Here is a 57,671-nt window from a genome sequence, read left to right as displayed (position 1 = left end):
CTCTGCTATAGCTTGAGCCATCATTTCTGTATTTCCTGTTCCACTCCAGTAAATAATTGTTACCTTTTTCATAATGCTATATCCTCCTTTATTATTGAAAAATCACTTATTACAATTAATCCTATAACACTTTATATAATATAAAATCTTTTTAAAGATTAAGCAGACTGTATAATTTCCTGTAGCCCTCTTGTTTGTAACATATTTTTTATTTGCTTTTTAGCATCTTGTATCTTTCTGTGTTTCTCATCCGATAATCTTGGATCACCATAAACTCTCCACCCATTGGTTTTAGTTAGTCTAAGAGAAGGATGTCCTATAAATCCAATTACATCCTTTAGGGGATATCCTAAAAACACACCAATTTCATGTGGGGTTTCTCCCCTTTTCATTTTTTCAACTATATAATCTAAGTAGGTATGTATCTCATATTCTTGTGGATAATGGAGAGTTTTTAGAAATTTGAGATTTACGAACTCTCTTAATGTATAATCTAAGGATTCAAGATTATAAAAGAATATTTTACTGCATCCATTATTTATATCAAACTCTGCAAAATTTACTTTTGAACTCCTATTAATGATTGCCTTAACTTCTTCTTTTCTCCTTATGCTTACTCTATCTTTGCCAGGAAAACTCATAATTTCCGATGGTTTTACTCCTAATAGTACTGGACCTAGAAGTTCAACAACCCATCTAATAAATTCATCATTACTATTCCCATTTAGGCAATAGCAACTCTTAGAATTGGTCTCCATTCTATCTCCCCCTGTCTAAAATCTTTTATGAATTTTATAACCAATAAACAAAATCCCAATAAAATACACTTAAATTTAAAATTAGATATTGACTTTCATTCTCATTTTAATCATAAAAATTTTTATCCTCTTCTTTATCTTTAGAGTCCTTGATACTAACTTATTGCATTTTATTTAATTTACATCCACTACAGTTATTTAGCTGTTTTACCAAGTCACTACAGGCTCTTCTGGAGAAAACACATGGAATCTTATTTTGTTTAGCCTTTTCCTTTACAATTTGTGTTATATTGTGCTCAATAAAATCATAAAAAACTATAATCATATCAGTTTCTGTGGGAATTTCAAAATTACGCATCCCTTTTTTTCTTCCTGTCCAATGGGTATAGTCTTTTATGCCATATTCTGTTAATGTATGTGGTATATTTCCCAATCGATCCGCTCCGATTAATAATGCCTTCATATATATGACCTCCTTATGTATTTTTATAATGATAATGATAATTATTATCATTATCATATCCTATTATTATCTTCTTGTCAATAACTTGCCACAATTTTTAACATTTAAAAAATATCTTTTATTTATGATAATTTATATTAAGGTAGAATTTATTCAGAAGCAAATTATAGAAAATCTCCTAGAAAATTAAGAATATTTGATATCCAAGTACGTAGTCTAATTTAAATAATCAATCAGACCACTATTTTCTTCTCATTTTGCATTGAAAGTTTTTACAAGTTTCGCATTGATGAAGGATTTGATTTTTTTCCTCCCAATCAGTAGTCGTATAAATCAAACCAATAGATTTTAGAGGTTCAAAAGTATAGCTCTCATTAATTTGTATCTCTAGCCCTTCTAAATTTAACTTCTCCCATATATGTTTTTGGTAATGAAAAGGAATTTCTTCATCTCCTGGAGATATCCTATCTTTTAATGATAGTCCAAGTTCTTTTGCCTTGCTACATATTGTTTTATATGCTTTCTCTGTCATATAAAATAATAACTCATTAGTCATTGTATCTAAAATCAATGCCTCTAGATAATTACCTTCAGTAAATAGTTCTTCACTTTTTTTTGAGATATCTTCTCCCAAGGTTACAAAATTATATATTAGTACATTGCTATCTTTTAATTCCTCTAATCCTACTGCTTTTATGTTGTCATGAAATTCAAATAATATCATTGGTGTAATGATATTATCAATTATTTCTAACATTTCTTCATATATACGATTCACCTCTTGGTAAACAGGACTATCCTCTTTGCAATCTATTGCATGAAAAACTCTAGCTTTATCTATTATAAAAGAAAAATCTTTCATGATCGTCCTATGTCTATTCATGTGACCATCCCCCTATTTCCTGCAATTTCCTTCAAAATATTTATTCTAAGTATACCACTTTTCCCCAATACAAAAAAACAGATTTCCATTATTCAATGAAAATCTGCCGATCCTACTCTATCTTAATTTCTTAGCTTCCTCTACTAAAGCTGCTTCTCAAATAATGTACCGTGATGGTTTAAATCTTCTCCCTTTACTAAACGTGCTCCTTTATAGGACTTTATGTTATTTCCTCCTTTGATGGTCTATGAAATTGACATATGTGTTTTATTATATAATCTATATACTTAATATTTCAATAGTTGTTGTAAAATATTATGATATTTTTAGAAGCGATTCCTTCCTCAACTAAGATTTCAATCCTACTACCTAATTCATAGAAATCCTCTCCCAATCTTACTAGCTCTCTTAGGCAATCTCTTTTTATTTCATCCACCTCCGCTTGTGTTTCTCCCTTCTCGATCACCGAAGTTAAAATAAGCCCTTCAATATATGCTTGACATTCCCTAAGCCTATATAGTATTAGATTGGAGCAATTAGACAAGTCTATAGGGCAAAGTACCTTGCGTAGTTTTCCCGTGTGTTCTTTTTCTCTTTCTTGAAACTTTCTGTAACCCATTTCATGTTTTCTTAATAAAATAAATATAGAGTGTATATTTTAATGTAAACCAGTAGGAGGTGCATCGTGTGATTGACTATTTATCTCAATATAGCATTATTTATATTGGATTAATCGCCAGCTTAGCTGCAGGATTATGTACGGGACTTGGTGCTCTACCAATATTTTTCACAAAAGATGTTTCTCACAAAACATTAGATACTATGTTGGGATTTGCTGCTGGGGTTATGTTGTCAGCCACATCCTTTAGTTTAATTGTGCCTGCAATTGAGTATGCAGGAGAAGGCATAATAGGAGCAAGAGTCGCAGTGATTGGTATTCTTGCAGGAGGAATTTTTTTAGATTTAATGGATCAACATGCTCCTCATAGTCATATTCTTAAACTTTCAAAGAATGGAGAAAAGAATAATTTGACAAGAGTTTGGCTCTTTGTTATTGCTATTACCCTTCACAACTTTCCTGAAGGTCTTGCAGTAGGTGTCGGTTTTGGTAATGGAGATGTTGGCAACGGTTTAGCAATAGCTATCGCCATTGGTCTTCAAAATATACCAGAAGGTTTAGCGGTAGCTTTAGCCCTAATTAGAGAAAAGTATTCTGCAACAAAAGCTTTCCTCATCGCCCTTGCCAGTGGCTTGGTTGAGCCTATTGGAGGCGTCATTGGAGTTGGTTTAGTTCATGTTGCAACCCCTATTCTTCCCTACGCTCTTACCTTTGCAGCAGGTGCTATGCTTTATGTTATTTGTGACGAAATTATACCAGAAACCCAAAAACATGGATATGAAAGATATGCAACCTATGGTTTGTTAATCGGTTTTGTATTAATGATGTTCTTGGATATTAGTTTAGGATAAAATGAAAGTAGTAAAGACACCAATATCTCTAAATAATATTGGTGTCTTTACACAAACTTATCGTATCTATTCTTTTGATAAACCTTTAAATATCATATCTATAGCAGGAGTAGGGTCTATATCTTCCGCCCTCATTTTACCAAAATAAATCTGCCTCGTATAACTCTGATTAATTGCACCTATAATAGCTATGGCAGCAATTTCACTATTTAAATCCTCTCTTAACTCTCCATTTCCCATACCTTCTTTTATTATTTTTAAAACAAAATTATGCACTTTACTTTGTTCTTCCCTTACCCATTGTTTCATATTTCCAGATAGCATATCAAGTTTAGTCACAGTAGTTTCCGTCATATCTATATGGTATTGAAGGAACTTGCCATGGTAAGCTGCAAAAGCAATCAATTTTTCTCTAACAGTATTTTCCTTTACACTAATTTCTTCAGCTCCTTGTATATATCTTTCTATAATGTATATAATCATTTGCTGAAACAAATCCTTTTTACTATCAAAGTATTCATAAATAGTGCCCTTACCAATTCCAGCTTTTTTTGCTATTTCTTCTATTTTTGCTTCATGGAATCCATTTCTAGTGAAAACCTTAAATGCAGCTTGCATAATTTCAAGTTCTCTTTTTTCTCTTGCTGATGCTTTCATCTAAGCCACCTCAATCTATTAACTCTCAACAATCCTTCCCTTTTTTCCTCTAAACTTATTTTTAATACCTGTTGAAAGATCATCTACCAAGGTATACACCGTCGGTATTAATACTAAGGTTAAAACCGTTGATAATAGTAATCCTGCAATAACTACAATTCCCATTGGAGCTTGCATTTCTGAACCTTCACCTATTCCCAAAGCTAAAGGTAGTAACCCTAAAACAGTAGTTAATGTTGTCATTAAAATTGGCCTTAGCCTTACAGGTCCCGCTGTAGTAATGGCTTCAGCTCTATCTTTCCCAGCTTCTCTTAAGGTGTTGATATAATCCACCAGTACAATACCATTGTTAACAACTATACCTGACAGCATAATAACCCCTATTAAGGCTGTTATACCTAAGGCTGTTCCTGTAACCAAGAGTCCCAGTAATCCCCCTGCCAATGCCACAGGTACAGATAACATAATAGTAAATGGATGCAATAAAGATTCAAACTGGGCTGCCATTACCATGTAGATTAGCACTACCGCTAGGGTCAATGCTAAAAGCAGATCGGCAAAGGCATCGTTCATTTGTTGGTTTTGTCCTCCCATCTCATAACTATAACCCTGCGGTAAATTGTAATTTTTTAATACTCTATCGATATCCTGGGTAACACTTCCCAAGTCCCTATTACCAATTTGACCACTAATGGTTACCACTCTTTGTTGATCTTCTCTAGTGATTTGGACAGGTCCTTTTTCAACGGATACACTAGCTACTTGATTTAAAGGAACATTGCCACCTGTTGTAGTTGCTATCCCCATTTGTTGAAGATTAGCTAAGCTTTCTTTTACATTCTCTTCTCCTTTAATAAGAACATCAATCTCATCTCCATCTAATTTATACCTTGTAGCTGTTATTCCTGAGGTAGCATTTCTTATGTTATTGGCTATTTGTGCAGTTGTTAATCCATAGGTAGCAGCACTATATTTATCAATATAGACTTGAACCTCTGGTATTCCTTCACTAAAGCTGGTTGTTATTTCTTTTGTATCTTCTACCGACTCAATTACTCTTTTAAAATCCTCTGAAATCTCTTCTAAAATCTCTAAGTCATCACCCTTTAAACGAATACTGATGGGATCTCCTGTCATTGATCCCATGCTGCTACTTTCAGAAACATTAATTTCTGCTCCTGGAATATCTTTTAGCAGTCCTCTTATTTCATCGGCTACTTCTTTTGAACTTCTATCTCTTTCTTTTATTTTAGAAAGTCTCGCTGTAACAGTTCCTCCATTACTACTGCCTCCTCCCATTCCCATTTGACCTCCTCCGCCACCGGAGGAAAAGACAGTCTCAATTTCTTCTATAGAAGCAATACTTTCTTCCACTTCCAAAAGGATTTCATTGATTTCATGAAGTTCTGCTCCTGTAGGTAAAGTAACACTAATACTGATTTGTCCTTCATCAGAAGCAGGGAAGAACTCTACTCCTACGAAAAACACAGAGGACAAGCTCCCTAAAAATATCAATATGGCCATAAGAACTGTAGTTTTTCTGTGACCTAAGCTCCATGATAATATCTTTTTATAACGATTTTCTATAGCATTTAACATTTTGTCAAAAGCATCATATAGATATTTAAATCCTTTCCTTATTCCTTTCCTCTCCTTCACATCTGTATTATCTACCTTTAACAATTTAGAAGAAAGCATAGGAATCAAGGTCAAGGATACCAATAGAGAAGCTACAAGAGAAAAAGTAACTGCTAATGCCAGTTCTTTGAAAAGACTAGAAATCATCCCTTCTACAAAAACGATTGGTAAAAATACAGCGATTGTAGTAAGGGTAGAGGCAGTAACCGCCATCGCCACCTCAGATGCACCTTTACTGGCAGCTTCTTTTCTCGAATATCTTTCCACTCTAAATCTATAAATGTTCTCCAGTACAACAATGGCATTATCCACCAGCATTCCCACACCTAAGGCCAGACCACCTAGGGTCATTAGATTTAATGTAATGTTGCTAAAGTACAATAAAGCAAAAGTACCAATAACAGCAATCGGAATAGATGTTCCTATAATTAAGGTAGAGCGAACATTTCTCAAAAATAGGTACAGTACCATTATGGCAAAGATTCCACCTAAGATAACACTTTGAAGCACATTATTAATTGAATCAGTAATATAGGTGGATTCATCTGATACGATAGTAATCTCTACGTTTTCATGCTCCTGTTGTAATTTTTCTATTTCATCATGAACCAAGGACGCTACCTGAACTGTATTGCTATCGGATTGCTTTTGTACAGATATATTAATACTGCTCTTACCATTGGTTCTAGATATGGTTTTTATCTCTTTATGGGTTAATTCCACCTCTGCAATATCTTTTAATAAGATGACGCTTCCAGTAGGCAGTGTTATTGGCGTTTCTTTAATTTCATCAAGACTACGAAATTCCCCCATGGTTCTAATGGTAAGCTCTTTTTCTCCATTTTTTACAGTTCCCCCTGGTAGGTTCGTGTTGGAAGCGCCTATTGTTTGAGATAATTGGCTTAGACTGATGCCATAGCTATCTAATCTCTGCTGATTTGTCTTTATTTGAATTTCCTTTGTATAGCCCCCTGTTACATCTACAGAAGCTATTCCTTCGATTCTTTCAAGTCTTGGTTTGATCGTCTCTTCAGCTAATACTTGTAATGAACTTAAATCCTCACCATTTACCAAAGATATCTGAATAATAGGAAAACTATTAGGATCTATGGTTAAAACCATGGGATCATTGATCCCTTCTGGTAAAGTTCCCTTAATTAAATCTACTTTTTCCCGCATATCTAAAGCAGCAAAATTCATATCAGTACCATAATTGAATTGTGCAATAACCATTGAGCTTCCTTGAGAAGACATGGAACTAATGGTATCTATATTGCTTACAGTTGCTATCGCGCCTTCAATTGGTCTTGTAATAAGGTTTTCTATTTCATGGGGTCCTACCCCTGAATAAGAGGTGCTGACAATGGCTATTGGTATTTCCATAGCTGGATATAGGTCTATCGGTAATCTAGTTAATGAAATAGTTCCCAACAATATGATAACAAGCATAATCATTACAATCATTACAGGTCTTTTTACTGCTAATTTTGATAAATTCACGATTACTCACCCCTTACTGCTTTCACCCTTTGGCCATCAGTTACATACTGTTGACCTTTTACGATTATTACATCTCCTGCTTGTAGACCTTCTACCACTTCAATATGAGAACCTGTATCTAGACCAAGAGTTACTTTTTGTTCTACTGCCTGCTCATCCCTTACTAAGTAAATCACCTTTTCTTCTTCTTTATCGATAACAGCCCCACTTCTTACTGCCAATACATTTTGTCTGCTCTCAATATTCAACCCTATAGAACCACTCATCCCAGGTTTTATCCTTTGATCCTTGTTAGGTATATATGCCTTTACTGTATATAGTTGTGTTCTATCATCTGGAGTAGAGCTTATATAGTCAATTTTTCCAACGATTTCTTTCTCAGATGCTGCTGCTATGGTTACTCCCACCTCTTGCCCCAACTCCAATCTGTTTACCATATTTTCAGCTACATCAACCTGTAAATACACTTTATCCAAATCTACAATGGTGGCAGCTGCTTGTGCGCTGCTGGCCAATTGTCCCTCTACAACATTTAAACTAGAAATAACACCGGTAATTGGTGCTTTTACCAGAGTGTTGTCAAGATTGCTTTTTGCATGCTCATAGCTACTTTCTGCTTGTATCAATTGATTTAAGGCCCGCTGATAGCCTACCTCCTCTTGCTTAACTTGAGCTTCTACTATTTCTAATGATCTAGTAGAAGCCGCTAACTCTGCCTGTTCCAACTGACTTTTTGGGACAGCCCCTGCTTCGTATAAAGCCTTTATTCGTTCTAAAGTTACCAAGGCATCCTCTAGCTTTTCCTTTGTTGATTCATATTGAATTTTAGTGGAGTTAATAGAGTTCTCTGCTTGATCTATACCTTTTTGAGCTAAATCTATGCTTTCTTGTGCCTGTTCAATAGCTCTTTCTGCATCTTTTTGATCCATTACAAATAAAACCTGATCCTTTGTAACAGAATCTCCAAGCTTTACATTTACTCTCGACACGGTGGCAGCCATTTTAGGCATCACCATTACTTCCTCATTTGCCTGCACTTTACCATTTAAGGAAATCCTACTTGCTAAGGTATCTTCTTTGACTGTTTCAATTTCTACTGGTATGTAATCCTCCTCTTCAGTAGAGACTTCTTCCGGTACATTTCTTCTACACCCTGTTACTAAAACTGTGACAATTAATAGGACTAATAATAGTTTGGAAATTATTTTTTTTCTCATTTTGCTTCCTCCTGCATTTTAAATTTATTTGATTAAAAAAACAGACTGGCTGGTCAGTCTATCATGAATGAAACCTTTTTGGCATTCACTTATTTTCTTATTATAGCAACCAATTATAAACTACCTCTAAACAAATTCTTAAATATTTCTAAACTTCATAAGAAAAACAAAAAATCATGTAAATGGGACACGGAAACAGATACCTTTTCAATAAAATGAGACTTAATTCATAAGTAGACAACCGAAAGTTTGGTTTCTAACTTTCGTGTTGGTCACTTAGTTTGTTTATCTATAAGCAGATAACCAAAATCTTTGATTTTGTGTTAGTCGCTTAGTTTGTTTATCTAGAAGAAGCGGGAGTCTTAGCAATACACCGAAGGATAAATTACAATGCAAACTAATAGGCATGACTTCCATTTAATTTAGAAGTCATGCCTAATCATTTAATATTTTTTTATTTTTTACATTTCACCTCATCAATGTTATTATACACCTATACTCATAACTCTTGATTCTAATACACTAAGAGCCTACAGTTTTGTCCGTAAACCCTTGGATTTAATAAAGTATAGGGATGTGCATTTTTAGACTGATACGTATTCAAACTTTATAGGTACTATAGTCCTATTTGTTTTAAGATGGTGACTTCATCTCTAAAACTGTTCTTTTTTAGTGCATAGTACCAAAGTAGAACAGTAGTTTTCGCGGAATTTGTACCGAATATGAACAATTTTTAGCTGATCTCCTTCTCATCTACCTATTAAGCCTGTTCTGTTTTAGGCATGATTTTTGCATCTTTAAGTTAATTATAAACTATTATTCCTTCTAGAGGTACTACGTTTATAATGTTTAATTACATTTAATCTGCTTTCATAATTAATTGAGGCAAGATGTTTTCTACTCGTACCTTTCATAAGGCCATTATCCTAAAAGTTAGAAAGTAAACAAATAAGATTATATCTTAACTTTAATTTCAAGAAACTTCTGTACATTTCTCATGCTTCAATATATTCTAGCTTAAAAATTCATGATGATCTAAAGCATTATTTACTATTATATTTATGTAGCTTTACCTTATTAACTGGTCTGTTATAATTTTGTAATTATTATTGTAAGTTTCTCTTTTGCCCTTAAGGACACACCCATCTCATACTCTATATCAGTTATCCTTTGTGTCTTTTTATGGGTAAAGATGAAATTATTATTAAAGGAGGTGAAAACGTTTTCTCGCTAAACACGGGATGGGTTTAGGAATAAAAATTTATTGAAATTTTCAACTTAAATTAAAAAGGGGGTTCTTTTTATGTCAATGAGTGCTTATTTTATTCCAACCGTCAATTTATTTGGAGCAGGTAGTATTAATGGTATTGGTGAAAAAGTAAAAAGTTTAGGAGGAACTAAGGTACTAATTGTAACAGATGTTGGTTTAGCTAAAATGGGTATGGCTGACAAAGTTAAAGGCTTAATTGAAAATTCTAGTTTGAAGGCTGTTATATTTGATGGGGCAGAGCCTAATCCTACCGACAAAAATGTTGCTGCGGGATTTAAAGTATGGACCGATAAAAAATGTGATACAATCATATCTCTAGGGGGAGGTTCCTCCCATGACTGTGCAAAAGGGATTGGACTCTTAGCTGCAAATGGTGGTAAGATTCATGATTATGAAGGTATAGATAAATCTTCAAACCCAATGGTTCCATTTATAGCTGTAAATACAACTGCTGGAACCGCCTCTGAAATGACTCGTTTCTGTATTATCACTGATACCAGTCGAAAGGTTAAGATGGCAATTGTTGACTGGCGTGTAACTCCAAATATATCTATTAATGATTGTGAGCTTATGGTAGGCATGCCACCAGCATTAACAGCTGCTACTGGCATGGATGCTTTGACCCATGCCATAGAAGCATATGTATCAATAGCTGCAACTCCTCTCACAGATTCAGCAGCTTTGATGGCAATGAAATTAATATCTAAATACTTACCTATTGCTGTTGCCCATGGTGCCGACATGGTAGCAAGAGAACAGATGGCTTATGCTCAATTCCTAGCCGGAATGGCATTTAACAATGCTAGCTTAGGATATGTTCATTCAATGGCCCATCAGCTAGGTGGCTTCTACAACCTACCACATGGTGTATGTAACGCTATTCTTTTACCCCATGTTGAACAATTTAATTTAATTGGATGTGCTGATAGACTACGTGATGTTGCAATCGCTATGGGAGAAAATGTTGATGGTTTATCAGTTAGCGATGCAGCTCAAAAAGCAATTGACTCTATTAAAAAACTTTCAAGCTCCATTGGAATTCCTTCGGGTCTTAGCGAACTAGGCGTTAAAGAGGAAGACTTTGAAATCATGGCAACCAATGCTAAAGTTGATGCTTGCCAATTTACTAATCCTCGTACTGCTACATTAGAACAAGTTATAGAGATATTTAGAAACGCAATGTAATAAATATTTATCATTTTTAGATCTTGATATGGGGAGAGTATCTCCCCATATTATTTTTTTCAATATTCAAAAGTTTAATCTTCGTTATTTATTTAACATTGACTATATTAATAGGATACCATAATTGACGAATTTTGTAAATAAGACAGTTATAATTCCTTTCAATACTATCTCTTATCTATAAGTTTGATCTATCTTTCTCTTTTTTACAGCTATAAATCTAAAGAGGGGATAGTGCTGTTTCACCCTTTAAAGTAAATATGCTATTAGTCAAACTTTACTAACACCTTTAGTTTAGAGCCATCGTTATTTTTTAAGCTTTCGAAGGCATCAATCACATTATGCAATTCGAAAACATCGGTTACTATCTTTTCAATATCTACTTTATCATCAGTCACTAGATCAATTAATGATAGGAAGTCATTTAACAAACTGTTTCTTGAGCCATATACATTCAGTTCCTTTTTCAACAATACGGAGTGATTAAAAGCAGTTTCTCTTTTGCCGTTACCTATTAATACTACTTTTCCTCCAAAAGCTACACTATCTATACAATTTAAAAAAGTTTCAGGCAATCCAGCGGCCTCAATACATACATCCATACCATAAGCCTCCGTGATTTCTTTCACTCTTTCATTGATATCTTCTTTAGACGCATTGATTATTCCATCTGCCCCCATTTGCATTGCCTGTTTTAACCTATCTTCAAAAACATCAGTTATATATACTTGTGCTCCTCTTAGCTTAGCAGCTATCATTGCAAATATTCCGATTGCTCCTGCTCCAAATACTAATACTTTGTCTTCCTTTTGAATATCTCCTCTATTTATCGCATGATAACTAATTGAAAAGGGTTCTATTAAAGCTAGTGTCTTTGCTGAAAGCGTCTTTCCATTATAAATTCTTTCTATTGGCATCGTTAAGTACTCAGCAAAAGACCCATCTCTCTGCACTCCCATTGTCTCATTTGACTCACAGCAATTCACTTTTCCCTTTTGGCAAGAATAACAACTTCCACAATTAAAATAAGGATTTGCGGTAACAATCATTCCTTTTTGTAATCCTAGATTATTGTCTTCTACCTCTATAATTTCTGCCGAAAACTCATGCCCAGGAATTCGAGGATAGCTTGCAAAGGGTTGGTTACCTGTATAGGTAGCTATGTCTGAACCACAAATACCACAATACTTAATTTTAAGTAACGCCTCGCCTTTTTTAGGTTTGGGTATTTCCTTTTCGACTACTTGTATTCTTCCAGGTTCTTTTATTTCAACTACTTTCATCATTTTCATAATATATTGCCTCCTGTTCCTACGTTTAAAGTATATGAATACTAGAACAAAGCCTTCCTTCAAAAGATTCATCGATTGATTTTCGATGAATTTGAGGTCCCCTTATATTGTTTTTATTAAATAAACTATACTATATAAACTAATAAATCTTTAATAGAGCTGCTTCCCGAGCATTGACTATATGTTCTCGAATTGTTTCTTGTATTTTCTCTCCATCTTTAGCAATCAAAGCATCAATGATAGCAAAATGTTCAGGTCTTGATCTTTTTTCAACATCATCTATTTCTAAAGTAGACATTACGCGAATTCTATAATCTAAATCAAATATTCTGTTAGTAAACTTTATTAAATGATTGTTATTCCCACATTGGATAATATATTTATGAAATTCTATATCTAAATCAAAATATTCCATAGCACTAGGATTTGATAAGTTAAATTCAATATCTTCAAATTTTTTCTTTAACTGAAGCAAGTATTCTTTAGACATATTTTTACAAGCAATCTTGGCCATAGCGGGTTCAATAAGTTCTCTTATCTGAAATACTTCATGTATGTCTTTTACTGTTATTTCAGAAACAATAATACCCTTGCGAGGATAGATCGTTACAAACTTTTCTTGATTCAACCGCAATAATGCTTCTCTAACTGGAGTTCTACTTATACCTAATTCTTGTGCAATCTGGATTTCTGATATGTCACTTCCCGGCATTAATTCACATTTGATTATTTGTTCTTTTATTAAGTTGTAGGCTTTTTCCTTCAATGGTAATTGTATTTCAGCTGTTTGCTTCAACAAATGATCCTCCTCTTGCTAATTAAATTTGTTAAATATATGACATCCCTTATACTGAATTTAAAATTAGCACAACCAGTTAAATAAGATGTTTTTCATTTTAAATTACATATTTAATAGTAACAAGCTCAATCTACAGGTATGCAATAAGCACCCATCATTCAATAGAGCATTTTTACTCCTTAAGGGTATCCCTTAAGGAGTACTCCCTATAACTAATATACCATAGATTTAAGATGATCCAATTATTGGATATGATAATTCTTAATTTTTTACAACCTTTTAAAAGTATAGTGTGAAAAATAGTTGTAACCAATATTATCCATAGTATTAAATTGAACTTTTATTACAAATCATTGTGCCGATGATTAATATTATTCTTTTTTTAAAACGTTAAATAATTTTTCAACAATATTTATACCAGCTAGAGGTAAGGAATAAAGCAAGCAATCAAGATAATGTTCAAATGCCACGTTCTAAATTATCTAATACTTTTTGCAGTACTTAGTACAAAAGATTAACAATACCAACAGAGAATGCTGGAACAAATGTTAATAACATCAAGCATACAAAAAGAAGTATATAGAATGGTACTGCTTCTTTAATAAAATTCTTAATTTTACATTTTGTTATTCCACATGTTACAAACATAAGGGTACCCATAGGTGGAGTTAAACAACCAACCGCCATGTTGAATATAAATATCATAGCAAACTGTATTTCATTAATTCCGTACGCTGTAGCTACTGGCGCTAATAATGGTACCAACACAATCATAGCTGCATTTCCTTCAATAAACATACCAACAACAAGCAAAAATACATTTACTGCCATAAGAAATACATATTTATTAGAAATCATATTTACAATTAACTCAGTTACCTGCTGAGGAATACGCTCTCTAGTAAGAATCCAAGCAAAAGCAGAAGCGGCACCAACAATAAGCATGATAGAAGCAGTGCTTGTAATGGTCTCCTTTAAACCAGTAATAACATGAGAAAACTTCATCTCGCGATAGGCCACGCCAAGTATTAGCGAATATATGATTGCAACAGAACCTGCTTCGGTTGGTGTAAAGATACCTAAACGAATACCTCCAATGATGATAACAGGTAATAAAAGCGGTAATACTGCATTTCTTAATGCAAGGATAAATTCCTTAGGCTTTACACTTGTCTGTCGTGCAGGTTTGTAACCACGCTTTTTAGAAATAACAGATACCAATATCATCATAGAAACGCATAATAATACACCTGGTCCTATACCGGCTATAAATAGTCTACCGATAGAAACATTTGCTATTGATCCATAGATAATCATTGCAATTCCTGGTGGAATCAAAGGCGTAATCATAGCTGAAGAGGCAGTAACAACTGAGGAAAACTCTTTCGAGAAGCCTTTTCTCTCCATTTCTGGAACAAGCATTTTCGCCTGCATTGCAGCATCCGCAAGATTAGACCCTGACAATCCCCCCATAAGGGTAGATAATAGTACATTTACCTGTGCAAGACCTCCTGTCATTCGACCGGTAACTACCTCACAAAAATCCATAACTCGCTTTGTAACTCCAGAATAATTCATAAATACCCCTGCACAAATGAAGAATGGAACAGCAAGCAAAGGTATGCTCTCTATACCAGCGATTACACGCTGTGCAATGATTTGAGTTGGAATGCTTGGTGTAAGAGCAAAATAGACAACAGAACCTGCCAACAGAGATGCAAATACAGGAACTTGTAAGAATAGAAATGTTAGTAAGACAATGGCTCCTAATCCAACAGCACTTATATCCATTCTTCTGCACCACCTTCCATGTCAGCTTTTTTAGTAAGTAACGACGTTGCTGTGATTATAGTATAGTTAATCATCATTAACCCACATCCTATTGGTAGAGCAGAATAGATGATAGAATAAGGCACTTTTAATATATTGGTCATTCTACCTGTGTTAGCCATCTGTCTAACAAGATTAGACCCATGAGTCATCAAATAAAAGAGTACTGCCATCACTACTAGATAAACACAAATCTCTACTACTTTTTTTACCTTAGGTGGAAAAAGATCCACGATAACATCTATAGCTACATGACTGCCAGTACGAAATGCTGCACCAGCTCCAAAAAATACTAACCACACAAAGCACCAAATTTGAACTTCTTCTAACCAAATAAAAGGATTATTTAAAAAGTACCGCATGATAACGCCTAAAAAGGTAACCGTTATTAGTCCAACTAATGCAGCACCCGTGATTAAATAATCGATATTTAATAAGCATTTAAGTGCTTTATTATTCACCTTCATATGCACACTCCTCATATATAATATATTTAGATTTCAAAATAGCTAAAACCTACAAACCTACTTTTTTATGTTCTATAATAATCGTTTACTAGATAGAGTGTTGCAAAATTCTCCTCAATTAATTGTATAATCCGGAGGCAGAATTGCCTCCGGGTATTGATGATCTTCTATTAATTTCTTACTTCATTACTAGAAATATAATTTACTTCATAGAATCTTTAACTGTATTGTATAATCCTTCTGTCCAGATAGATGTGAACTCTGGGAAAGAGTAGAAAGCTTCTGCAGTTTCTTGGAACTCTTTTAAGTCAATTTCTATAATTTCAACACCTTCAGCTACAAACTTCTCTAATGTTTCTTGGTTAACCTGATCTTGAAGGTTATTGTTATAAATACCTGCTTCAGCACCAGTTTCTATTAAGATTTGTTGTTGCTCAGCAGTTAAAGAGTCAAAGAATTGTACACCACTAATCCATGTAGTAAAGTTTTTAACATGCTGGCTTAATGTTAGATATTTAGCAACTTCATGAAATTTACCGTTGTAAAGAACTGGTAGTGGATTCTCAAGGCCATCGATTGTACCTTGTTGTAGAGCTGTATAAACATCTCCTAATGCCATAGGCGTTGGTGTTGCTCCTAAAACTTCAAAACCCTTAACTTGAATTGTGTTATTTGGAACACGTACCTTCATACCTTTAAGATCTGCTACTGTTCTTACAGGTTTTGTTGTAAGAAGATGACGATCCCCATACATCCAGTTAGAAGCCACTAACTTTAGACCTTGTGCCTCAAGTTTGCCACTTTGCTCTTGCCACCAATCACTTTCTGTAAGTGTCCAAGCTTCGTCCCAGCTATCAAATAGGTATGGTCCAAATACTATACCAAAATCTGGAACACCACGATCTGCATAAAATGCTCCATCAGCCAATGTTATAACTGAATCACCAGCTAGCATTTGGTCGATGATATCATTTTTAGAACCAAGTTGACTTGAAGGGAATATTTGAACCTCCATCGTTCCGTTACTTCTTTCTTCAATAAGTCTTTTCCACTCATTTACTGCAACATCAAGTGGTTCACCAGGATGATTTTCATAGCCTATTTGAATTACCACTGGTTTAACATCTTGTCCAGGTGCTTCAGATGACCCCCCATCATTTTGTGAAGCCGGTGATGCACAAGCTGTAAGTAACAATAAAGTTACCAACAAAATAGCAATAATTTTTTTCATTTTTTCTCCTCCTTTATATATAATAGTGCAATTGCACATTTTAAACTAAAATATTAGTAGTCTCAAAAATCCATCCATCCTTCACCATCTACAATGAGAGAAATGTCACCAACAAAGTCGCTACTGCCTTTCTATTCATCTTAAATGATCTGTGATTTTTTATTGATAGAACATCGAGCTGGTGATGATATCCTGCCATTTTGAAACGTTTTCACTTAGGTTCAATAATCCTCTTCTATTCCTATAAATGCCTATTTCTCATATGTAGCGTGCCCTAGAAGATAACTGATATATTTGTGATATATCACAAATATATCACAAATATATCACAACATAACTTTATATTATTTCTAATTCTTTGTCAATATATTCAGCGAAGATTAATTTTTTAACAAGGTTAGCCTATTAAAATCCTTCATAATTTTTCTTTTTCATTTTCAATAATCTATAATAAAAAGACGCTCCAATCGGAACGTCTTCTCCACTGAGATTTTATTAAACTTTTAATAAATAAAGGATCTGCTAAATTTCAAATCTATAACCCACTCCCCAAATGGTTTCGATATACTGAGGATTCGATGGATCATTTTCTATTTTTTCTCTTATTTTTCTAATATGGACAGTAACTGTTGAAATGTCTCCCTGTGAGTCAAGATCCCACAATTTTTCAAACAGCTCCTCCTTTTTAAACACTCGATTTGGATTAGATGCAAGAAATACCAATAAATCAAACTCCTTTGTGGTTAACAAAACTTCCTTACCATTAATGTATACTCTTCTAGATCCCTTATCTATTGTGAGTCCTCTTATTTCGATTTGATCCTTAGTGCTGCTTGAATTTTCCGTTAGCCTCTCATATCGTGAAATGTGAGCTTTAACCCTTGCCACTAGTTCACTTGGACTAAAGGGTTTCGTCATATAATCATCTGCTCCAAGCCCTAGTCCTCTTATCTTATCTATATCTTCTTTTTTAGCAGAGACCATAAGGATAGGTGTGTTCTTCACACTTCTAATTTGTCTGCATATTTCAAAGCCATCCATTTTTGGCAACATCAAGTCAAGTATAATCAAGTCATAGTTCTCAGCTTTAGCCTTTGTCACTCCTTTGTCGCCACTGTTTTCAATTTCTACTTGAAAGCCATTGATTTCAAGATAGTCTCGCTCTAGTTCAGCAATACTTATATCATCCTCTATAATTAAGATTTTTTTCATAGCACATCACCACTTCTAATATTTTTTAATGTAAAGAATATGCTAGTACCTGTTCCTTCAATACTTTCAGCCCACATTCTCCCACCATGTTCCTCGATAATTTTTTTTGCAATAGCAAGGCCCAATCCACTACCACCAGTTGCAGTGTTTCTAGATGGATCTCCTCTATAGAATCGATCAAATATATAAGGAAGCGTATCTTCTGAAATACCTTGCCCATTATCTTTAATCTCTACTACAACCTGCTCTTCACTTTTTTCAAGTATGATGTCTACGGTACCCTGCGGTTTATCCATATACTTCACTGCATTTTCAACAATGTTTACAACAACCCTCTTCAACTGCATTAAGTCTACCATAGCAAATATTGATTCATCAATTTTACTATCATATTTTATAGCAACATTCTTTTTCTCCAAATCAAATTTTAGTTCCTCTAATAAATCCATCAGATACTTTGATATATCAATAGTGCTTAAATGTAAAGGGAGCTTGCTTAAATCTAATTTAGAGAATAAAAGCAAATCATCAATTAACTGATCTACATCTACTGTCTTTGTATATATAGTGTTCATATATTTTTCTATTTTATTCGGGGTGTCAGCAACCCCGTCTCTAATGCCTTCAACGTATCCTTTGATTGTAGTAATTGGTGTTTTTAAATCATGAGAGATATTTGCAAGAAGTTCCTTTCTATTCTCTTCATATTGAAGCTGTATGTCTAATGAATCCTTCAACCTTTTTCTCATTTCCTCAAAGGCATGAGATAGTTCTCCTATTTCATCCTTAGAATTGATATTAATCTCAAAATCTAAATCTCCTTCTTTAATCCTATTAGCAGAATCCTTTAGTTTGCTTAATGGCTTTACAATACTTCCTGCCACAAGATAGGTTAAGGTACCATTAGTAATCACCAGAATTACCACAATGGTTATCATTATGGTATTGACCAATTCTTGAAAGCTTCTCCATATAGGCTCCATATTGGTTACTAAGAAAATACTGCCTTGGCTTCCATCTGAAAAATAAAAATCGTGCTGATTTAATAATAGTCCGCTGTCTATATCTTTAGAATGAATAGGGGTTTCATGTTCATATTCCCCAAATTGTGGAAGGTTATATCCTTTTACTATCTCAAGCAGGGCTGGCATAGCGTAAATGATTTCATCGTTCTTTCTCACGATAAAACTTGAGTTGAAATCCGCCAGTCTCTGTTCTACTTTACTCAAGTAATCTTCATCTTGAAATTTCTCAGGAGAGATTAATGCTGCCTGTTTTATATTGGAAAAAAAAGCATATTGTCTAGCGACACCCTGCCTAACATCATGAATTTTATCAAAACCAGGATAAGCTTCATGCACAGCACCAATATAGTAAGAGCCTGCAAAATAGCCAACAATAGCTGTCAAAGTAATTGGTACCAAAAGTAACGCTATGTAAGATAGTAAAAGCCTAAGTTTTATGGACATAATTGCCTCCTAGTTTTTTCTTTCATTACTTTATTACTTAATTACATTATAATTGATTTAAGTAATAATTGCATTGAAATTGTTCTATCTCATCCTTAGTTTTATAATTTTATTATACATAATCAGTCTAAACTCCATATAAAATGTTTCTTAAATTTTTCTAAATTATGTATACTCAGAACCAATTATCTTTTAAAGGCTCATTTTATAAATATTTAAGAATTTGTTTACCCGCAGTTTATATTTAATTGTTATAATAGTAATAAATAGTAATACGTAGATTTGTCTAACAAAAAATGGTTATAAATATAAAGGGAGGTAATATGAAATGGAGATGCTTTCGAACTTTTTTAGATTTTTTCTAATATTTTTTGCTGTAAGAACCGTTTTTAATATCATTTTTAGAGCAAGGCTTATCAATCGACAAAAAGTCGAAGTGAATAAGAATGTTGAAGAAAAGTTCTCTGAACCTGTGGAAAAAGAAGCTGCTATTGATATGGTCTATGATGAGATCTGTGAAACCTATGTTATAAAATCAAAAGCCTACCAAGTTGTGGAAGAGGATAAAACCCATTATTTTTGCAGCTGGGAATGCAGACAGAAATATATTGATTATGCATAAAAAACAAAAGCTCCCTCTGATAAAAAGATAACTTATCCGAGAGGAGCTCTTTAAATTATATAGCTGTATTACTGGTAAACTGACTATTATAAAGATCTGCATAGAACCCCTTCTTTTCAAGAAGTTGTTGGTGGGTACCTTGTTCAATGATGTCACCATGATTCATAACAAGTATCATGTCAGCATCTCGTATCGTGGATAGCCTATGGGCAATAACAAAGTTTGTTCTTCCCTCCATTAATCTAGCCATTGCCTTCTGTATTAAAGCCTCAGTTCTCGTATCCACACTGCTGGTGGCTTCATCAAGAATTAGTATTGCTGGATTAGCAAGAATTGCTCTAGCGATGGTTAGAAGCTGTTTTTGCCCCTGGGATATATTTGAAGCCTCTTCATCAAGTATAGTATCATAACCCTCCGGCAGTGTTCTTATAAAGTAGTCGGCATGGGCTGCTTTAGAGGCCTCTATGATTTTCTCTTCCGTAGCATCTTGACGCCCATAGGCTATATTTTCTCTTATCGTTCCATTAAATAACCATGTATCCTGCAGCACCATGCCAAACATGCTCCGAAGATCGCCACGCTTTAAATCTCTGATGTCAACACCATCTATCGTAATACTTCCATCCATTATTTCATAAAAGCGCATCAGCAAATTCACCAGGGTAGTCTTGCCGGCTCCAGTTGGTCCTACGATAGCTATTGTCTGTCCCCTTTTTACTTCTATATTCATATCTTTAATAAGAATATCATCTTCTTTGTAGCCAAATTGAACATGCTTAAATCTTACATTCCCTCTAGGAAAGTCGATAGTTTTGGCATCTACCTCATCAGGAATTTCTTCAGCTTCATCTAAAAGATTAAAAACCCGTTCTGCTGATGCAATGGTAGATTGAATCACATTTGCTATATTGGCGGTTTGTACAATTGGATGGGTAAACTGCCTTGCATATTGAATAAATGCTAAAACATCACCAATTTGCATTCTCTGCATAATTACAAAAATACCACCAACTACACAGATTAATACATACCCTATATTATTTACAAAGTTCAACAGTGGCATAATAATCCCAGAAATAAACTCTGCTCGCCATCCTGCATCATAAAGTCTTTCATTAATCTCATCAAACCTATCAATAGATTTTTTTTCATGACCGAAAACCTTCACCACTTTATGACCGCTATACATTTCTTCCACATGACCATTGAGCTCCCCTAATGCCGTCTGTCGTGCTACAAATAGCTTTTGTGACTTTTTCGCCACGCTTATTGTTACAACCGCCGACAAGGGTAAGGTTATGATAGCTATTAGTGTCAATACAGGACTTATTGTTAACATCATGATGGTCACGCCCCCTAATGTAACAATAGCAGTAATAAGTTGGGTTAAACTCTGCTGTAGTGTATTTCCTACATTATCTAGATCGTTGGTAATACGGCTTAATATTTCACCATGGGTATGGGAATCAAAATACTTTAAGGGCAAGCGAGCCAGCTTATTATTTACATCATCTCTTATCTTATAAACAGTTTTTTGTGCCACTCCTGCCATAATATAGCCTGTAGCATAGCTAAACAGTGAGCTTAAAACATAAAGACCAATCAGTATTAAAACAATTCTCCAAATATAATTAAAATCTATACTAGGCACAGTCTGTGCCTTCAGTTGAGCTATAAATTCAGGATCTGCTCCTCCTTCAATGGCAGACTCTATATTTGTAAAATAGGCAATTCTAGCACTTAAGTCTTCAGCTATTTTATTGGTAGCAGCTCCCATCACTTTAGGGCTAAGGATATTGAAAATAGTACTTAAAATTGCTAGAAAAAACACAATGATTAACTTGATTTTCTGAGGCTTTAAATAACCAACCAGTCTTTTCAAGGAACCCTTGAAGTCCCTCGCCTTCTCAGCTGGTCTTCCCATAGCAAAGCCTCCTCCAGGACCTCGTGTTCCCCCAGAGTTGGAGCTATCAGCTCTCTGCTCTTTTTTCATGCTAATTCCTCCTCAGTAAGCTGTGAAGCAACAATTTCCCGGTAAATTTTACAGGTTTTTAATAGCTCTTTATGTTTACCTATATCTGCAATTTCTCCTTGATCCAAGACAATAATCCTATCTGCCTCCATAACAGTACTCACTCTTTGGGCAACAATAATTACTGTAGCATCTACTATTTCCTTTTTAAGTGACCCTCTTAACTTTGCATCTGTCTTAAAATCAAGGGCAGAAAAACTATCATCAAAAACATAGATCTCTGGTTTTTTAATCAAAGCTCTAGCTATGGAAAGTCGTTGTTTCTGTCCACCAGAAACGTTCGTACCTCCTTGTGCAATTTCCGAATGAAAGCCTTCTTCCATATTAACGATAAACTCTGATGCCTGAGCTACTTCTGCTGCATGCTTTATTTCTTCTTCGGTTGCATCTTCTTTACCAAACTTAATATTATCTAAAATACTGCCAGTAAAAAGTAGTGCCTGCTGTGGGACAAATCCGATTTTTACCCTTAAGCTTTCCTGTGTCATCTCCCTTACATCGACACCATCTATTAATACAGCTCCCTTATCAACATCATAAAAACGTGGTATCAGATTAATAAGTGTAGATTTACCAGAGCCAGTGCCTCCAATAATGGCTGTCACTTCCCCTGGTTTTGCACTAAAGGAAATATTTCTAAGAGCAGGTTTCTCTGCACCAGGATAGCTAAAAGTAACATCTTTAAATTCTAGATATCCTTTTTTAACCCCTTTACTTCTTATATCTTCTGGATCATTGATTTCTGGTTTCATATCAAGAACTTCATTAATCCTAAAAGCAGAAGCCTCAGCCCTTGGTATCAGCACAAACATCATAGAAAGCATAAGTAATGCCATCATAATTTGCATGGCATACTGAAGGAACGCCATCATATCTCCTATTTGCAAATCTCCCAAATCAATCCGTATACTTCCAAACCAAATAATTGCTACACTGGTTAAATTCATAATCAGCATAATTACCGGCAGCATCGCTGCCATAATTTTATTGGCTTTTATCGCAGTATTCGTTAAGTCAAGGTTGGTTTCATCAAAACGCTTCTTTTCATTGTCAATACGATTAAAAGCACGTATTACTCGAATACCTGTAAGATTTTCACGGGAAACTAAGTTCAGCTTATCCAGCTTTTTCTGTATAGCTTTAAACAAGGGGATAACTGTTCTTCCTACAATCCCAATAAAAACAATTAGAAGCGGTAAAGCAACCGCCAGTATAGTAGTAAGTCTTCTATTCATAGATATTGCCATAATCATGCCTCCAATACCCATCATAGGAGCACTAATCATCATCCTAAGCATCATGACCAGCACCGTTTGAACCTGAGTAATGTCGTTGGTAGTTCTGGTAATAAGGGAGGATGTCCCTATTTTGTCAAACTCATTAAGAGAATAGCTTTCTACTCTAGAAAATACTTTGCTTCGAAGGTTTCTACCGAAGCCCATAGCAACTTTTGAAGATAAAAAGCTGCTTATTATGGCAGAGACAGCCCCTCCTCCAGCCACAAGAAGCATTACTCCTCCAACACTCCAGATATAGCCTATGTCCCCGGAAACTATTCCATTGTTTACAATATCAGCCATTAATGTTGGTAGATACAGATCAGCAATAGATTGAATAAAAACAAGTATCAAAACAGCAATAATTGAAGTTATAAATGATTTTAAATATGTAAACAGCTTAATCATTATGCATCCCATCTCCTATAGGCTTAAATCATTTGTTAGTAATTTATATATAGATATGTAATCATGAATTTTAATATACTAAGGGCTACATTTGCAGTCCTTGGCTATGATCTTCAGCCAAGGGCGAAACCGTAGACCGTGTATATTAAAATTCAAGTATAGAGTCACATGTCCATAAACTTCTCTATACATTATAAACTTTTCTTCCCCTATTAAGCAATGAATAATCATTTTTCCGTTCTCTATATATTTTAATCTATTAGATATTAAAATACGCCCAGTTAAATAGATTTTTAGAAATTTTTTACCCCCTTAAATTTCATCCTATTGTTTAGCTATATTGACAGCTAGTTATAAAAAAATGTCAATTCGTGACATATTATTTATAATTATTAATAAGAAATTAGCATTTTTGTCTAATTATGGATAATCTTTAGTTTTAGTTAATAGTTTCAACATAAGCAACTAACACAAAATCTTTGATTTTGTGTTAGTTGCTTATGTTGAATACAATCTATAATTTTGTGCCAGTCACTTAGTTACTTCATCTAAAGACTACCTTTATACCTTTTCAAGGCAGACTTTCTTCTTTTTAAATTGCGAAAATTGTTATATAATGTAGACAATAAAGCTAATATTCTCATGGACGGTGACTAAAATGAATAGTGAACTTTACAGGATTAAAAAAATTGCAAACGATTTAGGAAAGAATTCTCAACTAACTTCTGAATTAAAGTTACTTCAAGAATTAATAGAATCAACAGAAACTTATAAAAGATATCTGATGGATATATGTAATACACAAAAACCACAAAATAGCGTAGCAAAAGCCAAAAGCTTAGATATTAAAATTGAAAAAATCTCGGAAGAAGTTTTTTTATGTAAGCCTGTTATGGTGAAAAACTATTATGAAGGTGATTACTTAGAAAGATTTTCTGAGATAAGAACTTCTGATTTGAAAACCTGTGGTGCACTTGAGATTCACAATAAATTTTGGACGGCTCACGAGGTTTTTGGTGGTAATATTTTTGCATCAATACCTTTGGAACTGATTAACGACACGCACGCCTCTAAATTACAGCGACTAAATTGGGATAAGGTTCAAGTTGACATTTATGAAATCGAAAGTGGGATTGAATCTAAGGCTTCCAGAGGAGAAATCATTAATACTGTTGAAGGAATGTTTAATCACTATATATTGGTTAGAGAAGTCTACGGTAATGTTTTTATGATATTGCATTATAAAATATAGGGATTAAGAATACAAAAAATCTTTTTCATCCTGCTATAAGGAAAGTATATCTATGCTTTTTATATTCATTCTATTTAAACAAAAGGTGTCCATCACCATCTTTTGTCTATACAATTAAAAATCCACCAGCTTAAGTTGGTGGATTTTTAACGTTGACCTTGATGAACTCCTAATGCTAGATTTTAAGATAATTGAAGCAGTATCTTTTCGGGTGTAGCTGGAAGCTGTCTTATAAAGGAGAAATATGTTGATTTGTACCATATTATGTATTTTCTATTTTCAAAAGTTATATTATAATGTAAAGAATAAAGTAATTGAAAATCAAGAATACCTCAAGAATTAATAAGCTGTATAGAGGTTTTATGATGCAATTTTTTTATGGAACAAATTCCCTTATTCTTTCGTATAACATTATATACAAAAAAATAAGGGTAAAAACAAGGGGGACGAACTATGAAAAAAAAGATGCTCTATGCAATAGGTATTGCAGCTATTTGTAGTACTATGTTTTTCTCAGGAAATATTCCAGCATTTGGGGTACCAGAAACCTTGGTAGAGGAACCAGCTTCGATTGTTGACTATACCGCTGAAAAGAATGTAGAAGAAGTTAAACAGGGGGAATTCAGAGCTACATGGATTTCTACTGTTTATAATTTGGATTGGCCTTCTAAAAAGGGGTTGACGAAGGAGCAACAGCAAGAGGAGTTCACTACCCTCTTAGATCAATTACAGGAAGCTGGCCTGAATGCAGTAATTGTTCAGGTAAAACCAACAGCCGATAGTTTTTATCCCTCTAAATATGGACCTTGGTCTGAATACTTGACTGGTGTACAGGGGGAAAATCCGGGATATGATCCTCTAGCTTTTATGATTGAAGAAGCACATCAACGTAATATGGAGTTTCATGCTTGGTTCAATCCCTACAGAGTTAGTGTGAAGGATGATATAAACTCACTGGCACCAAATCATCCCGCCAAGAACAATCCTTCTTGGGTTGTTTCCTACAGGGAGCAGTTATATTATAATCCTGGCATTCCGGAAGTAAGAGCTTTTGTTAAAGACAGCATCATGGAGGTTGTCAGAAATTATCCTATTGACGGGGTTCATTTAGATGATTATTTTTATCCTTATCCTGTAAAGGATCTGGATTTCCCTGATGATGCTTTATATAAAATTTCAAAGAGACATCCTATGGAAACAAAAGAAGAGTGGCGAAGAAGTAATATTAATGAGTTTATTGAGGACTTATATAACTCTATTAAAAATGAAAAGAGACAGGTTAAATTTGGAGTCAGCCCCTTTGCTGTATGGAGAAACCAGGATATAGACCCTTTAGGTTCAGCTACAAGGGCTGGTGTTACCAGTTATGATAGTCTTTATGCCGATACAAAGCTTTGGGTGGAGGAAGGCTGGTTAGACTATATTGCCCCTCAAATCTATTGGTATTTTGGATATGCTCCTGCTCCCTATGAGGTAGTTTTAAACTGGTGGGCAGAATTAACTCAAGACAAAGACATCCACCTTTATGTTGGACAAGCAGCTTATAAAGCACAGCCAGAAGAAAGTCCTTGGGGAAACCCTTATGAAATATTGAATCAGATAGATTATAATCGCAACATTGGAAGTGCTGAAGGAAGCATATTTTTTAGAGCAAAGTCTATCGTCAATAATCCGTTAAATTTGAAACAAAATTTAAAGTCTACTGTTTATAAAGAACCAGCTCTAACTCCTGAAATGCCATGGCTTAGGAATATAGAGGAAACAATAGAGTAGAGAGATATCAGAGGAAGGGCTATGTAGTTATACTCCATTTGGAGAGGTTTCAATATGAACATGAGATGAAGTTAAGTGCCTGACTGTTTTTTGCATTTTTTCTGCAACACGGCTACCGTGGCTTAAATTACCTAATCACTCTGCATGGCCCTGCAGAGTGATTACTCTTTTCCTTTGTTGGTGTCCTTAATAAGTTAAAAGCCCGGCACCAACACCATTTAGTTCATTAATTTCTTTATTTCAGCTTCTGTAAGGCCTGTTATTTCTATTATTATCTCAATATCTAATGCCTTAGCAACTCCAGATATTGGGAATTTCAAGAGTATTTAGCAACAATTATAACTGATATACCTGAGAAGATATCTCTAAGTTCATCCTGTTATACAATATATATGGATGTATCTTTTAAAGTGTCTATGTATCTATCTCCAACTCGAATTAACGGTTTTGATACATGTTTGGAATTGACAAATATAATTTCCCCTTCTTCTCCAGTATTCAAATAAACTTTGTCTCCTAAGTAATAGTTTGCAATATTCCTTAAAAACACTGATAAATAGTGGGGTGCAAACTTTCCAAAGCTTTCCTTCTCAAAAATCTCCAAAACTTTGAAAGCCGATTCTTTTTCCTTTCCTATTTTACTGGTAACCAGTAAATCATATGTATCTACAATAGCAATAATTTTAGCAAATTCATGAATTTTATCATGCTCTAAGGCAAAAGGATATCCTAAACCATCTTCTCTTTCATGATGCATTAAGATTCCTTGGAGGACCTCCTCATCTATTCCAGGTATTTTCTTTATCATTCTATATCCTACAGCAGGATGAATTTTCTCTTCGTCAGCTTCTTGCTTAGCTCCTTCAAACGTCGTTGTTTTTCCAATATCATGCAACAATCCAGCACAAATCAAATTTTGTATTTTACCCTTCTCCATATCTAGCCATTTACCCATCAAAAAACAAAGTAAGGCTACATTTATACAATGGGTATATAAATGATTATCTGCATTTCTAAAATGCTCAATGGCTTGTAAAATTTTAGTATTGCTATCAAACTGCTTCATTAATACATTTAATGCACAAGTCATTGTATCTAAAGAAACCAATTCCCCTTTTTCTACATCAGCAAGTATGTTCTCCACAACTTTTTTATTCTGTGTGAAAAGTACAGTCTTAGAAGAAGTATCTTCCTTTTTATTGAATTTTATATCTTCCATTTTTTTTATTGGAATTTCCTCTTGCACATTTTTTTCCTCTTCTTCACTATAAACCCACACTTCATTAATTCTCCTTTTTTCTAATTTTTTTTTGATTTGATTATTTAGCAACGTTCCGGCTGATAATATCAGTACCCCTTTATCATTTTTTATACCTGAGGCAAGAATCATGTCTTGGGAAAGCTCTTGAATCCCTTTTTTCGTTTTTTTGTATCTCTCATTCACGTTGGCTCCTCCATTTTTTCAATATAATTCATAAAAAGCACCCTTGTTTATACGCTTTTTTACCTGGACTAGAATAGCAGCTATTTAGATACAAAGAGTTCACCTACTCAACCTTATATTGATCTTTTTTCAAGTGACTCATAATGACCTTTTCCAACGTTTCTTTTCGAAAAGGCTTATGAATAAAATCCGATGCTCCTTTCTTTATTGCTTGTTTTATAGTGCCCTGATCATGCATTGCAGAAATCATAATAATTTTTGACTTTGGGCTGATTTCCAGTACTTTTGAAACAACTTCCAAACCGTTAATTATGGGTATACTTATATCCAGAGTAATTAGGTCTGGTTTAATCAGCGTTGCCTTTTCAATTGCTTGAACACCGTCTTCTGCAAAATATAGGTGCTCATATCCCATTCCCATAATAATATTGCCTAAAAATTCTCTCATGTATCTGCTATCTTCAACAACTAAAATGATAGGGTCTTCCATATAGATGCTCCTTTCTAAACTTTTGAATTTTTTACCTATATGCTATTGAACCCCGCTTTGTTAATCTTCCTAATTTGTTGCTTTCCTTTTAATAAACAATGTTGCTATCAATAAACCTTCAGGCTGCCAACAAAAAACAACCTGAAAGTTTATATCTATCTTAGAATTATTGTATATAAGTGAAAGCATCCGTCAATGTCACCGATTGTTCGTCAGGGTTGACAATTGTGATATCTACTGTACCTTCAACATCAGTTTTTGGCGTGCTCACACGTACTCTGGTACCACTAACATAATAGACCCAGTTGGCTTGTGTAGAACCAAAATATACCTTCGAACCTGATTTAAAACCTGTGCCATAAATATCTATAGTTGAATTGGTATTAATCTTCCCTGTATTAGGTGTAACGGAAGTAATAACAGGCGGTGGGTCCTTTGGCTTTTCATTGTAGACAAAACCATCTGTCAATGTTACAGATTGTCCGTCTGGATTTACAACTGTTACATCTACTGGTCCCGCAACACTGGATTTTGGGTATAACACTCGCAATCTTGAGCTATTATAATAGTAAAAACCAACACATTGTGTTGAACCAATATATACCTTGGAACCGGATGCGAAATTAGTTCCCTTAATATCTACACTAAGACTGGTTTCTACTTCACCATTATTCGGTGTAATAGAGGTGATGGTAGGCTCTGGTGGTTTCGGAGGCTCTGTGTAAGTAAATCCATCTTCTAATGTTCCTGATTCTCCATCTGGATTTATAACTTTCACATCTACTGCCCCCGCACTGCCTTCAGGTGCTGTTACCCGTATTCTGGAACTGTTGAAATAAGATGCTATAGGAGCAACGTTTTCTCCAAATAACACTGTTGCGTTGTTTTTGAAGTTTGTTCCATTAATGAATACTTGGTATCCTCCACTTTCTAAACCGTTATCCGGAGAAACAGAGGTCACTGTAGGAGCAACGGAAGTATAGGTAAATCCATTGACAGCAACAGCTTCTTCATTATCGGTGCTGACAATCTTAACATCCACAGCACCAGCATTTTCCATAGCTGGGGAAATGACTCGTATTTTACTTGAACCAAAATAATAGCTTATAGGTACTTGCTTATCAGCAAAATATACTTTTGCATTAGACTGAATGTTAGATCCCTCGATGATAACATGTGTTCCACCAGTTACTGGCCCATTGTCTGGTGTAATGCTTGTAATAGTTGGAACTACTTTTGGTGGTTCTGTATAAGTGAACCCTTCAGATAAGACAGCTTCTTGTCCGTCAGGATTAACAATCTTAATATCTGTAACACCAGCTGCTCCTGCTGGAACTGTAACTTTTATCTTATTTTTGTTATAATAGAAGGTAATAGGTGCTTTAGTATTTCCAAAGTAAACGGATGCATTGGATTTGATATGATCTCCATTGATTTCAGCCGTATATCCCCCAGATACTAAGCCTGTGTCTGGCGTCACTGATGAAATCACCGGTGCCGGTTCTCCAGGCGGTGATAAATAGGTAAATCCATTCTGCAGAACCCCCGATTGTCCGTCTCCATTGATTACCTTCACATCTATTGGCCCTGCTTCTTCAACAGAAGGAGCTAGGACACGAAGTTTTGTACTGTTAAAGTAAAAAAACCCGTTAGCCTGCTTATCACCAAAGAATACCTTTGCAGAAGGCTGGAAGTTGCTACCATAAATTTCTACAAAGATTCCTCCAGTAACCAATCCTGTGTCTGGAGAAACAGAAGTCACTGTAACTTCTGGAAGACCTTCATAAGTAAAACCTCCAATTGCTGTTACCTTTGTACCATCTGTATTTATCAATTCTATATCTACCGGACCCGTCACTAATGACGCAGGGGTAGTTGCATTTACAGAAGAATTACTATTAAATACATTTACATTTGATGCTAATTGGTCTCCAAATTTCACCTGCATACCTGGCATAAAATATTGTCCATCTATTCTTACCTGTGTTCCACCAGTTATAGGGCCTTTCTCAGGATTAATTTTTGTAATAATAGGATCTGCCCAATAACTGTACTCTGCCGTAGCAAACTGTCCATCTGTATTGCTTAGTTTAACAGTAACAGCACCCTGTTTACCCGATGGAGCCGTAACGCTGACCTTTGTCTCATCGATAAATACAACATTGGTAGCTCGCTTACTACCAAAATCCACCACTAAATCAGGTCTGAAATAATTTCCGTTAATTATAACGGTTTCTCCTCCATCTACATGTCCTTTGTCATTTTCTAGTGAAGTGATAATAGGAGAGTGTTGATTTACAGTAATTTTGGGTATCGTAATGTTTGAGGTGGTTTCAGTGCCTGTATAGTCCAAGTAACTAATGGTAGAATTTGCAGCTACATTGAGGCTTCCTGTCTTAGCATCCTGTTTGTGCCGAATTTTATAGGTGAAAATAAGCTCTTCGTCTTTTAGTTCATGAAAATTCCAGGTTAATGTATTACCTTCAACAGAAGGCTTTGGAATATTGTGATTATAAGAATCCGGTACAATCTCAAATTCTGGTGCGACAGTATCTGTCACTATTACATTATAAGCACTGGCTCTACCAATTTCCTGAACAATTCTGGCATAGATTTCCGCCAATCCTACAGATCCCAGCACAAAATGATGATGCTGTGCAGTAGTTGCCATTTCTTTTAATAGATTATTAGGTCCACTGGTTTCTGGATTTGTTCCCTCAGTAAGCAAGGCAATGGTATAGAAAACAATTCCATCCTCTTTTGCTACTGCTGCTGCTTCTTTTGCATAGGCATATGGAGTTTCCTTATCCTGAGAATTTTTTCGTGGTATTGTGGCATCTCCATCGGTTAAGATAACAATAACCGGTTGAGCCTCTCCCCTTTTATCCTTTAGCAGATCAATCGCTGCATAAATAGCATCTCCTGTTGCAGTACCACCGTCGGCTTTAATGGCATCAATATATTCCTTCCCACTGCTCCCATCGGTAGTCAATGGAAAAGTGCCTATTTTATTTACATCACTGTAGTCCACAACGCCAACACGATGTTTTGTAAAATCCATTAGATCAATAAAGCCTTGGGCTGCTTCTTTTGCAAAAGCCATTTTATCTTCTCCGTTGTTTTCTTCATAAGTTGGTTTCATGCTTCCAGACTTATCTAGTATAAGAATTACGTCATTAGGCAAAATTACATTTGTTGGTTCTATTCCTTTAATGGATAAGGCTATTTCCGCTTCTTCACCAACATAGATTGATGTAGGATTTACATATTTTGCTGTTGAAACATAATTAGTTGAAGCATATGATACCGTTCCGGAAGCCAATGCTGTAAATAAAAAAACAAATGACAATAAAATGCTTAATCCTTTTTTAAACATCTTCATTCTCAAACCACCTTTCTTTTTGATTTCAAATTGTACCTGTGGCGAACAAATATTTGCTATAAAGGTAGGCCTTTATAATCAAATTCTAAATTTAAATAATAACCTTCCTAAGGTTTTGCCCATGAAGGACTCCTACAACGGATTCCAATGTCAATTAAGGAGGATGCACACTGCATCCTCCTTTGACCCCACAATTATCTTAATAATTGAAGCACTGATTGAGGTGCTTGATTTCCCTGTGCCAGCATCGCAGTTGCAGCTTGGATTAATACATTGTTTTTAGTAAATTCCATCATTTCTTTTGCCATATCTGCATCTCTAATTCTTGATTCTGCTGCTTGAAGGTTTTCTGCAGCATTGTCCAAATTGTTGATGGTATGCTCTAGTCTGTTTTGAACTGCACCTAAGTTTGATCTTACCATGGAAACTTGTTCAACAGCTGTGTCAATAGCTGTTATTGCAGCTGTAGCATTGGCATAAGTATCTACATTCAAAGCGCCTATCCCTAAACTCCCGCTGTCCATAGCTGTGAAATTAATAATTAATCCATTTGCTGCCGGATCAGCATTAGCACCTATTTGTAAATTTATATCTGTTATAGAACCATCTAATAACTTTTTCTTATTGAATTCTGTAGCATTTGCAATTCTATCTATTTCTACTGTCAGAGATGAAAGTTCTTGTGTTATTGCTGTTCTGTCTTCTGTTTCATTGGTATCATTTGCTGCCTGTACGGATAATTCTCTCATTCTTTGTAGTATTGAATGTACTTCATTTAAATTTCCTTCAACAGTTTGGATTAATGATATACCATCTTGTGCATTTCTGGAGGCTTGATTTAAGCCTCTAATCTGTCCCCTCATTTTTTCTGAGATAGATAGACCTGCAGCATCATCTCCAGCTCTATTGATTCTAAAACCAGATGATAATTTTTCTAAACTCTTGCTTTGTAATCCCGTGTTCATGCCTAATTGTCTGTGTGCATTCATTGACATTAAATTGTTGTTAATTCTCATGATTTTTTCCCTCCTGGTTTTTTTAAAATGAACTTCCTTTTTCATTTACATGTATTTTTTGTTTATATACTAAGCCTAATGGTCACTTGGCTTATCCATAACAAACTAACTTAATAATTGAAGCACTGATTCAGGTGCTTGATTTCCCTGTGCCAGCATCGCAGTTGCAGCTTGGATTAATACATTGTTTTTAGTAAATTCCATCATTTCTTTTGCCATATCTGCATCTCTAATTCTTGATTCTGCTGCTTGAAGGTTTTCTGCAGCATTGTCCAAATTGTTGATGGTATGCTCTAGTCTGTTTTGAACTGCACCTAAGTTTGATCTTACCATGGAAACTTGTTCAACAGCTGTGTCAATAGCTGTTATTGCAGCTGTAGCATTGGCATAAGTATCTACATTCAAAGCGCCTATCCCTAAACTCCCGCTGTCCATAGCTGTGAAATTAATAATTAATCCATTTGCTGCTGGATCAGCATTAGCACCTATTTGTAAATTTATATCTGTTATAGAACCATCTAATAACTTTTTCTTATTGAATTCTGTAGCATTTGCAATTCTATCTATTTCTACTGTCAGAGATGAAAGTTCTTGTGTTATTGCTGTTCTGTCTTCTGTTTCATTGGTATCATTTGCTGCCTGTACGGATAATTCTCTCATTCTTTGTAGTATTGAATGTACTTCATTTAAATTTCCTTCAACAGTTTGGATTAATGATATACCATCTTGTGCATTTCTAGAGGCTTGATTTAAGCCTCTAATCTGTCCCCTCATTTTTTCTGAGATAGATAGACCTGCAGCATCATCTCCAGCTCTATTGATTCTAAAACCAGATGATAATTTTTCTAAACTCTTGCTTTGTAATCCCGTGTTCATGCCTAATTGTCTGTGTGCATTCATTGACATTAAATTGTTGTTAATTCTCATGACTTTTTCCCTCCTGGATTTTTTAAAATGAACTTCCTTTTTCATTTACATGTATTTTTTGTTTATATACTAAGCCTAATGACCACTCGGCTTATCCACAATAAAGCTAGCAATAAAATGAGACTTAATTCAGAGGGAGTTTTTACTCCCACTGAATTGTAGCCGAATTTACTTCGAGGATGTAGTGCTTGATCTCCCGCTTGAAAAAGCGGGAGTCTTAGCAATACACCGAAGGATAAAAATAAGTAATTAAAACAAAAATGAGCTAACAAGTCTTTATTTCTCCGCTTCCTGCAGAGAAACTATAAAGACGTTAGCTCATCCCTGAATATTTAGTTTATAAGACTATTTAGATAAGTTGCATGAAGAAGATGTTTTGATGTCCAATAATTCTCCTCTTATTACCGGTATTTCTTTAGGAGCTTCTATAGACAATCTCAAGTCTCCTTCCTTACTTTTTACTACTTGAACCTTTATATTATCTCCAATCAAAACATATTCTCCAGGTCTTCTTCCTAGGACTAACATTTTAATTCCCCCCTTAAGTTCAATAGATAGTTTTGAAAAAAAAAAAAATGAGCTATAAATCTTCACTTGGTTTGCTTCCTGCTAACCTAGTGAAGATAAATTTAGCTCATCCATGACCCAAGTTTACCTCTACCAGTATTTACTTTTTATATTTATATTACTTCTATATAAAACTCAATTTTGACATAGTTTCTCATACTACTTTTATAGGAACTCCAATGCTGTAGTTCCTATAAAATAGGATATTCTTAAACTAAAAAAATGAGCTACAAATCTTCACCGAGTTTGCTTCCTGCTAACCAGTGAAGATAAATTCAGCTCATCCATGACCTAAGTTTATCCCTTATTATTATTATTTTATTTTTAATTTTATACTCATAATATATATCGCAATTCTGCTATGGAGTATATATAGGTCTTAGGCATTATATATTCAACTGCAATTCTAGAAAAGAAGTATTTATCATTCTCATTTCTACTCTGTCCTATTGATTATTTGCTGTTTTGAAAATTCCATACCTGAACCGATAATTATTGGTTTTCATATAAAATATTTTAAAAATATTTGTCCTCTTTCTATTTCTTCGTTTCTAATTCAAAATGATTCTTGCACGTTGGAATTTTTTTTTAACTGTTTTGGGGCTCTTTTCAATACATTCTCCTCTTTTTATAGATAAATGCTTTGGTGCATCAATAGCCAACCGCAAATCATGTTTTTTACTCTTGACTATATGAATCCTAATATTTTCTCCTATCATAGCATACTCACCATTTTTTATTCCTATCACTAACATTTTATCTCCTCCTTGAGAATATTTATCTAACTTTCGCCTCATTGTCAGAGGTCGGGATTGAATTACTCCTTTATCTTCAATCCTGTTCATAATGTTTTTCTCTATAGCTTTATTCTACTCTCTCTTTTCCATTTTAGTAATTATCAATACAGGTATATTTGTTTTCTTTATTTTAAGTTTTAAATTTATAGCTCTAATATTTTTTGTTTGCCTATACCTTACTTTTTATGCTTAATCAGCAGCTTCAGTATTTATATTTTTTCTTCTTTTGAATATAGCTATTAAGTATCTTTACAATATTCTTTAATAATAATTTCAAACATTCTAATTATCTATCAAACCTATGGGTGGACTTTACATTTTTATCCTATGTATTCGATATCTACTTTCATATCATAACGTAGTACATTACATGCTATAGCCTATCCATGGTTCTCTTTTTATTAGCTTCAACCCCCTCATTTTTTTGAGTTTACTATACATTGTATAGATCAAAATAATTATCTTCTTTGTAAATTCCCTATAAAAAAACCTTTTTGCTCACTGCTAATCAAATTGCTCTGAGAATTATTGTATAGAACAAACATATCTATTTCAATATTATAATTAGAAAATAAGGTCATTTTACTATACCTTTATCACTTACAAGCTAGCAATTAAATGCTTGTAAAATGATAAATTATACATTTTTATACAGGATATGGTAATATTCTACCTTTAATTTTAGTATTCTGTACCCATTTCCTGAATTAATTTCCTGTTGAATTGAGTAACTTATAAACTCAGTTTGATAGGCTACAAAGCTCTTTGACTCAAATAAAATCAAATCGTTGATTATTCTACTAAGTAAACCTTAAACTATAGACATTTAAAAATAAAAACAAAACCTCTAATTATATTGCTCTAGAGGGCACCCGGCGTCGCTTGCACGAAAATGGCAGTATATATTTTTTGTCGCAGTCTTCACATTTGACTCTGGCAAAACCAAAGTGTGGATCACCACAGTCCAGATACCTGTTAATTACATCCTGAAGTTTTCGTGATTTTCAAAAGCATACTTCAATCATATATCAAAGGAGAAGATAGAAATTAAATTATTATGTTCCCAGAATGTATAGATGATTATATCCTAGAAGATAACCCAGTAAGAGTAATAGATGTATTTGTGGAAACATTTAGAAAAAAGGAAACCAGTACTGGTATAAAGCACTGGTTCGTTGCAGAAATGTTATTATTTTTTAATTGTTTTATGAAGATGTTTTTATTTTTGAGGTTTTACTGTATTTATTCATCTTCTAGGGTTTTTGAGAATTAGTAGTAATATCTGTTAATGTCCCCACTATTCTTATAGGCTTATCTTCATGATTTCTTTCCGTAATCTGCCCCTTTGAGACAATCCATTTATAATTACCATCTCTATCTTTTATACGGTATTCATTATGGTAAAATATAATATTTCCGTTTAAATATTTTGTCATTTCCTCCATTACTCCCTTACGGTCGTCTGGATGGATTCTATTTAAATATTCTTTAGTATCACCAATAAACTCATTTGCTTCAAACCCAAGTAAGCTTTTATAAGCTTTTGAAAAGTAAACTTGATTATTCTCTATGTTCCAATCCCAAACGATCTGATCGGTTCCTTCAATAGCATATTTCCAACGTTTCTCGTTTTCTCTTGTTAAATTTTCTTTTTGCTGCAATTTATCATATTGGTCTCTCAACTCCTCCAAAGTAGCTATTAACATTTTCTGAGAAGCCTCTAAATCTTCATTTGCTGCATAGACTTCTGCTTGTGATTCCAAAAGCTTCAGTTCTTTCAGTCCCATTTCCCCTAATATTTCTGCAAAGCTGCAAAGGTAACACATAATATGCTTCAATCTCTCTTCCTCAATTACTGGAACTTCTAGCAAAACCTTTACATATTCAGATTCATTAAATCCAAATTCTTTAGCTTGTTTAATAAAGAACCCTAAATCAGGCTTATCTAATAACAATTGACCAGTAAATATGTTAGCAATATGTTTTCCCTGAACAACAACAGGAGCTACAGCATCAATTAATCCATTTTGACATTTATAAATTCGATAATTTTTATTATCAACCAACATCTTGCTAATATGAGTATCGCTCTCAATACATCTACTTCTTGATTTTAAATTGGCTCGATGGAATTTAGTACATATCTCTCTCCAACCTGAAGCAGTTAAAATATTTCCTTCCAGGTCAAGTGTTGCAGTGAGAATTCCCGTTGCTTTATAGAAAAGATTCGTTAGTTCCTGAATTTTAGAAATATCAACAAGATCTGTAAACTTATATTCCATACTGACCCTCCCTGAAATAATTATTTATCACAATAATATTTCTATCTATTTCTCTATGACAGCAACATTAACCAATATATCTTCAATAAACCTCAAAGCCTCAGTTGTATTTCTTACTTCAGCTGGTTTGCTTTCTTTTCTACTTCTCATTATTCTCCATATCTACCGAATATCCTTCCTATGATTTTATAAGAAAAATACAAATATAGTCCTACGGAAAAAAATAGATTCTATTTTTTTCCGTAGGACTATAGAGTTCCATTCATTTATTTTACTATTTTCTATTTTTGTTGGCCTAGATAGATGGTATGTCCAATGAAATTGTCTTCTAAATCTTTCCAGAATTGATTTTTAATGATTTCTGGGTAAACGGGTACACTTGTTTCTTCAATTTCTTGTTTAGAATAAAATCTAGATTCAACAATATGCTGTTCTTCCATTTCAGGATCGATTCCTGTTTTTATACTGAAATTGTCTATATGAGCAGTGAAAAACAAAGCAATATGATGTATATCATTCTCTTGATCCAAGTATTCTCTTACATAAATTAATCGTTCCGGAGTACAGTCTACTATACATTCTTCATAGACTTCTCTTTTCAATGCATCTGTAGCACTTTCACCAGGCTCCAGGCCTCCACCGGGGGGCATTAACCATGCTTCCTTTGTATTTGGATTCCTGTGGAATACTAAAAGTAGCTCTTTTTTTGGATTCATAATTATTGCAGCAGCTCTTACTCTACATATCATTTCACTCACCCTTATCCTTTATTTGTAAAATTAGTAATCATTTATATTATAATAGTTCACGGGAAATTCTATCAAGATGCAATATACGCTTTATTCCCGTGGAAATAGCTTAAGCCCATAGCATAATACTATGGGCTACATGAGTTTAAATAGAACATTATTTAGGCAAATGAATAGCGGTATTATGAACAGCGTGGGCCGCTTCATGGAGGGATTCTCCTACTGTAGGATGTGCATGGATTGTTGTTATTATTTCTTCAATGGTAGCTTCCAATCTTAAAGCAAGTGCCCCTTCTACAATTAATTCCGTTGCCCTCGGTCCTGCCATATGAAGTCCTAGAATCTCTTCTGTTTTTGCATCCACTACGTATTTTACCGTGCCGTCAGTTTCTCCCATAATGAGGGATTTGCCGTTTGCATATAGTGGAAATCTTCCTGTTTTTACTTCATATCCCTGTTCTTTTGCCTGTTTTTCTGTCATTCCCACCGCCGCTAATTCCGGTTTGGTATATACTGCATAGGGAATTGTTCTAAAATCAATTTTTGAAGCTTTTCCCATGATTCCTTCGACAGCAACTACGCCTTCTGCTGAAGCCACATGTGCCAGCATTATTTCTCCTCTGCAATCTCCAATTGCATAGATATTACTGGTATTTGTTTGGAATCTTTTATTTGTGATAATTTTGCCTCTATTTAACTTGACGCCGATTTTTTCTAATCCCATATTTTCAGTGACAGGCTTCCTTCCTACGGATAACAATACTTTTTCCACTTCAAATGATTTGTTTCCTTCTTTAGACACTGTATTTACCTTTAAGCCTGTTTTGATTTTTTCAATGCTTTCTACTTTTGTGTCTGTATATATGTCTACCCCTGAATTTTTTAATACTTCCACTAGATAAGCAGTAACGTCTTGGTCCATTGTAGCCACAATATTAGGGAGAGCTTCAATCATTGTCACCTTTGTTCCTATGCTGCTATAGACACTGGCAAATTCGCTTCCGATGACACCTCCACCTATCACCAGCAGGCTTTTAGGAATCTTATCTAATGAAAGGGCTTCATCACTTGTAATAACCCCTTCTAAATCAGCTCCTGGTATTGGAACAATAAAAGGTTTTGATCCTGTAGCGATAATTGCATAATCAAAATCTACCGTTACTTTTTTTCCTTCCACCTGACGGACCTCTATCTTATTGGTGTTAAGAAAATACCCTTCCCCCATAATAACTTCTATTTTATTTGATTTTAAAAGCATATTGACTCCGCCCACTAGCTGGTTTATCACTTCTTTTTTTCTTAGCTGTAGTTTTTTCCAGTCAATGTCTATCTTTTCAATCTTTATGCCTAAATCCTCTGCTTCTCTCTGTAAAGTAGTATACAGTTCAGCTGTATGGAGTAATACTTTTGTAGGAATACATCCAACATTTAGACAAGTGCCCCCAATATATTTCTTTTCTACAAGGGTAACTTCCGCCCCCAGCTGCGCTGCCCTGATAGCTGCTACATAACCTCCAGGACCTCCCCCAACCACAACGATTCTCATCTTTTTTCCCCCTATAATAATAATATCTCTGGTTTTTCAATAGTTTCTTTCATTTTTGCCAAGAATTGAGCAGCTACAGCTCCATCGACTACCCTATGATCAGCTGTTAAACTTAGATTCATTAATGGCTTAATTACTGTTTGGCCATTTACTGCAACAGGTGTTTCCGTAATCGTATTAACGCCTAGTATAGCTACTTCCGGTTGGTTTATAATTGGTGAAAAGGATTCTATTCCATACATTCCAAGGTTCGTAATGGTAAAGGTGCCCCCTGTCATATCATCTTGACTCAATTCATTATTTCTTGCCTTTTCCGCCAATTCTTTGACTTCACTTGAAATCTGTTTTAATCCCTTTGTATTAGCGTATTTAACAACTGGTACAACGAGTCCCTCTTCTAGAGCTACCGCAACACCTATGTTTGCGTAATTGCGGGTAATAATCCCATCATTTTCAATGCTGCTGTTTAGATATGGAAATTCCAACAGAGTTGTTGCAATAATTTTAATTAATAGATCTGTAAAAGTAATTTTACAGATATCCTTTAATTGACTCCTAATTTCTTTTAATCTTGTAACATCCGCCCTTATATCAAAAGTAACTGTTGGTGACATCCTCCAACTATCGGACATCCTACTGGAAATTATTTTTCTCATCTGGCTCATGGGAATTTTTGTTTCCACTGGATTTGTTTGAACTGCTGTATTTTTATCCTTTAGATAATTATATACATCTTCCTTCATAATTCTAGCATCTTTTCTAATTTCCGATAAATCTACCTTCAAAGCATCTGCAGTTTTTTCAGCCATTGGAGATGCTTTCACTTTTTTTGCAGAATCATTTATATAAGCTTCTACATCTTCAAGTGTTATTCTTCCATTAGGACCTGTGGCGGTAACAAGATAAAGATCTATGTTATTTTCTTCGGCTAATTTTTTTGCCACAGGAGAAGCTTTGATCCGCCCGTTACTTTTCTGTGTTTCTATTGGCTTTCTCTCAGCATTTTCTTTACTTGCTGCTATACTAATTTTTTCAACATCTTTTTTATCTGATTCTCCTATTAAAGAAGATATATCTTCATTTGCATCGACAATGATGGCCACTGGTTTTAAACAAGCTACAACATCACCCTCCTCCACCAATAATTTCCTTACGATGCCACTTTCTGTTGCTTCTACTTCATTTGTCAATTTATCTGTGGCAACATCAAACAGTACTTCCCCAGCATCAATTACATCTCCTTCTCCCTTATACCATTTAGTCAATGTACCTTCTGTCATTGTTAATCCTAATTTGGGCATTGTTACTACTTTAGCCATTTTAATCCTCCTCTATGCTATAGATAAACAATTTTAAACTTTAATTGCACTCTGTGAAAGTGACTGACAGCAAATCAAAGATTTGGGTCATCTACTTTTGATATACATAGTCTACGGTTTCGTCCAAAACTATGGGCTGTAAATGTAGCCTTTAGTATATCAAAATTTCACCTTGTATAAGCGACTGACATGAAATCATAGATTTCAGTCATCTGCTTAAGTTCTGTAGTTGGTTACCCATATACACTTGTATTTATAGAATTTGATTTCTATCACTTATCTGTTAAAAAATCCATTTTTTTGAGCATCTTCCAATGCCTTTTTTATATTTACACGAAAGGGCCCACCCCTCGTTATTTTAAAGATTATCTTTTCATTTTTTTGAAAGGGTATTTCTCTTTCGCCATCCACAGCAATCATACCATTTGATTTTGCCTCATAAACATATGCTTCATTGAGGTTTAAAATTGTAGGTTCGTCCATATAAACTTCTTTTATTAGCCCTGCCGCTATTGGTGCAATAATAGCATACCGATCTTCTGTTAAATCAACAGAGGCCCCAAAATCATCATCTTCTTTTATTATTGTTTTACATCCTACTATAGAGGAAAACCCTATAGATGCAGGATGGGCTTTTGATACAATTATTTTTATGATATCCTCCATATTCCAAATTGCTTTAGAACCAACAAATAAATTTTTTGATATTACCGCATCAATTAATGCAATATCCGTCAATTCTTTATTTTTATAGATCTCTATTTTTTTATCTTTTCTGCCTATCCTATCTTTAGAATGCTTTCCAGAAGCAACTACAGCTGCAGCCATTCCAGCCACAGTTCCTTCAACCATTTCAGGATAAACATTATTGGTGCCTGTTGATATGCTGATTAATGGCGTATTTTTTATTGCCTTAGCTGCAGCTCTGTTCGTACCATCTCCACCTAGTACAATCATACAGCCTATCTTCATTTCCTCCATCATCTTTGCTGCATTGATGGTATCCTGTAAATTTGCACTAAGTTGCATAGCTAAAACCTCTATTTCACTTGTCAGTTCCTTTGAGTAACATAAACTGTCGATGGCTTTATAGCCTATATTAAAGGTATCTGGCATAATGTAGATGTTTTTCACACCACATTGCTGAGCTCCCAATATAATCCGCTTAACAATATTTACCTTTTCATGATTATCAATCACTGTTGCATGGGAAACAAGTCTCCTTATGTCCTTACCTGATGCAGGGTTAGCAATGATTCCTATGCTTGACATATCTCATCACCCTTTTAAAGGGGTAACGTAAGTTACCCCTATTGATTTATATATTCATTGCACTACTGGTGATACTTTTAATTCCATTAACAATATCAACAAAGTTTGGAAGTACATAACTTTCAAGACAAGCTGTAAAAGGTATAGGAGTATCTAACGCACCTACTCTTATTATGGGAGCATCAAGGTAATCAAAGCACTTTTCAGCAAGCAAAGCTGCTATTTCACCAGCATAGCCACCTCTTTTTGTTTCTTCTGTAGCAATCACCACTTTATTCGTCTTTTCAACAGATTTAAAGATAGTTTCTTTATCTAGCGGATATAACGTTCTTGGATCTACAATCTCCACTTCGATTCCTTCTTTGGCAAGTTCTTCTGCTGCTTTCAAAGCTTCATGAAGCATTTTTCCATAGGCGATTACAGTAACGTCGCTTCCTTCTCTTTTTACATCAGCTACACCAAAAGCAATGGGAGCAACAGCATCTGCTACTTCACCCTTCATAGCATACATTGCTTTGTGTTCAATATACATAACTGGGTTATCATCTTCGATGGCAGTTAGCATAAGTCCTAGCGCATCTTGCGGCGTAGATGGGTAAACTACCTTTAGCCCTGGTACATGTGTCAACCATGCCTCCAATGATTGGGAATGCTGTGCTGCTGCTTGAACGCCACCACCAGAGGGTAACCTTACAACCATAGGTACAGTAATCTTTCCACCAAACATATATCTCATTTTTGCTGCTTGGTTTACAATTTGATCCATTCCTACTGTTAGGAAATCAATAAACATCAATTCCGCTATAGGTCTAAGACCAGTTGCAGCTGCTCCAACGGCACCACCAATAATAACGCCTTCAGATATGGGTGTATCTTTTACCCTTTTTTCTCCAAATTCTTCATAAAGTCCCGCAGTTACACCAAAACAACCTCCAAATGCTCCTACGTCTTCCCCCATGATAAATACATTTGGATCTTCTTTCATTTTAATTCTCATACCTTCTCTAATAGCTTCTCCATATGTCATTGTTCTCATCTAACTCGAACCTCCTCTACGATATCAGTATAAATATCCTCAACTGCTGATTCTAGTGAAGGATATGGACTATTACTAGCAAATTCCACTGCCTCTGCAATTTGTTTATCAACCGCTTTCTTTATAGCCTTCAATTCCTCCGCCTTTATGACCTTGTTATCTACCATATATTTCTCCAATCTATTGATTGGATCCTTTTTCAACCATTCAGCTAGCTCTTCATCTGGTCTATAAACCGTAGGATCACCTTCAAAGTGTCCCCTATGTCTATAGGTTTTGCATTCTACTAAAGTGGGCCCTTGTCCGTTTCTTGCTCTTTTGATAGCCTCATTCGCCGCTTCATAAACAGCAAATATATCATTACCATCGACGGTTACTCCAGGAATGTTGTATGCAACTGCTCTGTCAGATACATCTTGTATTGCCTGATGTCTAGACTGATTCATAGATATTCCGTATAAGTTGTTTTCACAAACAAAAACTACTGGAAGTTTCCATATACTTGCAAGGTTTAGCGCCTCATGGAAGGTGCTCTGATTGGTTGAGGCGTCTCCAAAAAAACAGATACAAACTTGATCAGTACCTTTGTATTGTGCAGTTATCCCTGCACCTACTGCTAAATTATGCCCTGCACCTACAATCCCGTTGGCACCTAAGATTCCTTTTGTGGCATCGGCGATGTGCATAGATCCACCTTTTCCTTTACAATAACCTGTTTCCTTTCCATAAAGCTCTGCCATCATTTCTTTTAGATTTCCACCTTTAGCCAAAATATGACCGTGACCTCTATGGGTACTGGTAATATAATCATCATCTGATAGATTTGTACAAACACCTGTTGCAACTGCTTCTTCTCCAATATATAGGTGAACAAATCCAGGTATTTGACCTTCGGCAAAAAGCCCCATGGCCTTTTCTTCAAACTTTCTTATTTTCAGCATTTGGTTATACATTTCTATGATCTTGTCGTTAGATAGATTCATATTATTCCCTCCTTGTTTTTTTAGCTGAGATAAAACGAGACTTAATTCAGGAGGAGTTTTTACTCCTACTAAATTGCAGCCAACTTTACTTCGAGGATGTAGTACTTAATCTTCTGCTTGTCGAAGCGGAAGTCTTAGCAATACACCGACAAATCAAGCTTTAACAAAATACTTTTACTTCCACACATGCATTTACAATAACAATGCTGTCTTTAAGGTCCCCAAAGTCCTTCACATAAAGCCCTGGTACCTCCATCCCCCCTTCCACTATTTCTATTGATTTTTTGCCTATAGGCAGTACCTTCATCACCTTTTCCTTGTCTAGTTGGTTTGGATAAGGCGTAGCAATGATAACATGTACTCCTACCTCATTAATATCCTTCATTTCCAGTATTTCCTTCAATCCACAAAGACAGCTTCTTGAAATTGCATCCTTTACAGCCCTCTTAGCTGCTTTTGTTACGTCCTGTCCATGAAGATCTGCACCCCATCCCAATTCAATGATATATCTCTTCCACATAGCGCCCCCCTCTTGCCATTTTCTTAGTTTTCCATTATTAAATAAGCAATAAGTGTGCCATATTCTAAAATCCTAGTAATCATTTTTATTTACAACTGATAACAAAGTTTTTTTTATCGTCAAATCAATCTTTTTTTAAAAACAAACTAAAACTTTTTATTTAAATAATAATTATTCAATGTAAAATGACTTTGTTAAGGCAAATTGTTATCATGGGAATCTTAAATATTTGTTAGCTTTTCTAACAGTTTTTATTGCATTCTTTGTCAGAAGCAATTGAATTTCTTTGTTTTCCTATATGTACTGTTAGAATATCTACCACTCATCAATTTCAGGACACTAAAAAACGTCTAAAAAAATAAAGCATCTGAAGATACTTTATTTTTTTATCTTATATTTTTTCATTTTTTCGTACAGAGTATTTCTAGCTATTCCTAAGGATTGAGCTACTTTAGTAATGTTTCCATCAAATTTCTTTAGGGCTTTTTTAATTGCATTGCCTTCTAATTCTGCTAGAGTAAAAAGCTCATCTTCCTCCTCTATTTTCATCTCTTCTTTGTTAAGATAAAAAGGCAAGGATTCTTTTGTAATTGTATTGCCTTCCATCATATTGATAGCATACTCTAATACATTTTCTAGCTCTCTAACATTACCGGGCCAATGATAATTGTTTAAGATTTCCATAACCTGAGGATGAACCTCTGCAATCTCCTTACCTAATTTGAGTGACATTCTTTGAAGAAAATATTCAACAAATAATTTAACATCTCCATATCTTTCCTTTAAGGATGGCATTGTAAGGGTAACAACATTTAGCCGATAAAATAAATCTTTCCGAAAAGCTCCCTTTTCTATTTCCAAGCTTAAATTTTTATTTGTGGCAGCAATTACTCGAACATCAATAGGAATTGGCTTATCTCCACCTACTCTTATCACATTTTTTTCTTGTAAAACCCTTAGTAAATTTACCTGCATATCTAGGGGCATATCTCCTATTTCGTCTAATAACAATGTACCTCCATCAGCTAATTCGAATTTTCCTGGTCTGCCGCCCCGCTTAGCACCGGTAAAAGCACCATCACAATAACCAAAGAGTTCACTTTGTATCAATTCCCTAGGCATAGCAGCGCAGTTAACCGCTATAAAAGGTGCGTCCTTACGCTCACTGGAATTATGGATGGCCTGTGCAAAAACTTCTTTACCAGTACCGCTTTCTCCTAACAGTAGGACTGTAGATAGACTTTTAGCTGCTACTTTGGCTTTTCTAATAATCTCTTGAATTTTATGACTCTTTCCAACGATATCTCTAAAACCAAATCTTGCCTGGGTACCTGCCATCTTATTTACAATTTGATGAACCTGCTTAATCTCTCGAAAGGTTATAACCGCTCCCACAACTTGCATGGATTGATCTTTTATAGGGATAGCTTCTAATGTACAATGAATCTGCTGTTTTAACACATCGATAGTAACTTCTTCTTCTAAACAGCTTCTACCTGTTTCTAAAACCTTTTTAATATGATAGCAATCTCCTAAAATACTACTGACTTTTTTTCCTATTATATCACTTGGAAGCATACCTACAATTTTAGCAAGGGCTGGATTTGCATGTGTTATAAAGGAATCCTTATCGATGGACATGATTCCCTCTGAAATTGTGCTCAAAACAGTTGTTAAATGTTTATGAGCAGCAAATAATCGTCCTTGTGTTTCTTCTTTATGAAGCTGATTTTCTATAGCTCTTACTGCTGCAACAACCATTCCTAAATCCTTAGAATGCTCTCGCCCTATTAAACACGACATATCTAAACAGCCTATAACATTTCCATATGAATCATGTATTGGAGCAGCAGAACAAGTCCAAATATGATGCTTACTACAATAATGTTCTGCTCCCGAAACCTGTATAGGATTATTAATAACCAGTGTAGTTCCTATAGCATTGGTACCCACACACTCTTCTGACCAATTGGCTCCGGGTAGAAAGTTTAACGTTTTTGTCATCATTAAAACATCTGAATCTCCAATAGTTTCTAGTATAAGACCCTTTTCATTGACCAATACAACAACAAAACTAGAACCCTCCACACATTTAAATAAGGTTTTCATAATAGGTTTTGCAATATCTATCAGTTGCTTTTTTTCTTGAATAAATATCTGTATTTCTTCTCTGGAAAGCAAATCTTGACAATAGCCGTCTAAGTAATTGACTCCTGCATTATGACAACGAAGCCATGACTCTGCTATAACATTCCGTACATAGCTTTCCTCCACCTTTCCTGATAATACAAAATTATTCCATGCTTGTTCGGTATTTATTTTACTAGAATTACTTATTTTATATAACATTTTCTTCTTCCCCCCTAAAAGAATAATGGAAGTTTACTATCTTTAACAAAAATTCTATTATACATAGAAGGTATTAGAAAAAATAAAGTTTATTATTAAAAATAAGTTCTTTATTATAGCATAGCATAAAATTTTGGGATTATAACAATTATTTTCTAAACATTGTCATTAATCTTAATTTTCGAGCTACCGTGTAACTGGCACCAGGTCTAATCCTTAACATAGCAACAAAGAACTGCCTAAATCATGGCAGTTCTTTATTGTTATACTTAATCAATGACTTACATTACCATGGTGTAACTAGGATTTTAATATTTTCTTCCTTTCGATTAATGAGTTCATCAAATCCCCTTTTTATTAAGTCATCTATTTTTATTTTCCCAGTAATTAATGGTTCCACGTTAATGCGCCCGTCATTAATTAAATCAATGGCAATTGCAAAATCTTTAGCATAGCCCAATGAGCCAATAATGTGCTTATCTTTAAATACAATATTGTTGAAATTGAGACTAGTTTCTTTTTCATAAACACCTACTGTTACAATCTTACCACCAGTCCTAGCTACTTCTATAGCTATAGGCGTTACCTTTTCACTACCAATACATTCAAAAACAACATCTGCTCCTACCCCTTTTGTAACTTCTTTAATTTTTTCCTTAATATCCACTTTATTTGGGTCAAACACTTCAGTGGCCCCCATTTGCTTCGCATACGCTCTTCTTACTTTAGCTACCTCAACAACATACACTTTGCTTGCACCAGCAGCACGAACTGCCTGAAGTGTTACTAAGCCAATTGTTCCTGCACCAAATATAACAACGCTTTCCCCTTGGACAATTGGCGCCTGCCGTACCGCATGAATTCCTACAGAAAGTGGTTCAAGTAAGGCTGCTGTTTCATAGGTCATATTATCTGGAATTTTATAGAGGGTATAGTCAGGAACAACAACATATTCTGCAAAAGCACCGTTTGTCATTAGGCCAGTAAATGCTAGCTTTTCACAGACATTATACTTTCCAATCTTACAGGGATTACATTCATGACAAACATGACATGCATCAGGTGCAACTCTATCTCCCACTTTAAAACCTTTAACCTCTGGCCCTACTTCAACAATTTCTCCAGAAAACTCATGACCAAGAATGATCGGCGCTACGTCACCTGTTAAAGGATGAGGCTCTGCTGTTGGAATAAAAATAGGACCTGCTAAATACTCATGTAGATCTGAACCGCATATACCGCACCATTGAACTTTAATTTTAACTTTTCCTTTATCTGGTGTTGGGGGTTCAGGGACATCCATAATTCTAACATCTTTTTTCCCATACCATACTGCTGCCTTCATAAAAAACCTCCTCTTTCTTATAGATGCTTAAAAAATTTCATCTCCACTTTTAAATTGCAGCCCTGGATGATTATCAAATCGAACTACACCAATAGCTGCTTTCCCTTCCGCAGCTTTTTTCACGGCAGCCGCACCCTCTAGTCCAAATCCTCCACATAGTTCGATGGCAGCTATACCTTGCTCCACAAGTTCTTTCGTTACTTCGATTGCTTCTTTATAATCTTTAACTCCTATAGCGATAAGACTTACCATTGGAGTTTTTATTGCTGCTCGATGCTTATTAGAATCAGCTTCAGGCGCAACAAATATAAATGCAGCTTTAAGTGACATTGGAGCTTTCTCCCTCCTTTTTTCTCTCACTAATCATTTCTCCTTCTAGTTAAATTTTTCAATCCTCTTACATGACAGTCATCGTATCATCTCACCTCCTGTTTAAATACCGAAAATAAAACATCTATTTTGAATTAGATTCACGTTCTTTTTTATTAAACTATTATAATCCGCATTTGTTTCAATTCATAACAATGCAATTAACATGCCATATTTGAACTAATGACTTCAAGATCTCAATTACACATGCCCATACTAATGTAATTAGGTTGATATTCATCAAAAGCAGCAAGAGAAGTAATGATGGAATCCAACAAGGGATTCACATGAGTGAAACTGTTATTAATAAGATAGGGGATATGTCAGAAGGTTTTAAAGAGGTTGAAAAAGAAGCTAAGTAGGTTAAGGGCTTTTCGACAAATTCTAAAAAATTTAACGCTATTTTATTAGTATAGGGGGTCAAGCTTCAATTATTCTTATCATATTTTCACATACTTTTAAAGTGAACATTTCAAACCTGACCCCTTTTTATTTTTCCTAGTGATTCCCGCCCACAGCAGACTTTCACTGCTAAGTTATTGTCCATGCTAGTCGCACGTAAAAAAAATGACAATTCCGTTCTAAAAATGTCATTTAGAGGAACGAAATTGCACTTTATTTTCAAATCTTTATTATTCCAATCATATCTAAGCACATAGCAAACAAAACATCCTTTGGCTTTCAAGTAAAGTCCCATCCACAAGGATAGTGTGATTTCAATCAGCAAATCACACAACTACCTTATTTAATTTAATTTATTAAGTTTAAATTCTGCTCTATTAGGTATAATTTATATAACAGTTGTTTTATCTTATTATTTTAAATGGAGGAGATATCGTGGGAAAGAAAATAATTTCAATAGACAAGTTTAAGTTTCGGGAGGATGTGGGAGATCCTTTTCTGGTCAGGATGCACCATCTTGACTACTATCCTAGTGGTAATGGCAATATAGGGGTGCCTGCATCCCTCTTAGAAGGAAAAAAATTGGGAGAAGATTTTGATTTGACCAGCGATTGGAAGATGTATTACGGAAGAGATATTCCAGGATTTCCTGCGCATCCACATAGAGGTTTTGAGACCGTTACGGTAGTCCTGCAAGGCTATGTAGATCACTCGGACTCCAATGGTGCTACGGGTAGATATGGTACTGGGGACGTACAGTGGATGACTGCTGGAAGTGGTATGCAGCATGCTGAAATGTTTCCATTAGTACATGATGATAAAGTCAATACGATGGAATTGTTTCAGATATGGTTAAATCTTCCAGGTGAAGGTAAATTTGTAGCTCCAAGTTATAAAATGCTATGGGCTGAGGATATTCCAGTGGTAGAAGAAAAAGATGAAGCTGGAAATGTTGCTAGAATAAATATCATTGCAGGTACTTATAAAGGTATAGATAGTTTAGATCCTAACCCTGATTCATGGGCCAACGACAGAGAAAATCATGTGGGGATATGGACGATTCAGTTAGAACCAAGTGCAAGCTTTACCTTGCCAAGCATATCTCCTACATTAAATAGAAATTTATACTATTATCAAGGAGATACTATTATCATAGATAATACCAACATCAAACTAAATACTAGTATAAAGCTGGCCGGAGATGAAGAAATTAAGATAATAAATGGGAATAAAGATAGCTATCTACTCTTATTAGAAGGGGAACCTATCAATGAACCTGTAATCAACCATGGTCCCTTCGTGATGAATACACAGGATGAAATTCTTCAGGCCTATAATGATTATCGTACTACTAAGTTTGGTGGATGGCCTTGGGATAGAGAAGATCCTGTCAATCCGAAAAGCGTTGGCAGATTTGCAAAATATGATGACGACAATATAGAGATTCGAGAAGAACATATTAAAAAATAAAATTTCGATAAAAATTAGTATCCAACTATATTAAAGGTATGTAACTATTATGATAGCTGCATACCTTTTGCTATAATATATATAGGTAAGTACTTTTTTATTTAATATCTTAAACAATATATTCACGCATTTATACTATAAAAGATTTGATTCCTTCATAACAGCTTTGATTTCTTCAACTTGTTTCTCACTTGCTGGAAGAAATGTCTTTGTGCAATAGTCTTGCATGTCAACACCTCTTATGATCATTGCTTTTTTAATAAGCAGGAATTGTCCCTAGTTTTTTTTATCAGTGAATGGACACCCATATCCTTAAGCTTAGATGTATCAAAGGCTATATTTTTCATCAAAGTAATCAGGTTTAGAGCTGTTGAAGTAGGGATTTCTGCAACGTGCACTTGTATATTGATTTTTTGCCACTGATGTTTTTGTACTGATTTTGCAAGGTTTTTGGATTGCTGAGTTGAAAAACCTTTTACAACAAATTTGACTCCCGTAGCTTTAAGCAATTGTATATTTTCAAAAGAACCATAACCTGAATCAGCTCGAATAATCAAGTTATCTTTAGCTAGATGTTCCTTGAATTTAAAGGTAGTTGCTTTTAATAAATCTTCAAATCAACTGATGCAAGAGGTATTACCTGGGTCAAAAAACACAGATACTGTTTCACCTGTATCCCCTACAAAAGCAGCAGATAATTGATAGCCCTTTTCACCTCTTTTTCTAGGAAAACAGCCTTTTTCAGCTAACTCATAGGTTCTGCCGCCAGCTACAAGACCACTCATATCAAAATCTACAATCTCATATTCCGCCGAATGCATAAACTTACATAAAATTTATGTTTTTATACATTTTTTTCCTTCAAATGGATGTATTTTACGAACAAACTATGTATATTTTAAAGTTATTTTCAATATATTTCGAACATTTTATTGAAAAATTTGAATATCATAAATTCAAAAAGAGTTCAGCGGAATATGGAATACAATATATTAAATCACTTATTAAAATATCAAAACAGACTCCCAAAGCTGTACCAGAAACTGATGAAAAACTATTTTTAATTACAATAGTAAAAAATAAACTAATAAAAATCCCTACTATTAATCCTATTAAACCTCTGAAAATTTATTTTTTATATTGACATATATAGATCGTCGATATATATTTATATATAGATAATCTATATATGGAGGTATGAATATGGCAATTGATAAAAGCCTTTATACGGGAAGCACTACCATGCTAATACTAAAACTGCTTGAAGAAGCGGATATGTATGGCTATCAGATGATTGAAGAGCTTAACAGAAAATCAAAAAATGTTTTTGAGTTAAAAGCAGGAACATTGTATCCGCTGCTCCACGCGTTAGAGCAAAAAGAGCTGGTCACTTCTTACGATGAGACTGCCGATAACACAAGGGTACGAAAGTACTATAGCATCACTAAAAACGGTCACAAGTATTTACATGAGAAGAAAAAAGAATGGAAAGCTTATACATCTGCTGTAAATGATGTTTTAGGGGGGACAAATTATGCAACAGCTTGACAAAATTACAGAGTATTTAGATACTGTACGTCAACAGGTACGTTGGAAAAAGGCACAGCCTATTGTTTTAGATGAAATTCAAAACCACATAACCGACCAAAAGAACGCCTTTTTAAACGATGGATTTGATGAAGAAACGGCAACTGATAAGGCAATAGCCGAGATGGGGGATCCTGTCGTTGTAGGGGAGAAGCTCAACCGCGTCCACAAACCCAAACCAGATTGGTCTCTGTTAGCACTGACAGTTGCTATGCTTCTTTTGGGACTTGCAATTCAATTTTTTATACATTCCACACTTGGCGGAGCATGGAGATTTGAAAGACAGCTTGTATCGTCAGGTATTGCAATTCCCGTGATGTTGGCAGCCTATTTTTTTGATTTTACAATTGTTGGAAAATATCCCAAGCTTGCATTTTTTGCGCTTTGTGTAATAACGATAGCTTGTCTTTTTTTTACAGGGACAGTAAATGGTAGATCACCATCTATGATTTATCCGCTACTGCTGTTTCCAACAGCTTTTGCAGGATTTGTTTACAGCATGAGAAATAAAGGATATGGCGGGCTTATTCTTTGCGGGGCAGTTTTTATTATTCCGGCCGTCCTATCCTACTATGTACCCAGTGCAACAGTTCTTTTTTTGCTTTGTGTTTCCTGCCTTGCTATTCTGACCGGGGCAGTTTTAAAAGGTTGGTTTAACATAAGAAAACGATTGGGAATACTTATCCTATATATCCCCACTGCCGCAGTTTTAACTACACCGTTTTTCATAATTATGGGCGAAGGGTATAAAGCTAAGAGAATTCAAGCCATATTTAATCCATCCCTTGACCCCACAGGGGCTGGATATATGGGAACTATCATACGACGACTCTTGTCCAATTCACAGTTTATCGGCGAGGGATTCCCAATAAATGGTTATATGCCTTATGAGGCTTTTCATATTTTACCTGAAATCAATACCGATTTTCTTCTGACCTATTTGATTTACAGGCTCGGATGGATTGTGCTTATTGTCACCATTGCATTATTTGCAGCCTTTATTATTCGTGCGATTATTCTTTGCATGAAGCAAAAAAGTGTACTTGGTTTTTTAACTTCTCTTGCAATTGTTTCAACATTTGCAGTGCAATGCATCGTATATATTGCTTCAAATTTAGGTTTTTTACTTTTTTCTCCGCTATCGTTACCCCTTATCTCTTACGGGGGAAAGATTCTTGTTACAAATATGTTCCTTATTGGACTTTTGCTTTCGGTATTCCGTACAGGTGCATTGGTGAGGGATACAACTGGAACTGTGGCGGTAAATCTTAACCGCTTTATTCAATACGATGATGGACGGATTATTATTGATCTAAAAGGCAACTTGATTAAATGAATAAAAAAAAGCAACATAAATCAGAGGCATGATAATCATAGTTAGAAGGTGGCAGCTAAGAGCTTAATAAATTAATTATTTTTGAATAATGGCTTTGAATATAGTATCTTATCAACATTATGTTTTTTCGCTTGGTTTTTCCAACCTATATTGCCAAAGAATATGTATAACCATCTAGGTATTAATTTAGCTGCCATCAAATTAATAGCTTCAGTAGGAACATTCTCATTATTAACTATTGCTTCTGTAGCATTATTTAGAGCTTTTACTATGTTCCTAGTCATACCTCCTAATTGTTCAATAGGTCTACCATCTATTGCAGAACCGGATCCCATTGCAAGACCTCCAAGCCATTTAAAACCAGTCTTATTTGCAAAGCTTTTGCATATTCTAAGGGCAGTATCGTTTTGGAATGCTTCTGGAAACCCACAATTTACAATAACCATTAGACTTTGCTCTTTCTCAGGTCTCTTTTCCTTTCTATTATCTGCCATAAGCTCCAAAGCTTTAATTAATGGTGATGGCAGGCTATCAACATATAAGGGAAAAGAGATGATCAGTATATCAGTATCCTTTACTCTATTAATGAGTTCTCGAGCATCCTTCTTTAGCATAGAAAGAATATGAAGCTTCTCACATACATATCCCTTTTTATTTAGCCCATCTAGTACGTAATTCCCTAATGCCTCAGAGGTACTTTTTTTGATTTTCGGACTCCCAATCAATAGCAAAGCCTTTTTTTGAATTAACATACACTCACCTCCATAGCTCTCAATTTATCTTCAATCTGGTATTTCATATCTTCTTCTAAATTATTTTGCACTGTTCCTCCACTAAAGGAATTATACCAATTTAAAGAATTTCTCTTAATTAAACTATTAAATGTTTCTTTCATATCATAATCTTCATCTTCCATTATCCCCAGTACAATAACCTTCGGGTACCTTTTATATCGCTCCTTATGGTGCACTTCCCCATTTACTTTTTTGAAAAAGGGAAGAAGTAAAGGGATTACCCTATCTATAGCCTTTTTAAGCTCAGAAGAATACCCTCCAAAAACAACCGATGTAAGATAGATGACAACATCACTATTAATGATATTTTCTGTAAGAGTCCTCCCATAATCATCTATCACGCAAATTCCCGGAGTCTTTATCCAACAACCAAAGCAACCTAAGCATTCGCCTATTTTCTTTTCATGTAACAAAATGGATTCCACTTCATAACCCTTTTCAATCAGCATTTTTTCAATTAACCTATTGACTGTTTCTATACTTCTGTCATCCTTTAAGGCACCGTTAAGTACTAATGCGTTCATTTTTAAACTACCTCCCTTTACCTATTATTTAAATCATATAAGAATTTCCCATACCAATCAGCCATAAATTTCAAATGGTCTATCCCAAAATATAGTGTTGATATTTCATAATATCCTGTTTTACACTTAACCACTGACTCAAGCTTTTCTAGATTTTCTATTTTTTGATTAATGTCCACAATTAGCTGTTCAATAAGCTCCGAAGCCTTTTCCTTCGGTAGATTCCCATAGAAAAATATTTTAGCAAGAATATCCTCATAGGATTTCATAAAGTCTATAGGTTCTTCTAACCATGAAATAAATACTTCCCTTCCCCTTTCATTTATTTCATATACCTTTTTATATTTTCCTTTTTCAACCACCTTTGTTGAGCTTATCAACCCATCCTTTTCTAATTTGTCCAATGCTGGGTAAATGCTTCCAAAGCTTGCATTCATAAAATTGGAGGTGCTTTGAATCATAAATTGCTTAATATCATATCCAGTTAATTCTTTGTACATTAAGAAACCTAAAATAGCAAACTTTATCATGTTTATCATCCTTTGTATTGCATATTTAATGTATCTATAAAACATATATCGAAACGATATATGTTTTATAGATACATTATATGGGTATATTTATTGAAAGTCAATATAGATTTTGAGCAAAAAAATTCCGCAGTTAAGCAGAATTTCTCTTGTATTTTAAATATTTTACTATTTTTTAGCCATTTCAACAACTGCCAGGTCAAGGGGACGTTTTGGTTGCCATGGATTTATAGAATAGGATAGGATAAAAAAGGTGATAAAAATAGATAGAAGAATGTCTATATTAGTAAAAATATCTATATTGAATACTTTAGATCTAGGATACTAGAGAAGACATACTTAAAAGTATAGAAAAGGCAACAAAAGCAAGTAATAGACAGTTAGCAAGGGTACTAAAAATAGGAAGAGGGATGTTAGAAAAAAGCGAGTAGTCCTGATGACAAACAAAACATCCCCTTGGCTTTTACAGAGGTTGTTCAAAAACTTTTTATTAATTTAACTTCATATAGTCTAGACAAGGGGACAAGGACTTGTCTGCTATGCTTTTTCAACCATATACTTACTTACCCCTGTTATTCTCGCTAGTTGTCTTATTGTAATACCGTTTATTTCCTTTAAATTTTTCAGTATCATTTCCTTTTCTTGTCTTCCCAATAAATGAAACAAACCTTTTTTTACTCCATATTCCTCTTCAATTAGTTTAATTATCTCTTTATCGGTGATCCTATGTCTTTCTTCATATTCTAAACATTCATCTTTGTTCTTCTCATTCATGTATTTTTCAAATTCTTTCTTTGCTATTTGTTTTTCTGTGGCAAATAATTCTAATATTAATTCTGTATCTATAATATTCTGCTTATGTATATATTCATGATAGCTACTCCATCTATATCCTGCTACTGAATTTGTTATTCCTGCCTTAATCGGATTCTGATGGATATATCTTAATACTGTTATCAAGTACACCTCGTTTTCTACAACTTCACTTTTGTACCGTTCCTGAAACAAATGTCCAAAACGGTCATATTTCCAGTTATACCAATATACAAAACTAGAACATATTCTTTGCATTGTCAGAGATAATGATTCCATACCTTCACGTAATAATAAGTGTACATGATTTCCCATTAAGCAATATCCATAAAGCTCAATTCCACTTTTTTCTTTGCTTTGCTGTATTATTTCAATGAATTTGATACAGTCCTCGTCATCTTCAAATATGTTTTGACGGTTATTTCCTCTTGCTATTATATGATAAATTCCTGTTTTACTCTTTTTCCGTGCTTGTCTTGGCATATTCTACCACCTCAACAAGATTGTATCATATTTTTTTCTGCGAGACAAGTCCCTGTCCCCTTGTCCTTTTCAAATGCTGCAATGGCATTTTTAAAAAATTCTCTTTTGAGGATTTTGGAATAAAATGTATTCATGCTTTTGCCGTGAAGAAATACCGAACTCCTCTTGACCAGTCGGTCTAATTGGGTTATACTGAAGTTAGACCGACTGGTCAAGAGGAGGTTTTAAAATGATTACTATTAATAGTGTATACCACGACTATGGAGGAAAAGGCCATTATGCTGTGTCCGATATTTCTTTTACTATCGAGAGCGGAAAAATTTTCGGATTTCTCGGGCCCTCCGGCGCAGGAAAATCTACTGTGCAGAATATTATGACAGGGCTTCTACCTTTACAGCAGGGCGAAGTTCTCTATGATGGTCAATCCGTTAAGGCTTTGCAAACCAAGTTTTTCAATCAAATTGGTGTGTCGTTTGAACACCCAAATGTTTATGCAAAACTCACGGGATATGAAAACCTTAAGTATTTTGCAGCTCTCTTTTCAGTGCCAACGCATGACCCTATTGAACTGCTGGACAGAGTGGGTCTAAGAGAATCAGCACATAAAAAAGCGTCGGAGTATTCGAAAGGGATG

The 57,671-nt window shown here is 34.7% G+C and carries 50 protein-coding genes and 1 pseudogene (2 of these 51 running past the window's edge); 9 read left to right on the top strand and 42 right to left on the bottom strand.

Translation table 11 applies throughout. The annotated features are described in order from the left end of the window. From CHB72_RS07325 to CHB72_RS07305, 5 genes are all read right to left on the bottom strand, one after another. Positions 1–72: the beginning of a flavodoxin gene (locus tag CHB72_RS07325; RefSeq protein WP_089282224.1), read on the bottom strand. 357 nt of this gene lie to the left of the window's left edge; only the first 72 of its 429 coding nucleotides appear in the window; it begins with the start codon at positions 70–72; its stop codon lies off the left edge, out of view. Between the two features lie 86 nt (positions 73–158). Continuing rightward, a complete protein-coding gene (locus CHB72_RS07320; RefSeq protein WP_089282223.1) occupies positions 159–758 on the bottom strand; it encodes a DUF3793 family protein in 600 nt (199 codons plus the stop codon). Positions 759–918: 160 nt separating this feature from the next. Next, positions 919–1,221 (bottom strand): DUF2325 domain-containing protein, encoded by a 303-nt coding sequence (locus CHB72_RS07315; RefSeq protein WP_089282222.1) that lies wholly within the window; start codon positions 1,219–1,221, stop codon positions 919–921. Positions 1,222–1,462: 241 nt separating this feature from the next. Next, entirely contained in the window at positions 1,463–2,104 is a 642-nt protein-coding gene (locus tag CHB72_RS07310) for a hypothetical protein (protein ID WP_089282221.1), read from the bottom strand. Positions 2,105–2,399: 295 nt separating this feature from the next. Next, positions 2,400–2,723, bottom strand: a complete 324-nt coding sequence (locus CHB72_RS07305; protein ID WP_089282220.1) for a hypothetical protein — start codon at positions 2,721–2,723, stop codon at positions 2,400–2,402. Positions 2,724–2,791: 68 nt separating this feature from the next. Here CHB72_RS07305 and CHB72_RS07300 point away from each other — a divergent pair, with 68 nt between their 5' ends. Next, the gene (locus CHB72_RS07300) at positions 2,792–3,574 is read left to right on the top strand and encodes a ZIP family metal transporter (RefSeq protein WP_089282219.1); all 783 of its coding nucleotides are present in this window, start codon (positions 2,792–2,794) and stop codon (positions 3,572–3,574) included. Positions 3,575–3,640: 66 nt separating this feature from the next. On the opposite strand, the gene CHB72_RS07295 is transcribed toward CHB72_RS07300, so the two are convergent. The 3 genes from CHB72_RS07295 to CHB72_RS07285 are packed head-to-tail and all read right to left on the bottom strand — an operon-like array spanning position 3,641 to position 8,586. Beyond that, positions 3,641–4,231 (bottom strand): TetR/AcrR family transcriptional regulator, encoded by a 591-nt coding sequence (locus tag CHB72_RS07295; protein ID WP_089282218.1) that lies wholly within the window; start codon positions 4,229–4,231, stop codon positions 3,641–3,643. An 18-nt stretch (positions 4,232–4,249) separates the two neighbouring features. Further along, entirely contained in the window at positions 4,250–7,369 is a 3,120-nt protein-coding gene (locus tag CHB72_RS07290; RefSeq protein WP_089282217.1) for an efflux RND transporter permease subunit, read from the bottom strand. 2 nt (positions 7,370–7,371) lie between these two features. Beyond that, positions 7,372–8,586: an efflux RND transporter periplasmic adaptor subunit gene (locus CHB72_RS07285; RefSeq protein WP_089282216.1), complete on the bottom strand. Its 1,215-nt coding sequence runs from the start codon at positions 8,584–8,586 to the stop codon at positions 7,372–7,374. Between the two features lie 1,303 nt (positions 8,587–9,889). Between CHB72_RS07285 and CHB72_RS07280 the strand changes: the two genes are divergently transcribed. Continuing rightward, entirely contained in the window at positions 9,890–11,041 is a 1,152-nt protein-coding gene (locus CHB72_RS07280; RefSeq protein ID WP_330396991.1) for an iron-containing alcohol dehydrogenase, read from the top strand. A 266-nt stretch (positions 11,042–11,307) separates the two neighbouring features. Here CHB72_RS07280 and CHB72_RS07275 read toward each other — a convergent pair whose 3' ends face one another. The 7 genes from CHB72_RS07275 to CHB72_RS07245 all read right to left on the bottom strand — a co-directional run bounded on the left by CHB72_RS07275 (position 11,308) and on the right by CHB72_RS07245 (position 19,341). After that, positions 11,308–12,333: a zinc-binding alcohol dehydrogenase family protein gene (locus CHB72_RS07275; protein WP_330396990.1), complete on the bottom strand. Its 1,026-nt coding sequence runs from the start codon at positions 12,331–12,333 to the stop codon at positions 11,308–11,310. Positions 12,334–12,472: 139 nt separating this feature from the next. After that, on the bottom strand, positions 12,473–13,129 hold the full coding sequence (locus tag CHB72_RS07270) for a GntR family transcriptional regulator (RefSeq protein WP_176431246.1): 657 nt from the start codon (positions 13,127–13,129) through the stop codon (positions 12,473–12,475). Positions 13,130–13,633: 504 nt separating this feature from the next. After that, entirely contained in the window at positions 13,634–14,923 is a 1,290-nt protein-coding gene (locus CHB72_RS07265) for a TRAP transporter large permease (RefSeq protein WP_089282214.1), read from the bottom strand. Beyond that, on the bottom strand, positions 14,914–15,429 hold the full coding sequence (locus tag CHB72_RS07260; protein WP_089282213.1) for a TRAP transporter small permease: 516 nt from the start codon (positions 15,427–15,429) through the stop codon (positions 14,914–14,916). Before CHB72_RS07260 ends, CHB72_RS07265 begins: the two co-directional genes overlap by 10 nt. 202 nt (positions 15,430–15,631) lie before the next feature. Continuing rightward, positions 15,632–16,660 carry a C4-dicarboxylate TRAP transporter substrate-binding protein gene (locus tag CHB72_RS07255; RefSeq protein ID WP_089282212.1) on the bottom strand — a complete coding sequence of 343 codons (1,029 nt, stop codon included), beginning with the start codon at positions 16,658–16,660 and terminating at the stop codon, positions 15,632–15,634. Between the two features lie 522 nt (positions 16,661–17,182). Further along, positions 17,183–17,872, bottom strand: coding sequence for a response regulator transcription factor (locus CHB72_RS07250; RefSeq protein ID WP_089282211.1), 690 nt, complete (start codon positions 17,870–17,872; stop codon positions 17,183–17,185). Beyond that, complete coding sequence (locus tag CHB72_RS07245) at positions 17,869–19,341, bottom strand: sensor histidine kinase (RefSeq protein WP_089282210.1); 1,473 nt, start codon at positions 19,339–19,341, stop codon at positions 17,869–17,871. Before CHB72_RS07245 ends, CHB72_RS07250 begins: the two co-directional genes overlap by 4 nt. 328 nt (positions 19,342–19,669) lie before the next feature. Between CHB72_RS07245 and CHB72_RS07240 the strand changes: the two genes are divergently transcribed. Then, positions 19,670–19,963 carry a hypothetical protein gene (locus CHB72_RS07240; RefSeq protein WP_089282209.1) on the top strand — a complete coding sequence of 98 codons (294 nt, stop codon included), beginning with the start codon at positions 19,670–19,672 and terminating at the stop codon, positions 19,961–19,963. 55 nt (positions 19,964–20,018) lie between these two features. Here the strand turns inward: CHB72_RS07240 and CHB72_RS07235 are convergent, their stop codons facing one another. Both CHB72_RS07235 and CHB72_RS07230 read right to left on the bottom strand, forming a co-directional pair. Continuing rightward, positions 20,019–21,956, bottom strand: a complete 1,938-nt coding sequence (locus CHB72_RS07235; RefSeq protein WP_089282208.1) for an ABC transporter ATP-binding protein — start codon at positions 21,954–21,956, stop codon at positions 20,019–20,021. Beyond that, a complete protein-coding gene (locus tag CHB72_RS07230; protein WP_089282207.1) occupies positions 21,953–23,680 on the bottom strand; it encodes an ABC transporter ATP-binding protein in 1,728 nt (575 codons plus the stop codon). The genes CHB72_RS07235 and CHB72_RS07230 overlap by 4 nt, the downstream gene beginning before the upstream one ends. A gap of 658 nt (positions 23,681–24,338) precedes the next feature. On the opposite strand from CHB72_RS07230, the gene CHB72_RS07225 reads away from it, so the two are divergent. After that, complete coding sequence (locus tag CHB72_RS07225; protein WP_089282206.1) at positions 24,339–24,932, top strand: hypothetical protein; 594 nt, start codon at positions 24,339–24,341, stop codon at positions 24,930–24,932. Positions 24,933–25,385: 453 nt separating this feature from the next. Next, the gene (locus CHB72_RS07220; RefSeq protein ID WP_089282205.1) at positions 25,386–26,705 is read left to right on the top strand and encodes a glycoside hydrolase family 10 protein; all 1,320 of its coding nucleotides are present in this window, start codon (positions 25,386–25,388) and stop codon (positions 26,703–26,705) included. 379 nt (positions 26,706–27,084) lie between these two features. On the opposite strand, the gene CHB72_RS07215 is transcribed toward CHB72_RS07220, so the two are convergent. From CHB72_RS07215 to CHB72_RS07120, 19 genes and pseudogenes are all read right to left on the bottom strand, one after another. Beyond that, complete coding sequence (locus CHB72_RS07215) at positions 27,085–28,149, bottom strand: HD-GYP domain-containing protein (RefSeq protein WP_089282204.1); 1,065 nt, start codon at positions 28,147–28,149, stop codon at positions 27,085–27,087. Between the two features lie 103 nt (positions 28,150–28,252). Then, positions 28,253–28,639: a response regulator gene (locus CHB72_RS07210; protein ID WP_089282203.1), complete on the bottom strand. Its 387-nt coding sequence runs from the start codon at positions 28,637–28,639 to the stop codon at positions 28,253–28,255. 166 nt (positions 28,640–28,805) lie between these two features. After that, positions 28,806–32,021 carry an IPT/TIG domain-containing protein gene (locus tag CHB72_RS07205; protein ID WP_089282202.1) on the bottom strand — a complete coding sequence of 1,072 codons (3,216 nt, stop codon included), beginning with the start codon at positions 32,019–32,021 and terminating at the stop codon, positions 28,806–28,808. A 194-nt stretch (positions 32,022–32,215) separates the two neighbouring features. Continuing rightward, entirely contained in the window at positions 32,216–33,037 is an 822-nt protein-coding gene (locus tag CHB72_RS07200) for a flagellin N-terminal helical domain-containing protein (RefSeq protein WP_089282201.1), read from the bottom strand. Between the two features lie 105 nt (positions 33,038–33,142). After that, positions 33,143–33,964 (bottom strand): flagellin N-terminal helical domain-containing protein, encoded by an 822-nt coding sequence (locus CHB72_RS07195; RefSeq protein WP_089282200.1) that lies wholly within the window; start codon positions 33,962–33,964, stop codon positions 33,143–33,145. 345 nt (positions 33,965–34,309) lie between these two features. Next, positions 34,310–34,492, bottom strand: coding sequence for a carbon storage regulator (locus tag CHB72_RS07190; protein ID WP_089282199.1), 183 nt, complete (start codon positions 34,490–34,492; stop codon positions 34,310–34,312). A 590-nt stretch (positions 34,493–35,082) separates the two neighbouring features. Next, positions 35,083–35,286: a carbon storage regulator gene (locus CHB72_RS07185; protein WP_089282198.1), complete on the bottom strand. Its 204-nt coding sequence runs from the start codon at positions 35,284–35,286 to the stop codon at positions 35,083–35,085. Between the two features lie 893 nt (positions 35,287–36,179). After that, positions 36,180–36,311: pseudogene (locus CHB72_RS28230) on the bottom strand (transposase zinc-binding domain-containing protein); the annotation flags it as partial. A gap of 270 nt (positions 36,312–36,581) precedes the next feature. Next, entirely contained in the window at positions 36,582–37,610 is a 1,029-nt protein-coding gene (locus tag CHB72_RS07170; RefSeq protein ID WP_089282196.1) for a PocR ligand-binding domain-containing protein, read from the bottom strand. A 281-nt stretch (positions 37,611–37,891) separates the two neighbouring features. After that, complete coding sequence (locus tag CHB72_RS07165) at positions 37,892–38,359, bottom strand: NUDIX domain-containing protein (RefSeq protein ID WP_089282195.1); 468 nt, start codon at positions 38,357–38,359, stop codon at positions 37,892–37,894. A gap of 157 nt (positions 38,360–38,516) precedes the next feature. Continuing rightward, complete coding sequence (gene lpdA / locus CHB72_RS07160) at positions 38,517–39,905, bottom strand: dihydrolipoyl dehydrogenase (RefSeq protein ID WP_089282194.1); 1,389 nt, start codon at positions 39,903–39,905, stop codon at positions 38,517–38,519. A gap of 11 nt (positions 39,906–39,916) precedes the next feature. Then, the gene (locus CHB72_RS07155) at positions 39,917–41,224 is read right to left on the bottom strand and encodes a dihydrolipoamide acetyltransferase family protein (protein ID WP_089282193.1); all 1,308 of its coding nucleotides are present in this window, start codon (positions 41,222–41,224) and stop codon (positions 39,917–39,919) included. Positions 41,225–41,500: 276 nt separating this feature from the next. Continuing rightward, the gene (locus CHB72_RS07150) at positions 41,501–42,496 is read right to left on the bottom strand and encodes an ATP-NAD kinase family protein (RefSeq protein ID WP_089282192.1); all 996 of its coding nucleotides are present in this window, start codon (positions 42,494–42,496) and stop codon (positions 41,501–41,503) included. A gap of 46 nt (positions 42,497–42,542) precedes the next feature. Next, positions 42,543–43,532 carry an alpha-ketoacid dehydrogenase subunit beta gene (locus CHB72_RS07145; protein WP_089282191.1) on the bottom strand — a complete coding sequence of 330 codons (990 nt, stop codon included), beginning with the start codon at positions 43,530–43,532 and terminating at the stop codon, positions 42,543–42,545. Next, the gene (gene pdhA, locus CHB72_RS07140; RefSeq protein ID WP_089282190.1) at positions 43,529–44,515 is read right to left on the bottom strand and encodes a pyruvate dehydrogenase (acetyl-transferring) E1 component subunit alpha; all 987 of its coding nucleotides are present in this window, start codon (positions 44,513–44,515) and stop codon (positions 43,529–43,531) included. The genes CHB72_RS07145 and pdhA overlap by 4 nt, the downstream gene beginning before the upstream one ends. A gap of 160 nt (positions 44,516–44,675) precedes the next feature. Beyond that, positions 44,676–45,035, bottom strand: a complete 360-nt coding sequence (locus tag CHB72_RS07135) for a Lin0512 family protein (protein WP_089282189.1) — start codon at positions 45,033–45,035, stop codon at positions 44,676–44,678. A 378-nt stretch (positions 45,036–45,413) separates the two neighbouring features. Beyond that, positions 45,414–47,384, bottom strand: coding sequence for a sigma-54-dependent Fis family transcriptional regulator (locus CHB72_RS07130; RefSeq protein WP_089282188.1), 1,971 nt, complete (start codon positions 47,382–47,384; stop codon positions 45,414–45,416). A 286-nt stretch (positions 47,385–47,670) separates the two neighbouring features. Beyond that, positions 47,671–48,729 (bottom strand): 2,3-butanediol dehydrogenase, encoded by a 1,059-nt coding sequence (locus CHB72_RS07125; protein WP_089282187.1) that lies wholly within the window; start codon positions 48,727–48,729, stop codon positions 47,671–47,673. Between the two features lie 27 nt (positions 48,730–48,756). Further along, a complete protein-coding gene (locus tag CHB72_RS07120; RefSeq protein ID WP_330396989.1) occupies positions 48,757–49,089 on the bottom strand; it encodes a DUF6506 family protein in 333 nt (110 codons plus the stop codon). 846 nt (positions 49,090–49,935) lie between these two features. On the opposite strand from CHB72_RS07120, the gene CHB72_RS07115 reads away from it, so the two are divergent. Beyond that, complete coding sequence (locus tag CHB72_RS07115) at positions 49,936–50,970, top strand: pirin family protein (protein WP_089282186.1); 1,035 nt, start codon at positions 49,936–49,938, stop codon at positions 50,968–50,970. A 245-nt stretch (positions 50,971–51,215) separates the two neighbouring features. Here the strand turns inward: CHB72_RS07115 and CHB72_RS07110 are convergent, their stop codons facing one another. Both CHB72_RS07110 and CHB72_RS26370 read right to left on the bottom strand, forming a co-directional pair. After that, positions 51,216–51,527: a hypothetical protein gene (locus CHB72_RS07110; RefSeq protein WP_089282185.1), complete on the bottom strand. Its 312-nt coding sequence runs from the start codon at positions 51,525–51,527 to the stop codon at positions 51,216–51,218. 60 nt (positions 51,528–51,587) lie between these two features. Then, entirely contained in the window at positions 51,588–51,755 is a 168-nt protein-coding gene (locus tag CHB72_RS26370; RefSeq protein ID WP_207652515.1) for a hypothetical protein, read from the bottom strand. 418 nt (positions 51,756–52,173) lie between these two features. Here CHB72_RS26370 and CHB72_RS07095 point away from each other — a divergent pair, with 418 nt between their 5' ends. Then, positions 52,174–52,518: a PadR family transcriptional regulator gene (locus CHB72_RS07095; protein WP_089282182.1), complete on the top strand. Its 345-nt coding sequence runs from the start codon at positions 52,174–52,176 to the stop codon at positions 52,516–52,518. Beyond that, positions 52,505–53,893 (top strand): FtsW/RodA/SpoVE family cell cycle protein, encoded by a 1,389-nt coding sequence (locus CHB72_RS07090; RefSeq protein ID WP_089282181.1) that lies wholly within the window; start codon positions 52,505–52,507, stop codon positions 53,891–53,893. The genes CHB72_RS07095 and CHB72_RS07090 overlap by 14 nt, the downstream gene beginning before the upstream one ends. A 71-nt stretch (positions 53,894–53,964) precedes the next feature. On the opposite strand, the gene CHB72_RS07085 is transcribed toward CHB72_RS07090, so the two are convergent. From CHB72_RS07085 to CHB72_RS07070, 4 genes are all read right to left on the bottom strand, one after another. Continuing rightward, positions 53,965–54,645 carry an NAD(P)H-dependent oxidoreductase gene (locus CHB72_RS07085; protein ID WP_089282180.1) on the bottom strand — a complete coding sequence of 227 codons (681 nt, stop codon included), beginning with the start codon at positions 54,643–54,645 and terminating at the stop codon, positions 53,965–53,967. Continuing rightward, complete coding sequence (locus CHB72_RS07080; RefSeq protein WP_089282179.1) at positions 54,639–55,211, bottom strand: flavodoxin family protein; 573 nt, start codon at positions 55,209–55,211, stop codon at positions 54,639–54,641. The genes CHB72_RS07085 and CHB72_RS07080 overlap by 7 nt, the downstream gene beginning before the upstream one ends. Before the next feature lie 17 nt (positions 55,212–55,228). Beyond that, complete coding sequence (locus tag CHB72_RS07075; protein WP_176431245.1) at positions 55,229–55,741, bottom strand: PadR family transcriptional regulator; 513 nt, start codon at positions 55,739–55,741, stop codon at positions 55,229–55,231. Between the two features lie 537 nt (positions 55,742–56,278). After that, the gene (locus CHB72_RS07070; protein WP_089282177.1) at positions 56,279–57,037 is read right to left on the bottom strand and encodes a transposase; all 759 of its coding nucleotides are present in this window, start codon (positions 57,035–57,037) and stop codon (positions 56,279–56,281) included. A 229-nt stretch (positions 57,038–57,266) separates the two neighbouring features. Here CHB72_RS07070 and CHB72_RS07065 point away from each other — a divergent pair, with 229 nt between their 5' ends. Continuing rightward, positions 57,267–57,671 carry the start of an ABC transporter ATP-binding protein gene (locus CHB72_RS07065; protein WP_089282176.1) on the top strand. It continues 444 nt past the right edge of the window, so 405 of the gene's 849 nt are visible here — the first part of the coding sequence; its start codon is at positions 57,267–57,269; its stop codon lies beyond the right edge, outside the window.

This window comes from Anaerovirgula multivorans, from assembly GCF_900188145.1.
GTDB classification, from domain to species: Bacteria; Bacillota; Clostridia; order Peptostreptococcales; family Natronincolaceae; genus Anaerovirgula; species Anaerovirgula multivorans.
This window is presented reverse-complemented; position numbering and strand designations above follow the sequence as displayed.

Bases quoted from the DNA above. Each gene is read 5' to 3' on its own strand.
- CHB72_RS07145 (WP_089282191.1), bottom strand. From the start codon at position 43,532: ATGAGAACAATGACATATGGAGAAGCTATTAGAGAAGGTATGAGAATT.
- CHB72_RS07285 (WP_089282216.1), bottom strand. From the start codon at position 8,586: ATGAGAAAAAAAATAATTTCCAAACTATTATTAGTCCTATTAATTGTC.
- CHB72_RS07265 (WP_089282214.1), bottom strand. From the start codon at position 14,923: ATGGATATAAGTGCTGTTGGATTAGGAGCCATTGTCTTACTAACATTT.
- CHB72_RS26370 (WP_207652515.1), bottom strand. From the start codon at position 51,755: ATGAGTGGTCTTGTAGCTGGCGGCAGAACCTATGAGTTAGCTGAAAAA.
- lpdA (WP_089282194.1), bottom strand. From the start codon at position 39,905: ATGAGAATCGTTGTGGTTGGGGGAGGTCCTGGAGGTTATGTAGCAGCT.
- CHB72_RS07275 (WP_330396990.1), bottom strand. From the start codon at position 12,333: ATGAAAATGATGAAAGTAGTTGAAATAAAAGAACCTGGAAGAATACAA.
- CHB72_RS07225 (WP_089282206.1), top strand. From the start codon at position 24,339: ATGAATAGTGAACTTTACAGGATTAAAAAAATTGCAAACGATTTAGGA.
- CHB72_RS07155 (WP_089282193.1), bottom strand. From the start codon at position 41,224: ATGGCTAAAGTAGTAACAATGCCCAAATTAGGATTAACAATGACAGAA.
- CHB72_RS07235 (WP_089282208.1), bottom strand. From the start codon at position 21,956: ATGAAAAAAGAGCAGAGAGCTGATAGCTCCAACTCTGGGGGAACACGA.
- CHB72_RS07150 (WP_089282192.1), bottom strand. From the start codon at position 42,496: ATGTCAAGCATAGGAATCATTGCTAACCCTGCATCAGGTAAGGACATA.
- CHB72_RS07095 (WP_089282182.1), top strand. From the start codon at position 52,174: ATGGCAATTGATAAAAGCCTTTATACGGGAAGCACTACCATGCTAATA.
- CHB72_RS07125 (WP_089282187.1), bottom strand. From the start codon at position 48,729: ATGAAGGCAGCAGTATGGTATGGGAAAAAAGATGTTAGAATTATGGAT.
- CHB72_RS07240 (WP_089282209.1), top strand. From the start codon at position 19,670: ATGGAGATGCTTTCGAACTTTTTTAGATTTTTTCTAATATTTTTTGCT.
- CHB72_RS07085 (WP_089282180.1), bottom strand. From the start codon at position 54,645: ATGTTAATTCAAAAAAAGGCTTTGCTATTGATTGGGAGTCCGAAAATC.
- CHB72_RS07250 (WP_089282211.1), bottom strand. From the start codon at position 17,872: ATGAAAAAAATCTTAATTATAGAGGATGATATAAGTATTGCTGAACTA.
- CHB72_RS07245 (WP_089282210.1), bottom strand. From the start codon at position 19,341: ATGTCCATAAAACTTAGGCTTTTACTATCTTACATAGCGTTACTTTTG.
- CHB72_RS07205 (WP_089282202.1), bottom strand. From the start codon at position 32,021: ATGAAGATGTTTAAAAAAGGATTAAGCATTTTATTGTCATTTGTTTTT.
- CHB72_RS07195 (WP_089282200.1), bottom strand. From the start codon at position 33,964: ATGAGAATTAACAACAATTTAATGTCAATGAATGCACACAGACAATTA.
- CHB72_RS07135 (WP_089282189.1), bottom strand. From the start codon at position 45,035: ATGTGGAAGAGATATATCATTGAATTGGGATGGGGTGCAGATCTTCAT.
- CHB72_RS07315 (WP_089282222.1), bottom strand. From the start codon at position 1,221: ATGAAGGCATTATTAATCGGAGCGGATCGATTGGGAAATATACCACAT.
- CHB72_RS07295 (WP_089282218.1), bottom strand. From the start codon at position 4,231: ATGAAAGCATCAGCAAGAGAAAAAAGAGAACTTGAAATTATGCAAGCT.
- CHB72_RS07170 (WP_089282196.1), bottom strand. From the start codon at position 37,610: ATGGAATATAAGTTTACAGATCTTGTTGATATTTCTAAAATTCAGGAA.
- CHB72_RS07075 (WP_176431245.1), bottom strand. From the start codon at position 55,741: ATGATAAAGTTTGCTATTTTAGGTTTCTTAATGTACAAAGAATTAACT.
- CHB72_RS07320 (WP_089282223.1), bottom strand. From the start codon at position 758: ATGGAGACCAATTCTAAGAGTTGCTATTGCCTAAATGGGAATAGTAAT.
- CHB72_RS07255 (WP_089282212.1), bottom strand. From the start codon at position 16,660: ATGAAAAAAATTATTGCTATTTTGTTGGTAACTTTATTGTTACTTACA.
- pdhA (WP_089282190.1), bottom strand. From the start codon at position 44,515: ATGAATCTATCTAACGACAAGATCATAGAAATGTATAACCAAATGCTG.
- CHB72_RS07305 (WP_089282220.1), bottom strand. From the start codon at position 2,723: ATGGGTTACAGAAAGTTTCAAGAAAGAGAAAAAGAACACACGGGAAAA.
- CHB72_RS07185 (WP_089282198.1), bottom strand. From the start codon at position 35,286: ATGTTAGTGATAGGAATAAAAAATGGTGAGTATGCTATGATAGGAGAA.
- CHB72_RS07230 (WP_089282207.1), bottom strand. From the start codon at position 23,680: ATGATTAAGCTGTTTACATATTTAAAATCATTTATAACTTCAATTATT.
- CHB72_RS07220 (WP_089282205.1), top strand. From the start codon at position 25,386: ATGAAAAAAAAGATGCTCTATGCAATAGGTATTGCAGCTATTTGTAGT.
- CHB72_RS07130 (WP_089282188.1), bottom strand. From the start codon at position 47,384: ATGTTATATAAAATAAGTAATTCTAGTAAAATAAATACCGAACAAGCA.
- CHB72_RS07165 (WP_089282195.1), bottom strand. From the start codon at position 38,359: ATGATATGTAGAGTAAGAGCTGCTGCAATAATTATGAATCCAAAAAAA.
- CHB72_RS07260 (WP_089282213.1), bottom strand. From the start codon at position 15,429: ATGAAGGTGAATAATAAAGCACTTAAATGCTTATTAAATATCGATTAT.
- CHB72_RS07200 (WP_089282201.1), bottom strand. From the start codon at position 33,037: ATGAGAATTAACAACAATTTAATGTCAATGAATGCACACAGACAATTA.
- CHB72_RS07190 (WP_089282199.1), bottom strand. From the start codon at position 34,492: ATGTTAGTCCTAGGAAGAAGACCTGGAGAATATGTTTTGATTGGAGAT.
- CHB72_RS07310 (WP_089282221.1), bottom strand. From the start codon at position 2,104: ATGAATAGACATAGGACGATCATGAAAGATTTTTCTTTTATAATAGAT.
- CHB72_RS07070 (WP_089282177.1), bottom strand. From the start codon at position 57,037: ATGCCAAGACAAGCACGGAAAAAGAGTAAAACAGGAATTTATCATATA.
- CHB72_RS07210 (WP_089282203.1), bottom strand. From the start codon at position 28,639: ATGGAAGACCCTATCATTTTAGTTGTTGAAGATAGCAGATACATGAGA.
- CHB72_RS07280 (WP_330396991.1), top strand. From the start codon at position 9,890: ATGTCAATGAGTGCTTATTTTATTCCAACCGTCAATTTATTTGGAGCA.
- CHB72_RS07080 (WP_089282179.1), bottom strand. From the start codon at position 55,211: ATGAACGCATTAGTACTTAACGGTGCCTTAAAGGATGACAGAAGTATA.
- CHB72_RS07090 (WP_089282181.1), top strand. From the start codon at position 52,505: ATGCAACAGCTTGACAAAATTACAGAGTATTTAGATACTGTACGTCAA.